Annotated in this window: 55 protein-coding genes, 2 tRNA genes and 1 pseudogene (2 of these 58 running past the window's edge); 33 read left to right on the top strand and 25 right to left on the bottom strand. The window is 64.0% G+C overall.

Annotated elements, in window-relative coordinates:
* The 5 genes from I6F36_RS01905 to I6F36_RS01885 all read left to right on the top strand — a co-directional run.
* On the top strand, positions 1-273 hold the 3' end of the coding sequence (locus tag I6F36_RS01905; protein ID WP_036010434.1) for a beta-ketoacyl-ACP synthase III. It extends 708 nt beyond the left edge of the window; the window shows 273 of its 981 coding nt (coding positions 709-981); its start codon lies off the left edge, out of view; it ends in the stop codon at positions 271-273.
* A gap of 132 nt (positions 274-405) precedes the next feature.
* On the top strand, positions 406-747 hold the full coding sequence (locus I6F36_RS01900; protein WP_036010431.1) for an integration host factor subunit alpha: 342 nt from the start codon (positions 406-408) through the stop codon (positions 745-747).
* 24 nt (positions 748-771) lie between these two features.
* The gene (locus tag I6F36_RS01895; RefSeq protein WP_057029740.1) at positions 772-1,347 is read left to right on the top strand and encodes a MerR family transcriptional regulator; all 576 of its coding nucleotides are present in this window, start codon (positions 772-774) and stop codon (positions 1,345-1,347) included.
* A 109-nt stretch (positions 1,348-1,456) separates the two neighbouring features.
* Positions 1,457-1,534: transfer RNA gene (locus I6F36_RS01890), tRNA-Pro, on the top strand.
* Positions 1,535-1,862: 328 nt separating this feature from the next.
* Entirely contained in the window at positions 1,863-2,354 is a 492-nt protein-coding gene (locus I6F36_RS01885) for a DUF421 domain-containing protein (RefSeq protein WP_225125131.1), read from the top strand.
* A 249-nt stretch (positions 2,355-2,603) separates the two neighbouring features.
* Here I6F36_RS01885 and I6F36_RS01880 read toward each other — a convergent pair whose 3' ends face one another.
* The 4 genes from I6F36_RS01880 to I6F36_RS01865 all read right to left on the bottom strand — a co-directional run bounded on the left by I6F36_RS01880 (position 2,604) and on the right by I6F36_RS01865 (position 6,009).
* Positions 2,604-3,110 (bottom strand): septal ring lytic transglycosylase RlpA family protein, encoded by a 507-nt coding sequence (locus I6F36_RS01880; protein ID WP_036010404.1) that lies wholly within the window; start codon positions 3,108-3,110, stop codon positions 2,604-2,606.
* A 138-nt stretch (positions 3,111-3,248) separates the two neighbouring features.
* Positions 3,249-3,770, bottom strand: a complete 522-nt coding sequence (locus I6F36_RS01875) for a hypothetical protein (protein WP_225170950.1) — start codon at positions 3,768-3,770, stop codon at positions 3,249-3,251.
* Complete coding sequence (locus I6F36_RS01870; protein WP_225170949.1) at positions 3,767-5,020, bottom strand: OpgC domain-containing protein; 1,254 nt, start codon at positions 5,018-5,020, stop codon at positions 3,767-3,769. The genes I6F36_RS01875 and I6F36_RS01870 overlap by 4 nt, the downstream gene beginning before the upstream one ends.
* 368 nt (positions 5,021-5,388) lie before the next feature.
* Complete coding sequence (locus I6F36_RS01865) at positions 5,389-6,009, bottom strand: TetR/AcrR family transcriptional regulator (RefSeq protein ID WP_036010401.1); 621 nt, start codon at positions 6,007-6,009, stop codon at positions 5,389-5,391.
* 120 nt (positions 6,010-6,129) lie between these two features.
* On the opposite strand from I6F36_RS01865, the gene I6F36_RS01860 reads away from it, so the two are divergent.
* Complete coding sequence (locus I6F36_RS01860; RefSeq protein WP_225125133.1) at positions 6,130-7,101, top strand: alpha/beta fold hydrolase; 972 nt, start codon at positions 6,130-6,132, stop codon at positions 7,099-7,101.
* Positions 7,102-7,248: 147 nt separating this feature from the next.
* Here the strand turns inward: I6F36_RS01860 and I6F36_RS01855 are convergent, their stop codons facing one another.
* The gene (locus I6F36_RS01855) at positions 7,249-7,488 is read right to left on the bottom strand and encodes a hypothetical protein (protein ID WP_025036674.1); all 240 of its coding nucleotides are present in this window, start codon (positions 7,486-7,488) and stop codon (positions 7,249-7,251) included.
* Positions 7,489-7,896: 408 nt separating this feature from the next.
* Here I6F36_RS01855 and I6F36_RS01850 point away from each other — a divergent pair, with 408 nt between their 5' ends.
* Together I6F36_RS01850 and I6F36_RS01845 are read left to right on the top strand one after the other, a co-directional pair.
* A complete protein-coding gene (locus I6F36_RS01850; protein ID WP_036010412.1) occupies positions 7,897-8,868 on the top strand; it encodes an SDR family oxidoreductase in 972 nt (323 codons plus the stop codon).
* Between the two features lie 353 nt (positions 8,869-9,221).
* A complete protein-coding gene (locus tag I6F36_RS01845) occupies positions 9,222-10,334 on the top strand; it encodes a S9 family peptidase (protein WP_036010398.1) in 1,113 nt (370 codons plus the stop codon).
* Positions 10,335-10,344: 10 nt separating this feature from the next.
* Here I6F36_RS01845 and I6F36_RS01840 read toward each other — a convergent pair whose 3' ends face one another.
* The gene (locus I6F36_RS01840; protein ID WP_036010395.1) at positions 10,345-10,851 is read right to left on the bottom strand and encodes a MarR family winged helix-turn-helix transcriptional regulator; all 507 of its coding nucleotides are present in this window, start codon (positions 10,849-10,851) and stop codon (positions 10,345-10,347) included.
* A 407-nt stretch (positions 10,852-11,258) separates the two neighbouring features.
* Here I6F36_RS01840 and I6F36_RS01835 point away from each other — a divergent pair, with 407 nt between their 5' ends.
* Positions 11,259-12,746, top strand: coding sequence for a porin (locus I6F36_RS01835; RefSeq protein ID WP_225125134.1), 1,488 nt, complete (start codon positions 11,259-11,261; stop codon positions 12,744-12,746).
* A 270-nt stretch (positions 12,747-13,016) separates the two neighbouring features.
* Here I6F36_RS01835 and I6F36_RS01830 read toward each other — a convergent pair whose 3' ends face one another.
* The 3 genes from I6F36_RS01830 to I6F36_RS01820 form a co-directional block, all read right to left on the bottom strand.
* A complete protein-coding gene (locus tag I6F36_RS01830) occupies positions 13,017-13,496 on the bottom strand; it encodes a GcrA family cell cycle regulator (RefSeq protein WP_036010389.1) in 480 nt (159 codons plus the stop codon).
* A gap of 75 nt (positions 13,497-13,571) precedes the next feature.
* Positions 13,572-13,769: a hypothetical protein gene (locus tag I6F36_RS01825; protein WP_024341172.1), complete on the bottom strand. Its 198-nt coding sequence runs from the start codon at positions 13,767-13,769 to the stop codon at positions 13,572-13,574.
* A gap of 200 nt (positions 13,770-13,969) precedes the next feature.
* A complete protein-coding gene (locus I6F36_RS01820; protein WP_225170948.1) occupies positions 13,970-14,911 on the bottom strand; it encodes an acetamidase/formamidase family protein in 942 nt (313 codons plus the stop codon).
* A gap of 168 nt (positions 14,912-15,079) precedes the next feature.
* Here I6F36_RS01820 and I6F36_RS01815 point away from each other — a divergent pair, with 168 nt between their 5' ends.
* From I6F36_RS01815 to I6F36_RS01805, 3 genes are read left to right on the top strand one after another with little or no spacing between them, the layout of a single operon-like run.
* Positions 15,080-15,847 carry a YdcF family protein gene (locus I6F36_RS01815; protein WP_036010382.1) on the top strand — a complete coding sequence of 256 codons (768 nt, stop codon included), beginning with the start codon at positions 15,080-15,082 and terminating at the stop codon, positions 15,845-15,847.
* A gap of 55 nt (positions 15,848-15,902) precedes the next feature.
* Positions 15,903-16,685 carry a DUF169 domain-containing protein gene (locus I6F36_RS01810; RefSeq protein ID WP_225170947.1) on the top strand — a complete coding sequence of 261 codons (783 nt, stop codon included), beginning with the start codon at positions 15,903-15,905 and terminating at the stop codon, positions 16,683-16,685.
* 9 nt (positions 16,686-16,694) lie between these two features.
* The gene (locus I6F36_RS01805; protein WP_225170946.1) at positions 16,695-17,873 is read left to right on the top strand and encodes a trans-acting enoyl reductase family protein; all 1,179 of its coding nucleotides are present in this window, start codon (positions 16,695-16,697) and stop codon (positions 17,871-17,873) included.
* Positions 17,874-17,972: 99 nt separating this feature from the next.
* Here the strand turns inward: I6F36_RS01805 and I6F36_RS01800 are convergent, their stop codons facing one another.
* Complete coding sequence (locus tag I6F36_RS01800) at positions 17,973-19,169, bottom strand: FAD-dependent monooxygenase (protein ID WP_225170945.1); 1,197 nt, start codon at positions 19,167-19,169, stop codon at positions 17,973-17,975.
* 147 nt (positions 19,170-19,316) lie between these two features.
* Here I6F36_RS01800 and I6F36_RS01795 point away from each other — a divergent pair, with 147 nt between their 5' ends.
* Positions 19,317-19,793, top strand: coding sequence for a MarR family transcriptional regulator (locus tag I6F36_RS01795; protein WP_050995948.1), 477 nt, complete (start codon positions 19,317-19,319; stop codon positions 19,791-19,793).
* Here I6F36_RS01795 and I6F36_RS01790 read toward each other — a convergent pair.
* The 3 genes from I6F36_RS01790 to I6F36_RS01780 form a co-directional block, all read right to left on the bottom strand.
* Complete coding sequence (locus I6F36_RS01790) at positions 19,762-21,018, bottom strand: O-antigen ligase (protein WP_225170944.1); 1,257 nt, start codon at positions 21,016-21,018, stop codon at positions 19,762-19,764. The two genes, I6F36_RS01795 and I6F36_RS01790, sit on opposite strands and share 32 nt — an antisense overlap.
* A gap of 155 nt (positions 21,019-21,173) precedes the next feature.
* Entirely contained in the window at positions 21,174-22,724 is a 1,551-nt protein-coding gene (locus tag I6F36_RS01785; protein ID WP_225170943.1) for an undecaprenyl-phosphate glucose phosphotransferase, read from the bottom strand.
* 118 nt (positions 22,725-22,842) lie between these two features.
* Positions 22,843-23,976 (bottom strand): glycosyltransferase family 4 protein, encoded by a 1,134-nt coding sequence (locus I6F36_RS01780; protein WP_225170942.1) that lies wholly within the window; start codon positions 23,974-23,976, stop codon positions 22,843-22,845.
* 201 nt (positions 23,977-24,177) lie between these two features.
* On the opposite strand from I6F36_RS01780, the gene I6F36_RS01775 reads away from it, so the two are divergent.
* Positions 24,178-26,511, top strand: a complete 2,334-nt coding sequence (locus I6F36_RS01775) for an exopolysaccharide transport family protein (RefSeq protein WP_225170941.1) — start codon at positions 24,178-24,180, stop codon at positions 26,509-26,511.
* Positions 26,512-26,697: 186 nt separating this feature from the next.
* Here I6F36_RS01775 and I6F36_RS01770 read toward each other — a convergent pair whose 3' ends face one another.
* Complete coding sequence (locus I6F36_RS01770) at positions 26,698-27,879, bottom strand: GNAT family N-acetyltransferase (RefSeq protein ID WP_036025414.1); 1,182 nt, start codon at positions 27,877-27,879, stop codon at positions 26,698-26,700.
* A 128-nt stretch (positions 27,880-28,007) separates the two neighbouring features.
* Between I6F36_RS01770 and I6F36_RS01765 the strand changes: the two genes are divergently transcribed.
* On the top strand, positions 28,008-29,054 hold the full coding sequence (locus tag I6F36_RS01765) for a polysaccharide deacetylase family protein (protein ID WP_225170940.1): 1,047 nt from the start codon (positions 28,008-28,010) through the stop codon (positions 29,052-29,054).
* Here the strand turns inward: I6F36_RS01765 and I6F36_RS01760 are convergent.
* A complete protein-coding gene (locus tag I6F36_RS01760; RefSeq protein WP_036010340.1) occupies positions 29,038-29,259 on the bottom strand; it encodes a DUF2842 domain-containing protein in 222 nt (73 codons plus the stop codon). The genes I6F36_RS01765 and I6F36_RS01760 overlap by 17 nt on opposite strands.
* 110 nt (positions 29,260-29,369) lie before the next feature.
* On the opposite strand from I6F36_RS01760, the gene I6F36_RS01755 reads away from it, so the two are divergent.
* Positions 29,370-30,452, top strand: coding sequence for a COX15/CtaA family protein (locus I6F36_RS01755; RefSeq protein WP_036025409.1), 1,083 nt, complete (start codon positions 29,370-29,372; stop codon positions 30,450-30,452).
* A gap of 19 nt (positions 30,453-30,471) precedes the next feature.
* Here I6F36_RS01755 and I6F36_RS01750 read toward each other — a convergent pair whose 3' ends face one another.
* The 4 genes from I6F36_RS01750 to I6F36_RS01735 form a co-directional block, all read right to left on the bottom strand.
* A complete protein-coding gene (locus I6F36_RS01750; RefSeq protein WP_036025406.1) occupies positions 30,472-30,816 on the bottom strand; it encodes a hypothetical protein in 345 nt (114 codons plus the stop codon).
* Positions 30,817-30,922: 106 nt separating this feature from the next.
* Entirely contained in the window at positions 30,923-32,203 is a 1,281-nt protein-coding gene (locus I6F36_RS01745; RefSeq protein ID WP_225170939.1) for an O-acetylhomoserine aminocarboxypropyltransferase, read from the bottom strand.
* 150 nt (positions 32,204-32,353) lie between these two features.
* The gene (locus tag I6F36_RS01740) at positions 32,354-32,938 is read right to left on the bottom strand and encodes a CoA-binding protein (protein ID WP_036010322.1); all 585 of its coding nucleotides are present in this window, start codon (positions 32,936-32,938) and stop codon (positions 32,354-32,356) included.
* A gap of 26 nt (positions 32,939-32,964) precedes the next feature.
* A complete protein-coding gene (locus I6F36_RS01735) occupies positions 32,965-33,789 on the bottom strand; it encodes an enoyl-CoA hydratase (protein ID WP_225170938.1) in 825 nt (274 codons plus the stop codon).
* An 84-nt stretch (positions 33,790-33,873) separates the two neighbouring features.
* On the opposite strand from I6F36_RS01735, the gene I6F36_RS01730 reads away from it, so the two are divergent.
* The 6 genes from I6F36_RS01730 (at position 33,874) to I6F36_RS01705 (ending at position 37,551) form a co-directional block, all read left to right on the top strand.
* Positions 33,874-34,302: a PaaI family thioesterase gene (locus I6F36_RS01730; RefSeq protein WP_036010317.1), complete on the top strand. Its 429-nt coding sequence runs from the start codon at positions 33,874-33,876 to the stop codon at positions 34,300-34,302.
* 158 nt (positions 34,303-34,460) lie between these two features.
* Positions 34,461-34,925 (top strand): 50S ribosomal protein L13, encoded by a 465-nt coding sequence (rplM, locus tag I6F36_RS01725; RefSeq protein WP_018642440.1) that lies wholly within the window; start codon positions 34,461-34,463, stop codon positions 34,923-34,925.
* A 1-nt stretch (position 34,926) separates the two neighbouring features.
* Positions 34,927-35,406 carry a 30S ribosomal protein S9 gene (gene rpsI, locus I6F36_RS01720; RefSeq protein WP_018642439.1) on the top strand — a complete coding sequence of 160 codons (480 nt, stop codon included), beginning with the start codon at positions 34,927-34,929 and terminating at the stop codon, positions 35,404-35,406.
* Between the two features lie 229 nt (positions 35,407-35,635).
* A complete protein-coding gene (locus I6F36_RS01715; RefSeq protein WP_036010314.1) occupies positions 35,636-36,856 on the top strand; it encodes a diguanylate cyclase in 1,221 nt (406 codons plus the stop codon).
* Between the two features lie 60 nt (positions 36,857-36,916).
* A complete protein-coding gene (locus I6F36_RS01710) occupies positions 36,917-37,153 on the top strand; it encodes a hypothetical protein (protein ID WP_036010312.1) in 237 nt (78 codons plus the stop codon).
* 101 nt (positions 37,154-37,254) lie between these two features.
* A complete protein-coding gene (locus I6F36_RS01705) occupies positions 37,255-37,551 on the top strand; it encodes an antibiotic biosynthesis monooxygenase (RefSeq protein ID WP_025036647.1) in 297 nt (98 codons plus the stop codon).
* Between the two features lie 82 nt (positions 37,552-37,633).
* Here I6F36_RS01705 and I6F36_RS01700 read toward each other — a convergent pair whose 3' ends face one another.
* A complete protein-coding gene (locus tag I6F36_RS01700; protein ID WP_225170937.1) occupies positions 37,634-38,785 on the bottom strand; it encodes an AI-2E family transporter in 1,152 nt (383 codons plus the stop codon).
* Between the two features lie 135 nt (positions 38,786-38,920).
* On the opposite strand from I6F36_RS01700, the gene I6F36_RS01695 reads away from it, so the two are divergent.
* The 3 genes and pseudogenes from I6F36_RS01695 (at position 38,921) to I6F36_RS01685 (ending at position 41,171) form a co-directional block, all read left to right on the top strand.
* Positions 38,921-39,625, top strand: coding sequence for a hypothetical protein (locus I6F36_RS01695; RefSeq protein ID WP_225170936.1), 705 nt, complete (start codon positions 38,921-38,923; stop codon positions 39,623-39,625).
* A gap of 90 nt (positions 39,626-39,715) precedes the next feature.
* On the top strand, positions 39,716-40,489 hold the full coding sequence (locus tag I6F36_RS01690) for a gamma-glutamyl-gamma-aminobutyrate hydrolase family protein (RefSeq protein WP_036025392.1): 774 nt from the start codon (positions 39,716-39,718) through the stop codon (positions 40,487-40,489).
* A gap of 152 nt (positions 40,490-40,641) precedes the next feature.
* Positions 40,642-41,171, top strand: a pseudogene (locus I6F36_RS01685) (transposase).
* Positions 41,172-41,405: 234 nt separating this feature from the next.
* Here the strand turns inward: I6F36_RS01685 and I6F36_RS01680 are convergent.
* A complete protein-coding gene (locus I6F36_RS01680; protein ID WP_249786448.1) occupies positions 41,406-41,636 on the bottom strand; it encodes a hypothetical protein in 231 nt (76 codons plus the stop codon).
* Positions 41,637-41,827: 191 nt separating this feature from the next.
* Between I6F36_RS01680 and I6F36_RS01675 the strand changes: the two genes are divergently transcribed.
* Both I6F36_RS01675 and I6F36_RS01670 read left to right on the top strand, forming a co-directional pair.
* Entirely contained in the window at positions 41,828-43,210 is a 1,383-nt protein-coding gene (locus I6F36_RS01675) for a nodulation protein NfeD (RefSeq protein ID WP_225170935.1), read from the top strand.
* Entirely contained in the window at positions 43,207-43,968 is a 762-nt protein-coding gene (locus I6F36_RS01670) for a slipin family protein (protein ID WP_036025384.1), read from the top strand. Before I6F36_RS01675 ends, I6F36_RS01670 begins: the two co-directional genes overlap by 4 nt.
* A 156-nt stretch (positions 43,969-44,124) precedes the next feature.
* Here I6F36_RS01670 and glnA read toward each other — a convergent pair whose 3' ends face one another.
* Together glnA and I6F36_RS01660 are read right to left on the bottom strand one after the other, a co-directional pair.
* Positions 44,125-45,534 carry a type I glutamate--ammonia ligase gene (gene glnA, locus I6F36_RS01665; RefSeq protein ID WP_036010292.1) on the bottom strand — a complete coding sequence of 470 codons (1,410 nt, stop codon included), beginning with the start codon at positions 45,532-45,534 and terminating at the stop codon, positions 44,125-44,127.
* A gap of 153 nt (positions 45,535-45,687) precedes the next feature.
* On the bottom strand, positions 45,688-46,026 hold the full coding sequence (locus tag I6F36_RS01660) for a P-II family nitrogen regulator (protein WP_007603495.1): 339 nt from the start codon (positions 46,024-46,026) through the stop codon (positions 45,688-45,690).
* A 381-nt stretch (positions 46,027-46,407) separates the two neighbouring features.
* Between I6F36_RS01660 and I6F36_RS01655 the strand changes: the two genes are divergently transcribed.
* Positions 46,408-47,907 carry an NAD(P)H-hydrate dehydratase gene (locus I6F36_RS01655; RefSeq protein ID WP_225125151.1) on the top strand — a complete coding sequence of 500 codons (1,500 nt, stop codon included), beginning with the start codon at positions 46,408-46,410 and terminating at the stop codon, positions 47,905-47,907.
* Between the two features lie 4 nt (positions 47,908-47,911).
* Here I6F36_RS01655 and I6F36_RS01650 read toward each other — a convergent pair whose 3' ends face one another.
* The gene (locus I6F36_RS01650; RefSeq protein WP_225170934.1) at positions 47,912-49,213 is read right to left on the bottom strand and encodes a multicopper oxidase family protein; all 1,302 of its coding nucleotides are present in this window, start codon (positions 49,211-49,213) and stop codon (positions 47,912-47,914) included.
* A 154-nt stretch (positions 49,214-49,367) separates the two neighbouring features.
* Between I6F36_RS01650 and I6F36_RS01645 the strand changes: the two genes are divergently transcribed.
* The 3 genes from I6F36_RS01645 (at position 49,368) to I6F36_RS01635 (ending at position 51,906) form a co-directional block, all read left to right on the top strand.
* Positions 49,368-49,452, top strand: a tRNA-Leu gene (locus tag I6F36_RS01645).
* Positions 49,453-49,626: 174 nt separating this feature from the next.
* Positions 49,627-50,988, top strand: coding sequence for a trigger factor (gene tig / locus I6F36_RS01640; protein WP_225150085.1), 1,362 nt, complete (start codon positions 49,627-49,629; stop codon positions 50,986-50,988).
* A gap of 282 nt (positions 50,989-51,270) precedes the next feature.
* Entirely contained in the window at positions 51,271-51,906 is a 636-nt protein-coding gene (locus I6F36_RS01635) for an ATP-dependent Clp protease proteolytic subunit (protein ID WP_025036638.1), read from the top strand.
* Positions 51,907-51,968: 62 nt separating this feature from the next.
* Here the strand turns inward: I6F36_RS01635 and I6F36_RS01630 are convergent, their stop codons facing one another.
* A complete protein-coding gene (locus I6F36_RS01630) occupies positions 51,969-52,175 on the bottom strand; it encodes a hypothetical protein (protein WP_157283534.1) in 207 nt (68 codons plus the stop codon).
* A 182-nt stretch (positions 52,176-52,357) separates the two neighbouring features.
* On the opposite strand from I6F36_RS01630, the gene clpX reads away from it, so the two are divergent.
* The gene (gene clpX, locus I6F36_RS01625) at positions 52,358-53,629 is read left to right on the top strand and encodes an ATP-dependent Clp protease ATP-binding subunit ClpX (RefSeq protein WP_008547851.1); all 1,272 of its coding nucleotides are present in this window, start codon (positions 52,358-52,360) and stop codon (positions 53,627-53,629) included.
* Positions 53,630-53,949: 320 nt separating this feature from the next.
* Positions 53,950-55,265, top strand: the 5' portion of a protein-coding gene (gene lon, locus I6F36_RS01620) for an endopeptidase La (RefSeq protein WP_036010279.1). Its footprint extends 1,108 nt past the window's final position; the window shows 1,316 of its 2,424 coding nt (coding positions 1-1,316); the start codon lies at positions 53,950-53,952; its stop codon lies beyond the right edge, outside the window.

Below are 55,265 nucleotides of genomic sequence, written 5' to 3'. Positions count from 1 at the left end.
TTCAAGGCGACCGGGCTCGATGCCGACGGCATCGACTGGTTCGTGCCGCACCAGGCCAACAAGCGAATCATCGACGCTTCCGCGCACAAGCTGCACATCGCGCCGGAGAAGGTGGTGCTGACGGTGGACCGTCACGGCAACACCTCGGCGGCCTCGATCCCGCTGGCGCTCTCGGTGGCGCGCAAGGACGGCCGCATCAAGAAGGGCGACATGGTCCTGCTGGAGGCCATGGGTGGCGGCTTCACCTGGGGCTCCGCGCTGGTGCGCTGGTAAGCCACACCGATAAAATTTTGCCGGAATCCGCGCCGATTATCGCGACGTGTGCATTGATGTGCGGTGTTGACCGCCGTATCGTAAGCTCATAATTTCAGACAAGAATTGTTCGCCGTGAGGTGGGGCAGGGCGATGAGCGAGACCAGCAAAACCGTAACGCGTGTCGATCTGTGCGAAGCCGTCTACCAGAAGGTGGGCCTATCGCGCACGGAATCGTCTGCCTTCGTGGAACTCGTGCTGAAGGAGATCACCGACTGCCTGGAGAAGGGCGAGACGGTGAAATTGTCCTCGTTCGGCTCCTTCATGGTGCGCAAGAAGGGCCAGCGCATCGGCCGCAACCCGAAGACCGGCACCGAGGTGCCGATCTCGCCGCGCCGCGTCATGGTGTTCAAGCCGTCGGCGATCCTGAAGCAGCGGATCAACGCCCAGCACCGTACCAACGGTGACGCCACCCAGGCTCAAGAAGAGGCGTAACCGCCTTTCGGAAAGGACTGGCCTTTGGACAAGGCGCCGGATGCGTTCCGAACCATCAGCGAAGTAGCGCAGGAACTCGACATTCCGCAGCACGTGCTGCGGTTCTGGGAGACCCGCTTCTCCCAGATCAAGCCGATGAAGCGCAGCGGCGGCCGCCGCTATTATCGCCCCGACGACGTCGACCTGCTCAAAGGCATCCGCCGGCTGCTCTACGGCGAAGGCTATACCATCCGCGGGGTGCAGCGGATCCTGAAAGAGCACGGCGTCAAATCGGTGCAGGGCCTCGCCGACAGCGCGGCCGCGGTCTCCTTTGGCGCCATCGAGGACGCGATCGGCGCGAGCCTGATGGAGCCCGAGGACGAGGCCCCCATCAAGGGCATCACCGACACCGACGATGACGACTATCAGGGCGACGAAGAGGAAGGCATCGACTTCCGCTTCACCGAGGTCGACGACGAGGAGATCCTCACCACCTTCCGCAAAGGCGGCGCCGCCGTGCCCGCCGGCCCCAGCGCGCTCGACCGCGAGCGGCTGGAGCGGGTCCTCGGCGATCTCGTCGCCTGTCGCGAGATGCTGGATCAGGCCCTGAAGGAGGGCTAGGGCGGTCCCCGGCTTTGCGGGGCAGTTCCGGCCCCGCTTGGGCGGATACACCAAAATGCTGCGGCCTCGCCTTGCGCAAAGCGGCGATCCTAGCTAATGGAACGGCATTCGGAGCGTGGCGCAGCCCGGTTAGCGCACTAGTCTGGGAGACTAGGGGTCGGAGGTTCAAATCCTCTCGCTCCGACCATTTTTTCAACCTCTGTCGGGTGACCGTCGGCGTGGAGCGTGCTCCGGCCGCGACGATGCCTGTGGCCAGAAGCGGGGCCTGCGGTGGGCGGTACATCGAAACGACGAAAACAACCCCATGCACAGTAGCGATGTCATTGAGTCATATTGTTTTTCCGAATCGCCGCGTCGGACAGTGGTAGGAGCTGATCGTCCAGAGGACAATCACGGTCGAGCGGTCGGCTAGAGCCTCAACTCTTCACCATCCTCCTCGCAACTCCGAAACTGTTCGGGTCCGATAAGAGTTTCGATTCGCGGCATCAGGACGCTTCCATTCAGGCGAGGGCAACATGTTTCAGTTATCGTGGAGCGAGATCTTCGTCCCGACGCATTCCATCATGGAAATGATCGTGCGGGGCACCATCATGTATCTCGGCATCTTCACCCTGATGCGGTTCATTTTGAAGCGACAAACCGGCGGACTCAGCATTCCCGATTTGCTTCTCGTCGTCCTGTTGGCGGACGCGGCGCAGAATGGCATGGCGGGCGAATACCACTCGATCACAGAAGGTATCGTGCTCGTTGCCACCATCATTTTCTGGAATCTAGCCATCGACTGGGTCGGGTATCACGTGCCTTTCGTGGAGCGGCTTGCTCGGCCGGCGCCGCTCCTGCTCATCAAAAACGGGCAGGTCCTTCGCCGCCACATGCGGCAGGAGCTGGTGACGATGGATGAGTTGATGAGCAAGCTTCGCGAGGAGGGGATAGCGAGTCCCTCGGACGTCGTAGAGGCATATATCGAGGGCGACGGAAATATCAGCGTGAAGAAGAAGCAAGCCTGACGACCTTCGTCTGCCCGCCGACATGATCGGCGTTGCGCAGCATCGGCGATAGACTACTTGTTATCCTGCGAGGTTTCCGCAGGCTTCCCAAAGGGCACATTCGCTGAGGTTGCGCCACCTACCTCAACTACCCGCCATCCGCGTGGTTTCGCCCACCCGCGTCCGCTCCATCTCCGCGGCGAGTACTTGAGGGGTCATATCCACAAGCGCGTCGGGTTTACAATATCACCGCCCTTCAAAGGTCATCCGCTACAACACCTCGGCACGAACCTGAGCTACGCCGCGATTCGTAATCCCCAAGCTGCGCGCGGCAGCGAGTGAGAGATCGAGGACGCGGCCACGAATGAACGGGCCTCTGTCGTTGATGGTGACGATGACGCTGCTTCCTCCATGGGTCACGCGGACCTTGGTGCCGAACGGCAGGCTGCGATGCGCCGCCGTGAGGTGATTCCGATTGAATGTCGAACCGCTCGCTGTCTTGCCTTTGGAATATGAATAATAGGAGGCCTTTCCCGAAAAGACTCGATTGAAAGATCGCATGCCCGAGCGATCAGCCGATGGCTCTTGTGCGGTTGGAGGTGGCGCCTCAATCTGATCCTTCTTCGGCTGTTCGGGTCCAGCAGGCGCCGGCTCTGCCTGAGCCTTCGGAATGATGGACCACCGGTCATGGAAATCCTGTGCTGCAGCGCCGTTCGCGTTCAATCCGATCCAAGCAGGGACTGTCGCAATCGCCGCCATTCTGACGAGAAGATGCATTGTCGACCTCGTGAACGATTGAAGATCAAGCCGACAATGCAAGCTCAGAGGTCGCGTTCCTCAAGACGCGCAAAACGGTGATGACATACCGACATCGCGGAGCATAATAATGATTTAATTTGTCAAAATTAAATATATTTAAATATTTAAATTAGCGAGGCGAGTTAGCGCGCGACGACTGACGCGGTCGCGTCCCGGCGGAGGATGAGTGGCGCAAATACGATCAGCTTTGGACGCGAGCAGTGCGATCGTCATCAGGCCAGATGCGAAGCTCAAGAAGCATCGTGCGGAGCTAGATCGCAAGTGCCCTGGCTTGTCGCCCACCCAGCTCAAATACCCCACCACCATCCTTGTCGTCTCGTCCACCAGCGCCTTCACCATTTTCTCCGACAGCATCTCGGCTGCGTTCAGCGCCGTGTTGTGCGCGATGGCTTCGATCGTGCTCACGCACATGAACGCTGCGAGCGCGGGGTCGAGCTTGCGCATCTCCTTCCGGTGACGTTCGAGATAGGCGCGCACGAGGGCGTGGATTTCGTGGCTGTAGGCCTCGACCTCGGCGAGGTGGCCGGAGCGGGGGATCTGCTCGGCGAGGACGCGGTGCAGATTCGGGTCGATGGAATGGGCCTCGATCGCGATCTTGACGGCCGGCGCGGTTGTCAAACTTCCCTTAACGGCTGCTGCTGCGTACCCGTCCCGCAAGCGACCTGCGGCACCGTTCCGGCGGCGCGCACTACAAGATGCTCAAGGGGGCCGGTGCTTTCCGGCGCCCTCTTTCCATCCACCGGACTCTCATGTGAAGGTTTCTCTACTCGCTTTGACCAGGATCTGTAGTAGGCAACCGCCGTCATGATCGCGATTCCCGCAGCTCCGACGAGCAGTTGAGCGAGGATGCCGTTCCCTGCCAACTGCAGGATGAAGTACCCGATGAAGGCCAGGAGAATGCCGACACAGAACACTTCGAGGGACTGCTGGCCGCACTTTACCAGGGGTCGCAAGATGGTGGCTTGTAGCCCGCGCGCATCGATCGGTATGAACCGGGCACCAAGGATAATCAGCACCATCAAATGAAGATAGCGGTAGGGCGCCAGATTGGTCTTGTCGTTGGGATTGAAAAGCTCGAACAAGGCAGGCGCAAACAAGGCCCGGAGCTGAGGCTGGTGAGCAGCTAACGTCATGATCGCCGCAAAAATCAAATAGGCAACCGCAACAACCAGCACGAACCTGGACCGCAGCAAGAAATGCAGACGCCCCGCACCGGTCAACGCGAGCCATGCGCCCGTGACAAACAGAAGCTGCCACGCCAGCGGATTGAAGTACCAGCTTCCCGACGGATAGGAAGGCAGGTTCCAATGGAATTGCCGCGCAGCCAGATATAACAGCACCGACCCGATCATGGCGGCGTCGGGAAATCTCAACATCAACCAGAGGATCGGAGGAAACAGGCCCATCAAGACGACGTACAGCGGCAGCACGTCCAAATTCAGAGGCTTGTATCGCAGCAAAAGCCCCTGCCTCATCATCTCGATCGGCGCGCTGGTGACCGGTCCGGCGTTGAACAGATCGATCAGATCAGGCGCGTTGAACCTCTCCGACAGGAAATGGATGAAAGCCAGGTAGATCATGAATAGCACGATATGGGCGGTGTAGATTTGCCATACGCGCCTGAAGAGCCTGCTCGTTCCGAACACAAAGCCTCGCTCCATTTTTCGGGTATAAACGAGCGCCGAGGTGTAGCCGGAGATGAACACGAACAGGTCGGCCCCGTCGCTGAATCCATAATTTCGGAACGAACACCACACCAGCACTGTGCCGGGCACATGGCCGAGAAACATCGCCCAGTTGGCGAGGCCGCGAAACAGGTCGAGACGCAAATCACGTTGCGGTGGTGGCAGCGCAAGCGCGAGCTTCATTCTGCTTTCCGTCGTGTCACGATTCACGATCGATGTCCGCGCCCCGGCACTCCGCCGGGATCGCTCACGCTAGATGGCAGGCAATACAACACCCATATGACAATGTTGGCGCGCTGAGGCCCGCGAGATATTGACCTGAGTCAAGCGGCCCGCCGAGAGCCCCGGTACTATGCATGGTAACTTGGTCCCGAACAAACGCGGTGCGCTTTGTGTCATCGGGCCTGGCGAAGTGGGCGCTTCCTCGATCCGTCGTGTTCGGACATTACGGTGACAGTGCTGGACTGCATTCTGGCGCGCCTCTCAGGGCGCAGGACGCTGCCTCATCCAAATGGGCGCGCTGTCGCCGATTTCCGTAATCTCAGGCTCCGCTACCTCAAATACCCCACCACCATCCGCGTCGTCTCGTCCACCAGCACCTTCACCATCTTCTCCGACAGCATCTCTCCGTTCAGCACGGTGTTGTGCGCGATGGCTTCGATCGCGCTCACGCACATGAATGCTGCGAGCGCGGGATCAATCTTGCGCATCTCCTTGCGGTGGCGTTCGAGATAGGTGCGCACGAGGGCGTGGATTTCGTGGCTGTAGGCTTCGACTTCCGCGAGGTGACCGGAGCGGGGGATCTGCTCGGCGAGGACGCGATGCAGGTTCGGGTCGATGTGATGGGCCTCGATCGCGACGGTGACGAGGCGGTGCACGGCCATCTCGATCGGCAGGTCGGCGACCTCCGCGAAGGCGGCGCGGACGACATTCATGATCGCATCATTGTGGCGATCGATCACGGCGGCGACGAGGGCCTCCTTGCTGGGAAAATATTGGTAGAGCGAGCCGACGCTGACGCCGGCGATCTCGGCGATGCGGTTGGTACTGGCCTTCTCGAAGCCTTCCTTGACCAGAATGCGAGCAGTTGCCTCGACCAGCGCGTCGACGGTGGCACGGGATCGCTCCTGCGAGGCATTTTTCCGGGGTGTTGTGGACGGTTTGCGGGCCACGGACTTGTGATCTGAATGCGAGTAGGAAAAGCGAGTGAATGCTCGCATTATATCGACAATGGCGGCGGGTCGGCAACCCTCTTCGTCGCCGGGTCGAAACAGCCGGATGGGGATGTGGCGATGAGCGTTGCGAGACTTGTATCGGCCTTCCAATTCTGTCCGGGCGGCTGCGTATTCGGCGCGCGGGCGCCGCGCGATCCAGCACCAAGCCTGCAAAGCCGGGCCCTCAACCTGCTGCTGCGGCAGCTTCCCTACAAGCAGCAGCTCGCATCCGCCGAGGCGGTGCTGGCGCGTGTGCAGAAGCTGGCGCTGGCGCCGGCCTCTCACGAGCCGGTCGGGGTCGGCAACGTCGAGGTGACGCTGACCAAGATGGGCGGCTGGCCGGTCTACTACACCGAGCCGGCATCAGGCCACGAGGGCTGCAACTACGTCATGTTCCTGCATGGCGGCGGCTACATCAACGAGATCGCGCCGGCGCATTGGCGCTTCATCGGTGAGATGACGCGCAAGGCGCGAATCTGCTGCGTCGTGCCGATCTACCCGCTGGCGCCGCGGGCGACCGCCAAGGACGTCGTGCCGGCGACGGCCGAGCTGCTGCGCATGCTGCTGGAAGACGCGGGCGATGCAAAGGTGACGGTCGTCGGCAATTCGGCCGGCGCTGGCCTTGCGCTCGCCGCCTGCCAATGGCTGCGCGATCGCGGTCATCGGCAGCCGAGCCGGATGCTGCTGATCTCGCCCGCGGCCGATGCCTCGGTCGGCCGTCCGGAGCAGGTTGCGATCGCGGCGCGCGATCCGATCCAGGATATTCCGGGCATCGTCGAGGCGGCGCGGCTCTATGCCGGCGAGCTTGAGGTCGGCCATCCCTTCGTCAGCCCGCTCAACGGCGGCTTCCACGCGCTCGCACCGATGACGATCTTTTCGGGCACCCGCGATCTTCTCTATCCCGACAGCGTCGATCTTGCCGCAAGGGCGAGGGCGGTGGGCGTGCCGGTCGAGCTGCATCTATTGCGCGAGCAGCCGCACAACTTCGCGCTGATGCCGACGCCGGAAGGACGGCGGGCACGCGCGATCATCTTGCGTGAAGTGGCTTAGAGGGAGGGCGTGATCATTGTCACAGAGCGCTGCCGTGATCGGTCTGGCGCTGTGTCCGCGCGGAGGGAATAAGCGGCCCCCGGGCGTTTCCTCTTGGATTGAACGTTCTGGTATCCGTGGTCTCGGTACCAGTGGTTTTGCGGGGCCTTAGGCGTGGCCCTTGATCTCATAGTGACCCGGCACGCATTTGTAGCGCTCGAGGCGCCAGTTCGCGTGATAGATCGGATGCTCACCCATCCACTTCGCGAGAGGCGCTTGTGCGCCGATCGCGCACTGCATCAGCGAAATTTCGGGTGTCATGTTGCTGTCGGTCACGATTTCCTCGACGCAACTGCCTGAGCTGGCTGCGCCCAGCCGGCAAAGCACGGCAACGACGGTCACGAACATTCCTATCACCTCGTTGGTTGTTTCTGACCACGAAGAGGATGCAAGCGGAGTGCCAGAGCCTGTGACACGCAAACAACACGCTGGCCTGGCCGACTCAATCCAGCGTCCACCCCCATTTGGCGATTCGGATTGTAGAAAAATTGCCATTAACCCGAAGCCGGACAAATACGGGGAACCCGCTGGAAAACACCTGGGAATGATCGATTATCCGGGCCGTGTCGCCTATGAGCCACTTCACAAGGCCCGCGCGCAACATCGCGCGTAGTCCGCCCGCCGAAATTACCGAAGGCGAAGAGGGCAGCGCACGGCTTTTACCCGCGGATGTCGCGCTGCTACAGTTTTGCGCGCGCCGCGGTCAGCGGCGCCGTGACCAAGAAACACACCGACAAGGGGAGGGACCGAAGTCCCATGAAGGATTTTGCTGGAAAGATCGCAGTCATCACCGGCGGCGGCACGGGCATGGGGCGCGAGCTCGCGCGGCAGCTCGTGGCCGAGGGCTGCAACGTCGCCATGTGCGACGTCTCGGAGGCCGCGATGGCCGAGACCAAGCGGCTGTGCGAGGCCGAGAAGCTGCCCCAGGGGCTGCGCGTCACGACGCACGTCGCCGACGTCGCGATCGAGGACCATCTGAAGCGTTTTCGCGATGAGCTCGCCGAGCAGCAGCAGACCGACAGGATCCATCTGTTGTTCAACAATGCCGGCATTGGCGGCGGCGGCAGCCTGTTCACCAACACCCGCGAGCAATGGGAGCGCACCTTCAACATCTGCTGGGGCGGCGTCTATCTCGGCGTGCGCACCTTCCTGCCGATGCTGGTGGCCGCGGACGAAGCCCACATCGTCAACACCGCCAGCGTCAACGGCTTCTGGGCCTCGATCGGCATGAACCAGGCGCACACCGCCTACAGTGCGGCCAAATTCGCAGTGAAGGGATTCACCGAAGCGCTGATCAACGATTTGCGCCTGCATGCGCCGCACGTCAAATGCTCGGTGGTGATGCCCGGCCATATCGGCACCTCGATCGTCTCCAACTCGCGCAAGGTGCAGAGCGCCGACGGCTCGGAGCGGCTCAATGCCGATGAGGTCGCGCTGACCCGCAAGCGCATGGTCGCGGCCGGCGTGCCGGATGCCGACGGGATGTCGGACGAGGACATCCAGGCGGCGTTCGCCGAGCGCGCCCGCAGCTTCCTGGAGGATGCGCCGACGACGGCGGCAGAAGCCGCCAAGATCATCCTCGACGGGGTCAAGGCGGAGCGGTGGCGCATTCTGGTCGGCGAGGACGCCAAGCTTCTCGACGAGCGCGTGCGCGCCGCGCCGGAGCAGGCCTATGACCGCGCCTTCTTCGAAAGTTTTACGCAGGAGGTCGGCTGGCGGCTTGGTTGAGGCCGCTGCCGGGGCGCCCACCCATCGCACCCGAGGAGGCACGTCAGCGCCGTCTCGAAGGAGAGGCGTGCGCGCACGCCGCCGCCAGGGGTCATATTCGTTAGCGCGCCAACGAGGCGCGCTAATATGGCTATGATGGTCGTCATGGCAAGAGATGCTCGGACAATTCTATGTGTCAGCTGCTGCCAATGTTCGTCGCGCACTATGAGCTGTTGGAATGTCACCCATCCGTCATGACGATGTTCAAGCGATGTTGATCTCACATGCCTGTAATGACACGCGCGCCGGCTTGGTCGGCGACTTAAAATGGTTTAGTCAATCGGGGTAACGCGACGATTAGAGCGTAGCTCCCAATGATGCCCGCCTGCCTCTCCGACGACTGGACCTTTTGCCCGGAGCGAGAGGACATTTCAGCTGAGTTCACGCGGCTGCTCGCGGCGGCCCAGGAGGGCGGCGCCACGATCGCGGAATGCCTGATGATCGCGCGGCAGCTGAAGCGCGGCGACGACCGCTCCTGGCACCGCGAGTGGAAGAAGCTGGCGCAGACCAATCGGCAGCGCGCGGAGACCGCGTTCGCGGAGGGCCACCGCGCCAGTGCGCAGCGCAATTGGCTGCGCGCCATGAACTATTATGGTGCCGCAGCGATGCCGCTCGATCCCGCCGACGAGCGCCGCTGGGTCGCCGTGCTGGCCATGCAGGAATGCGCGCGCCGCTATCTCGCCGCGCGCAGCCCGGCCGGCGAGGTGGTGACGATACCCTGGCTCGACGGGCACTCGCTGCAGGGATACTTCCTACCTGCGCCATCGGGGAAGGAGCCGGCGCCGACCGTGATCTGCATCGGCGAGCCCGGCCACCGCAAGGAAGAATTTCTGTTCAAGCTCGTGCCGCACGCGCGCGAGCGTGGCTTCTCGATGCTGGCGCTCGACCTGTTCGGCGACCAGCGCGACGATTTTCTCGAGGCGCTATTGCGGCGCCAGGATCTCGAGAGTGCGATCCCCGGCGTCATGGATTATCTGGAGATGCGGCAGGACGTCGATTTCGCGCGGGTCGGGATCATCGCCGATGGCTGGGGCTCGTCCTTCGTGGCGCGCGCGGTGCTGCAGGAGCCGCGGCTTGCCGCCGCCGTCTGCGACGGCGGCCTGTGGGATCTGCACGAGCGGGCCTTTTTCGCCAGCCGATTCGCGATGAGCGACGTCAGCATCGTCCCTGTGCCGCATGCGCCGCTGATGGCCTCCAGCGCCGACTGCCCGGTGCTGATCACGCTCGGGGAGGACGGCTGGCTCAAGGCCGACCGGGCGCGTCAGCTCGTCCGGAATTCCCGGCTCGGCAGCTCGGATGTCACGCTGAAAGTGTTCACCGCGGCGGAGACCGGCGCCGCGCAGGCCCATGCCGACAATCCGAGCCTTGCCAACGAATATATATTCGACTGGCTGGAATCGCGGCTCCGTGGCGCGGGGCGGATCTAGCGGCGAGCCGTCAGAGGTCCAGGCTGAGGCGGACGCAGGCCTTTTCCAGCCGGGTCTTCAGCGTCGCGAGCTTGGTGGTGAATTCGGCGAGCTCGGCCTCGTCGAACTCCTGGAAGACGAATTCCTTGATGGTCTTGTACTGCTCGTTGAGGCTCGCCAGGTGCTTCTGCGTTTTCTCGGTCAGGGATAGCCGGACCACGCGCGCGTCGGTCGGCGAGGGGCGGCGGCGCAAAAGGCCCTTCTTCTCCAGCAGCTTGGACTGGGTGGTGACGAAGGACGGATCGACGTGGAGGAGCTTGGACACGACGTTGACCGGAATGCCGTCGTCCTTGTCGAGGTCCGAGATGGCCATCAGGATCAGCCATTGCGGTCCGCTGATGCCGAGCGTCCTCGCCCAGAACTGACGCAGCTCCTCGAGATACATGTTGATCGACGATATCTCCCAGGTGAATCGCCTGATGATATCCAGGTTGCCGATGGTGCGCAGGCGCGCGCCTTCCTTCCTCGTCGCGGACACAGCGTCACTCCCGCAAGCTGATTCTCTTTCCGGCTCATTTTCGGCGGGCATAGTCCACGCAACTCTGCTCTGACGCAAGTGCAGAGCAGGGTAATGGTGTCACGAAAACTACAAATATGACCCGATCAGGCTTTTTGGCTCAACACCGGTGTTGCGTTGCGGCCACAGGGTTAGTGAAACCACAAAGCTGATCTAATAAACTATTTTGATTAACGGAACGGCGCGGGCATATTGATCCCGACGGTGGGGGGTTCTCGATCGTCCCGTTGCAGGTGGTTCGCTCACGTCCCTCGCGAATGCAGGTACGTCCGAAAACGCGAAGCGGCCGAGCGGATTTGATGAAGAGACGGGGATCTGGGGGGCCTCACGGTCCGGTCTCCGTGAAATGAGCAACTTGGAGGTTTTAAATGAAAGTGGTGAAGAGCCTTTTGCTCGGCACTGCGGCGGGACTGATCGCCGTTGGTGGAGCTCAGGCGGCTGATCTTCCGGTCAAGGCCAAGGCAGTCGAATACGTGAAGATCTGCTCGCTTTACGGCGCGGGTTTCTACTACATGCCGGGCACCGATACCTGCATCAAGTTTGGTGGTTACATCCGCGCTGACATGCTTCTCGGCGGCGGCGGCGACTATGGCTTCAGGAACAGCTCGAGCAGTGTGAACGGCGGGTCCAACAACCGTCTGACCAACTACTACTACAGCCGCGCTCGTCTGGACTTCAACGTCGATACCCGCACGGCGACCGAATACGGCGTTGTTCGCACCTACGCCGACCTGGTCGTCAGCTACGACACCACGAACGTCACCGGCAGCAACCCGTCGGCGTTCTCGACCAGTTCGGCCTCGCTCGGTCTCTACCATGCGTTCATCCAGTTCGCGGGCTTCACCTTCGGCCGCACGGTCTCGATCTTCGACGCTCCCTGGCAGAGCTATCCGGCCGGCGGCCCCGATACCCTTCCGGGCGGCTCCAACCACGTCAACGGCGTGAACCAGGTTGCCTACACGGCTGACTTCGGCCAGGGCATCACTGCTTCGTTCGCGCTGCAGGACGAGACCTCGGCGAACAATGGTCAGTCGAACCTCTGGAACGTGTCGTCGGGTACGGCGGCGCAGTTCGTGACCGGCGTCTATGGCGCCAGCGCCTGGGGCGGCACGCGCATGCCCGAGGTGATCGGTCAGGTTCGTGTCGACCAGGCCTGGGGTCTGGCGCAGATCTCGGTCGCGGCCCATGAGCTGCATTCAGCCTATTACGGCGCGACTGAAGTCACCGGTCATCCCTCCGACAAGTGGGGCTGGGCCGTGCAGGGCGCCTTGTCGATCAAGAACATCCCGACCGGCGCGGGTGACGTCATCAACCTGCAGGCCGTCTACACCGACGGTGCGACCCGCTACAACTTCCAGAGCCTGTTCCCGCAGAGCTTCTTCATGTTCAGCGGCAGCGGCAACGGCGCGTATCAGAGCACCGGGTTCGCCGGTCTCGCCGACGGCGTGTTCGGAACCGGTACCGGCATCGATACCGTCAAGACCTGGGGCTTCCGTGGCGGCTATACCCACAACTGGAGCCCGAACTGGGCCAGCGCCATCTACGGTGGATACGCCCAGCTGAAGTACGGCAACACGGGCAAGGCCCTGATCTGCACCAACTTCGCCGCAATCGGGTTGGCCGGTTCGACCTGTAATCCGGACTTCAACTTCGCGGTGGTCGGTGTGAACACCGTGTGGACCCCGGTCAAGGGCCTGGCGTTCACTGCCGACTTGAGCTGGTCGCGTCTGGACCAGAAGTACTCCGGCTTCATCGCGAGCCCGGGCATTGCCAGCGCTGCGAAGCCGGCGGCCGTGTACGAGCTGAAGGACCAGGACTCGGTGAGCATGCTGCTGCGCGCTCAGCGCAACTTCTGATCCTCGATCCCGCAAATCGATCGGAGACCCCCGGCGGGAAACCGCCGGGGTTTTTCATGGGCAAGAGTTTCGGAAAATCGAATGCCGTTGCGGAACACGAAGGCGAGCCATGCGATTCCGTCGCGTCAAACTTATTTACTTACTTGAGCTACTAAGCTATATCACTGCCAGCCAGATACGAAAGTTGCGGCTCTTAGCTTCATGCTAAGCCTCCAGAAACCTCCGGCGATGCCCCGCCGGAGGTTTTTTGTTGTCCAGATGCCCGCAACGTCAGCCGCGTATCACGCGGGTGCGCGCCGGCGGCCGGTAGGCGAGGCGGCTGTGGCCGGCGCAATAGGGCTGGCCGTCCGGCGCCGTGTTGCCGCAGAAGCAGAAATCGGCTGCGCCCGGCGTCGAGATCGGCCAGCGGCAGCGATTCTCCGACAGCTCCAGCAACGAGCAGCGGTTGGCCTCGTCGATTGGGCCGGCAAACACCGGCGCATCGGTCTCGCCATAGATCGTGGCGAGCATCTCGTATTGCAGCCGCGGCACGGCCTTGCGCATCCGCGCCGGCGCCAGGCCTTTGTCCTGGACCTTTCGGTCGTCGACCGTCCGGCCGCGCGTCAGATTGAGCCGCGACAATTTGCCGATCACCGCGTTGCGGCTGACGCCGATGTCGGCGGCGATCTCGCGACAGGAGAGGCCGGCCTCGAAGTGCTGCTTCAGGAGTTCGATTCGTTCGTCGGTCCAGGTCGGTGAGAGAACAGGCATTTGTCGGCGATCCCAGGTTGCAGATGTCGGCCATCCGCGGTCTCGAGATCCGTCCGCCTCACGTACCGAGCGCGCTCACGTCCTGCCATTGTCGCGGATCGACAGAAGACCGTCTTTGATGGCGAGACGGATGCCTTCCTCGATCAATGTCCGTGCGACGCCGGGAACGCTGGTGCCGTGGGTGCCCTGTCTCACCAGCTTCTCCAGATACGCGATGGTCGAGAGCGCCAAGGTTACGGGAATGCGGTCAGTCTCGGCTTTTTCGGTGGCCATGGCCCGAACGCTAGCCTCTTACTCGGGTACATAAAAGTAACGATTAAGACTCTATTTAGGTTCGGGGGTGGAAGTCAAATCAGCGCTGGGGCGGAAGCTCACGTGATTGGAATCGCTTGAGAATCGGACACATCACGACGCGCCGCCGGGAAGACCGGGCGGCGGCGTGATGTCGGCAGGTCAGGAAAGGGCGCTGCGGCTCAGCCGTGCACGATCGCCTTTTCGATCATGCAATGGATGCCTTTGGCGCCGTTGACGGTCTGGGTCACCCGGAGATCGGCGGCGAGGCTGCACAGCGTGTAGGCATCCTCGCGCGACAGATTTCGCGTTTCGCCGAGCAGCGCGATCATGTCGCGGAGCGCGCGCACCACGCATTGGTCGAGATCGGGGTCCATCGCCATGGTCATGTAGTGCGTCGGCGTCTCGGCGCGGGGGTAGTCGAGCTTCAGGTCCTTGCGGAGCGTCAGGCGGAAGCGGCCCTGCAGCGCGGTCTCGATCGCGGTGACGCAGACCTCGCCGTCGCCCTGCACGCCATGGCCGTCGCCGCAGGAGAACATTGCCCCCGGCACGAACACCGGCAGATACAGCGTCGCACCTGCGCCGAGCTCCTTGTTGTCGAGATTGCCGCCAATCGCGCGCGGGATCAGCGAGGAGATGCGGCCCCAGGCTGGCGGCGGCGATACGCCCATCACGCCGAAGAACGGCTTCAGCGGCAGGTCGAGGCCCCACGGCATGCGGCCGACCATCCTGGTACGGTCGAGCGGAATGTTCAGGATCCGCGTCTCGTGGAAATCGTCGGGTAGGGTGCCGGACAGCGGCTTGATCATGTTCCAGCCCCAATCCTGCCGGAGCTGCACGTCGAGGATCTCGACCGCGAGCACGTCGCCGGGCTCGGCCCCTTCGATCGCGATCGGACCGGTGAGGATGTGGCCCGGCAGCATGCGTTCGCTCCTGGCATGAACCTCGTGCATCTCGGGCGGAATGTGAAACCTGTCGCGATCAGGCAGCATGTCGGGACCGCCGCTGATGGTGTCGACCGTCACCTCGTCGCCACTGCCTACGGTGAGGACGGGCTCGAGTGCGGCTTCGAAGAAGCCCCAATGGCAGGTTTCGGGGCTGGAATGCAGGTGATGATGGGTCATTTGCCGCGTCCGGTTGGTTTGATCGGTCCGGGCTTGACCCGGCGATCGATCCTCTTTCAAGAAGGATTTCCGAACAAGGCCGTGCCGGCCAAGCCCGCGCATGGCAGGCACGATCATTCCAGCGAGGCTCCTCTGTTTTTCGCTCTCTCCAAGACCATCGGCGTCGCGCTGCTGCCGATCAATCTTCTGGTCGAGCTCGGAATTGTGTCTGTCGTGCTGATGGCGACGCGCTTTGCCGCGTTTGGCCGCCGGCTTGCCGTGACCACGCTGGTGCTGCTGGCGCTCGCGGCGTTCTCGCCGCTCGGCAATCTCTTGATCTACCCGCTGGAGTCGCGCTTCCCGGCGTGGGACGCCTCGCGCGGCGCGCCCGACGGCATCATCGTGCTCGGCGGCTCGGTCGACACCGATCTGTCGGCGGCGCATCGCACGCCGGTCGTCGCGCACGCGGCCGATCGTCTGTTTGCGCCGGCCGAGCTTGCGCGCCGCTACCCCAATGCGCGCATCGTCTTCACCGGCGGCTCCGCGAACCTGGTGTCGAGCGAGGCCAGGGAGGCCGACTATTCCGCGCCGATCCTGGAGAATCTCGGCATCGCGAAGGACCGCCTGATCCTCGAGCGTAACTCCCGCAACACCTGGGAGAATGCGATCTTCACCAAGCAATTGGTATCGCCAAAGCCCGGCGAGCGCTGGCTCCTGGTGACGTCGGCCTTCCATATGCCGCGCTCGATGGGAATCTTCCGCAAGGCCGGATTTGACGTCGAGGCCTATCCGGTGGACTGGCGGATGGGGGGACGTGAGGATCTATTCTCCTTCACCAACATGGGCGCGGACGGCTTGAGACGAACCGAAGTTGCGGTGCGCGAGTGGATCGGTCTTACCGCTTACCGTCTGATGGGCAGGATCTCCGAGTTGCTTCCGGGACCGGGCAGGGACTAGAACAAAGCCGCAAAACAAGAATACGCGGCGCACCATCGCCGGCGCGGAGGAAGCCATGCAACAGCAGAGTACGGACAGGATCGACCTTGCCGGCCTCGTCGCCGATCTCAACAGCCTGCTGCGGCTGAAGACGAACGTGATCGGCATGAAGCTGTTCGCGAGCGTCGCAGAAATGGAGGCGATCCCGAAGATCCGCCGCCCGAACGCAATTCACACCACCGATCAGATTGTCAGCATGGCCGCGCGCCTGGGCTGGACCGTCGGCATCACCGCCGACGATCTCGTAGGCGCCCAATGCCGCGCGGTGATCGGTCTTGCGCCGCAGGACGAGAAATGGCTCGCCGGCGAAAACTATGTCGGGGTCTGGCACGGCACGGCGGAGGACGCGCGCAAGCGCCAGGCGGCGCTGGACGTGGTTCCGTTCGGGCACTATCAGGCGCTCGCCGTCAGCCCGCTCGCGAGCGGCCGGCTCGATCCTCCCGATATCTGCCTCGTCTATGCGACGCCGGGGCAGATGATCATCCTGATCAACGGGCTGCAATATACCGGCTACAAGAAGTTCGAATGGGGCGTGGTCGGCGAGACCGCCTGCGCCGATTCATGGGGGCGGGCGCTCAAGACTGGGGAGCCCAGCCTGTCCTTGCCATGCTATGCCGAACGGCGCTATGGCGGCGTGCCGGACGAGGAGATGCTGATGGCATTGAAGCTCTCGCATCTCGCCAAGGCAATCGAGGGCATGAAGGCGCTGGCGAAGAACGGCCTGCGCTACCCGATCCCGCCCTATGGCATTCAAAGCGACGTCCGTGCCGGCATGGGCGTGAGCTATGCGAAGAAGTAAAGGCCGATCATGAGCTCTGCGAAATTCGACATCGTCGTCTACGGCGCGACCGGCTTCACCGGTCAACTCGTCGCCGAATATCTGGCGGCGCACTACAAGGACGACAAGGCGCTCAAATGGGCGATGGCGGGACGCAGCCTCGGCAAGCTGAAATCGGTGCGAGATGCGATCGGCGCGGCCACTGACACGCCGCTGATCGTCGCGGATGCGTCGGATGCGGCGTCGCTGAAGGCGATGGTGGCGCAGACCAAATCGGTGATCACGACGGTCGGCCCGTACCAGTTCTACGGCGAGGACCTGCTAGCGGCCTGCGTCGCTGCGGGTGTGGATTATTTCGATCTCTGCGGCGAGCCGGTCTGGATGCGGCAGATGATCGACAAGTACGAGGCTGCGGCCAAGGCGAGCGGCGCGCGTATCGTGTTCTCCTGTGGCTATGATTCCGTGCCGTTCGAGCTCGGCACCTTCTTCGTGCAGGAGGAGGCAAAGCGCGTGTTCGGCGCGCCGGCACCGCGCGTGAAGGGCCGCGTGCGCGACATGCGCGGCACGCTGTCAGGCGGCACCGCGGCGAGCGCGAAGGCGACCTTCGATGCCGTCGCCAAGGATCTCAGCCTCGTCGCCATCCTCAACGACCACTTCGCGCTGACGCCTGATTTCACCGGCCCGAAGCAGCCCAAGGGCAACAGGGCGGTCTTCGAGGAGGACCTGCAATCCTGGGCCGCGCCGTTCATGATGGCGCTGATCAACACCCGCAACGTCCATCGCTCCAACATGCTGATGGGCTTTCCCTACGGGAAGGACTTCGTCTACGACGAGATGGTGCTGACCGGTCCCGGCGAGAAGGGCGAGGCCAACGCCAAGCGCGTGATGGCGGCCAATGCCGAGAAGACCGGCCCGAACGCGCCGAAGCCGGGCGAGGGGCCGTCGAAGGAGGAGCGGGAGAACGGCCTGTTCAACCTGCTCTATGTCGCGATCGCCCCCGACGGCCGCATGGTCCGCGCCGGCGTCACCGGCGACCGCGATCCCGGCTACGGCTCGACCTCGAAGATGATCTCCGAATGCGCCATCTGCCTGCTGCGCGATGCGAGCGACGTTCCCGCCGGCTTCTGGACGCCGGGCGCAGCGATGCAGCACAAGCTGATCAAGCGGCTGCAGGACAATGCCGGGCTGACGTTCAAAGTGGAGAGCTAGGTTGGCTCTCGTAGGGTGGGCAAAGGCGCAACGCGCCGTGCCCACCATCTCTCGGTGGTGGGCACGCTGCGCTTTGCCCACCCTACGGCACCGTCTCTGTCACGCCGCCCGCGCATCGTACGCGTACATGAAGTCCATGCCCTTGGCGCCCAGCGGCAGCAGCCATTTCAGCATCTGATTGCGCATCCAGGCGCCGGTGGCGCTGAACTCGCGCTTGTTGTTGCCGTTGCGGCGGGCGATCGCGACGATCTTCTCGGTGCGCGGGCGGCGCTCGGCCTCGAAGGCCTGGAAAGTGGCGCCGAGCTCCTGGCCCTCCTGCATCAGCCGAGCAAATCGCATCGCGTCCTCCAGCGCCAGCGAGGCGCCCTGGCCGGCGTGAGGGCTGGTCGCGTGCGCGGCATCGCCGATCAGAAGCGAACGCTTGCGCGACCAGGTCGGCAGGGTCGCGACGTCGAGCGTGTCGGTGACCACGATGTTCTCGGCCGTTTCGATGATGGCGGGGATCGGATCATGCCAGCCGTGATGGAAGCTGCGCAGATGCTGCTTCAGCGTCGCATGGTCGAGCGCGCGGAACGTCGCCGCGTCCATGCCGTGCGCCGGCTGCGTGCTCCACCACATCACGCCGTCTTTCGGATCGGAGCTGCAATAGCCGTAGCCGAAGAAGCCGCTCTGTCCGAAGGTCGTTTCGACGTGCTGGCCGCTGGATCTGCCGTCGAGCACGGCATGCGGCACGAAGCCGCCGAAGCCGATCAGGCCGGTGTCGAACGGCTGCGGGCCGTCAGGCACCACCTGGCGGCGCACGACCGAGTGCACGCCGTCGGCGCCGATCAGGAAGTCGCCTTCGGCGGTGGTGCCGTCGGCGAAGTAGGCGATAATCGGCTGGTCGCCGCGATCCTCGATCTTGATCAGGCGATTCTCGAAATAGAGCGAGACAGAGGCGCACCAGGCCTTGTCGATCAGGATCTCGTTCAGCGTGGCGCGCGCGATGTTGACGGCCGGCTGGCCGAAGCGCCGCGCCAGGTCGCGGTTGATCGAGCCGAGCTTCTCGCCGCCCTGCGAATAGAAGTCGAAGGCTTCCGCGACCGAGCCGCGGTCGATCAGCTGCTTCGCCAGCCCGATCTCGTCCAGGACATGCATGCCGTTCGGTGCGATCTGCAGGCCGCCGCCGGTCCCTTTCGAATAGGGCCAGGCCTCGTAGATCGCGGATTCGATGCCGGCGCGGCGCAGCAGGATCGCGGCGACGGGGCCGGCGATGCCGGCGCCGATGATCAGCGCCTTGCGGGGACGGTGGGCCATGGCTTGCTCCCGACGTTTCCGTGGTGCTAGGAGAAATTACGGTCACTAATTATCTTAGTGAATAAGATATATATTGCCTAAGAGATGAGGTGGGCCTTGTCAAGGACGAAGGCGCGCGCTGCGCTGCTGCAGGAACTCGAGGACGCCATGCGCAGGTCCTCCGCGCAGGGCGTGCTCTACGGACAGACCGTTGCCAACGTTGCCGGAATTGCCAATTCCGATCTCGAATGCATGGACATCCTGTATCTCGAAGGCCGCGTCACGGCAGGGCGGCTCGCCGAGGTCACCGGCCTGACCACCGGTGCCATCACCGGTGTTGTCGACCGGCTCGAAAAGGCGGGCCTGGTGCGGCGCGAAAGAGACGAGAAGGATCGTCGCAAGGTCTTCATCACGGTCGTGCCGGAGGCGATCGCCGGCCTCGGCCAGTATTACGTGCCGATGCAGCAGGCGATGGAGAACGTCTGCAACGGCTATTCCGACGAGGAATTGCGGCTGCTGCTTCGCTTCTCCAATGAAGCATACAAGGGCACGCTCGCGGCGACCGAGGCACTGAAAGGTCTGCTCGATACGCCGCCGGAAAAGCGGCCGGATCTCAAGCTGAAGAAGCGTCCTCGCCGGACCTGAGCTTGTAGGCTTGCGCGGCTGCGATCATCCCCCACACTGCGCCCAGCATCATCCAGAAGTGCCGCCAGTGGTCGGTGTCGATCACGAAGCTTTCGCCCACGGTGCCGAGGAAGGCGGAAAAGACCGCGAGGTAAGCGCGCTGCCACGGCACACGGATGAAGACGTGGCGGAAGCCCATGATCACCGTGGTGAAGACCAGCGCGGGATAGCATACACCTGACAGCCAGCCGCCGGACATGAAGGCGTTGAGGTAGGAGTTGTGGGTGTCCTCGGGGAAGTAGCGGTTGAATTGCAGTGGACCGATGCCGAACGGCAGATCGAGCGCCATCTCCGCACCCAGGATGTGCCGGCCGAACCGGCCGAAGCGGCCTTCGTCATAGCTCTGGCCAAAGCTCGCGCGCTGCTTGAACATCTCCGCCGTGGAATCGAGCGACAGCAGCACGGCGATCAGCGCGAGGCCGAGCACCGCGGCGACGATCGCCATGATGACGATGCGCGAGCGTTGCGCATTGGTGCGGCTGGTCAGCACCATCAGCGCCAGCATGAAGGCGGAGGTCAGCACCAAGCCGCCCCAGGCCGCACGCGAGAAGGCGAGCAGGATCGCCAGAGACATGATGCCGAAGGCGATGACGTTGCGGAATGCCTTGGCCAATTTATCGGAGACCACGCTCTGAAGCGCGAACAGCGCCGGCAGGATCAAGTAGGCGCCGAGCACGTTCGGGTCCTTGAAGGTGCCGCGCGCGCGGCCGTAGAGCGTCAAGAGGTCGTTGCCGCCGGGAATCAGGTGGAAGTAGCCGGCAACTGCCAGCAGCGAGGCAATCATCGCACCGACCACGAGGCCGCGGCGCAGCATGTCGAGCCGGGCCTCGGTGTCCTCGGAGATGACCATGGCGAAGAGCACCACGGTCACCGCCATGTACCAGGAGGTCGCGATCCAGCTCACCACCTCCGTCTGCTCGTACAGCGGAATAGCGCTGATGGTGTAGCCGACATTGAGCAGGATCAGCATCAACACCAGCGGCATCAGCACGAGCCGCAGCCGCAGGCCGGTGGCGAAAAAGGTGACGGTCGCGAGCAGCGTCGCGATCTCGTAGGGGCTCGGCTCGATGAAGACGATGGCGCCAGAGGCGCCGACCAGCCACACCAGCGCGCGCTGCAACGCCAGCACGCCGGGCGCGGCCGTTGCGGCTACGTTCACTCCACCGGCTGTCGCCGCATACGCCATCACACGCTCATACGCTTACGCAACTCATGCGCCACAACACAGCCGTCATCGCCCGGCTTGACCGGGCGATCCAGTACTCCGCGGCGCCTATCGTGGAAACCACTGGCGCTACGGAGTACTGGATGCCCCGCCTACGCGGGGCATGACAGAGAAACTCAATACGCGTTCTCGTTCTTGGTCAGCAGCGAGACCGGCGTCTTCAGGAGAATGACGAAGTCGAACAGCACCGACCAGTTCTCGATGTAATAGAGGTCGAACTCTACGCGCTTCTGGATCTTCTCTTCGTTGTCGATCTCGCCGCGCCAGCCGTTGATCTGGGCCCAACCGGTGATGCCCGGCTTGACGCGGTGGCGGGCGAAATAGCCGTCCACGGCTTCGTCGAACAGCCGGCTCTGCAGCTTGCCCTGCACCGCATGCGGGCGCGGGCCGACCAGCGACAGATTGCCTGAAAACACCACGTTGAAGAGCTGCGGCAGTTCGTCCAGGCTGGTCTTGCGGATGAAGCGGCCGACGCGGGTGACGCGCGGATCGTTCTTGGTCACCACCTTCGAGGCGGTCGGGTCAGCCTGATGGTGGTACATCGAGCGGAACTTGTAGACGTCGATGCGCTCGTTGTTGAAGCCGAACCGCTTCTGTCGGAACAGCACCGGGCCAGGGCTGTCGAGCTTCACCGCGAGCGCAACCAACGCCATCACCGGCAGGGCTGCGAGCAGCGCAAGGCTGCCGACAATACGGTCGAACAGCCATTTCATCACCAGGTCCCAATCGGTGATCGGCGCCTCGAACACGTCGAGCGTCGGCACCTCGCCGAGATAGGAATAGGAGCGGGGCCGAAAGCGCAGCTTGTTGGTGTGCGCGGAGAGGCGGATATCGACCGGAAGCACCCAGAGCTTCTTCAGCATCTCCAGGATGCGGGTCTCCGCCGAGATCGGCAGCGCGAACAGCACGAGGTCGACGCGGGTGCGGCGGGCGAACTCGACGATGTCGTCGACCTTGCCGAGCTTGCGCGCGCCGGCGCAGGTGTCGAGCGCGCGGCTGTCGTTGCGGTCGTCGAACACGCCGAGCACGTGGATGTCGGAATCCTCCTGCGCCTTCAGCGCCTCGACCAGCTGCTCGCCGTTGCTGTCGGAGCCGACGATGATGGTGCGGCGGTCGAGCCGGCCCTGGCGCGCCCAGGCGCGGACCAGCGCGCGCAGCACCAGGCGCTCGGCAATCAACGCGGCGAGTCCGAGGAAGTAGAAGGCGGCGAGCCACAGCCGCGAGATTTCGCTGCCGAACTTGGCGAAGAAGGAGATGCCGATGAAGAGCAGGAAGACGAACGACCAGGACGAGATCATCCGCGTCATCTGCCGGAGGTGACCACGGAACAGCTGCACCTGGTAGATGTCGGCGGCCTGGAAGCAGACCACGGCGGCGATGGCGACGGCGATGACCTCGGCTGGATAGATCCAGCTGAACGCCCCCGCGAGCGGCATGACGTAGCCGAGATAGACTGCGATGCCGACGAGGCTCAGCAGCGCGAAATCGGCAAGGCGCACGAAGCCGGCGATCACGATCGGCGAATAGGCGCGGGCGACCTTCTGGTTGACGACGTCGAGCGCGGCAGGCGAGAGCCGGCGACGGCGCTCCACGAAGGGCTGGTCAGCAGGCTTTGCCGCAGCGCTGGCCGCGGCATCGAGCATCGAGCGTGCGTTGAGCGGTTCCACGGGCGTTCACGTCCATTCCAGAACCCGCGGCACGGCCTTGCGCGCCCGGGCAAGCATCCCCTGGCGCTTCGATTATCGAACAAATCGGAAGATTCTCTAAAGCTGGACTTAAGGATGGTTAATGATTGGCAAATGCGTCGCGATAGCCGGCGAGCACGCCCTCGACCATCGCGGCTTGCGAGAAATGCGCCGAGATGCGCTCGCGCAAGGAGAGGGCGCGTTGCGCGGTCGTTTGCGGATCGTCCAGCGCTGCGGCGATCGCCTCCGCCATGGCCTCGGGATCGCTGGGCGCGAACAGCGCGGGGCTGTCGGCGCCCAGAATCTCGGGGATGCCGCCGATCTTGGATGCGATCATCGGAATGCCCGCGGCGCCGGCCTCGATCACGACGTAAGGCATGGAATCGCCGCGCGAGGGGACGACCAGCAGCCGCCCCTTGGAGAAGCCGTAGCGCGCCTTGACGTGACCGATGAAGCGGATGGCATTCGCGAGGCCAAGCCGCTCGACCTGCGCCTTCAGGGCGGCCGTCTCCTCGCCGTCGCCGCCGAGCGTCAGCGTGACCTTCTTGCCGCCCTCGTGCAGGCGCGCCACCGCGTCGACCAGCAGGTCGGCGCCCTTGATGTGCCTGAACTCGCCGACATAGCAGAGGTCGGTCGCATCCTCGGCGGTGATGACCGGCTCGAATTCCTCCGGCGTCACGCCGTTGAAGACGCAATGCACCACGCCCTTCGGCGTGCCGACGATGCGCTGATAGGTGTCGCGGGCAAAGGCACTCTCGAACAGGAACAGGTCCGTCGAGTCCATCAGCGCGCGTTCGAGCCGCGCGTAGAACTCGCCCTTGAAGGTGTTGAGCGGATAATGCAGCGAGCCGCCATGCGGGGTGTAGATGCGGATCGTATCGTCCGCGCGCCGCCGCATGCGGATGAAGGCGCCGGCCTTGGCGCCGTGGCCGTGCATCACGTCGGGCTTGAGCGCGGCGATAAGCCGCCGCATGCGGAGCCAGACCAGGACGTCGTCCGGCGACGGTTCGCGGCGGATCGCCATGCGGTGCACGCCGAGCTTCAAGCGCGGCGCGAGCTCGGTCAGCGCCTTGTCGGCGCGCTCGCCGCCGGTGAGGCTGTCGGCGAGGATGCCGACATGATGGCCGCGGTCGACCTGGCCGTTGGCGACGTCGAGGATGTGACGGAAGATGCCGCCGACGGGTGCGCGCACGGCGTGAAGGATGCGAAGCGGCCGGTCGGGAGAGGGGGGCATGATCAAAACCAGCTCGACGGCGACTGCCGAACAATTCTCACGAAATAATCGAGATGGATTAAGGGGCCTCGTGGTTAACAAACGGTGACGGGTCGACGCGGGCAAGGCGCGTGTCGTGGCGATTAACCCAGCGGCAACCTTAATGGAGTGTAATCGCCCCGGTTGAGGTAGAGTCGCAGCGTTGCCCTGCGGGAGTGTTCGATGCGTTTAGCGTTCTGGCGTGCCGGCAAGGACAAAGCTGTGATCGCGCGGGCCGTCGCGAAGTCCAAAGGCGAAGCTGCGCCGAAGAGCGAAACGAAGGCTGAAAAGCGCGAAGCGGAAGCCGAAAAGATCGAAGCCAAGGTTGAGACCAAGATCGAAGCGAAGCCCGCGCCTGTCATCGCCAAGCCTGGGCAGGTCGAATCCGGCGACATCGACCTGCACGCGCTCGGTGCGGCCCTGGCGCGCAAGCGCGGCTGGGTCATCGTGCCGACGGTGCTGGCGCTCGTTGCCTCGCTCGCCATCGTCAATCTCGTCACGCCGCGCTACAAATCTGAAACCCGGATTCTGATCGACGGCCGCGAGAACGTGTTCCTGCGTCCGAACAGCGACCGCACCGAGGAGCGGCAGGCGCTCGATGCCGAGGCCGTCACCAGCCAGGTGCAACTGGTGCTGTCGCGCGATCTGGCACGCGAGATCATCAAGAAGAACAAGCTCGCCGAGCGCCCCGAATTCGACCCGGTGTTGCAGGGCATCTCGCCGCTGAAGTCGCTTGCCGCGCTCGTCGGTATCGTCCGCGATCCGTTCGCGATGACGCCGGAAGAGCGCGTGCTCGATTCCTATTACGAGCGACTTTCGGCCTACGCCGTCGACAAGTCGCGCGTGATCGTGGTCGAATTCCAGTCCGCCGATCCCGAGCTCGCCGCGCGCGTCGCCAACTCGATCGCCGACGGCTATCTCGTGCTGCAGCAGGCCGCGCGCCAGGAGCAGGCCAAGAACGCCAGCCAATGGCTGGCCGGCGAGATCGAGAGTTTGCGCAAGAAGGTCTCGGACGCCGAGGCGCGGGTCGAGGACTTCCGTTCCAAGTCCAGCCTGTTCGTCGGAACCAACAACACCACGCTGTCGAACCAGCAGATGGGCGAGGTCAATACCCAGCTCAACAATGCGCGCTCGATGAAGGCGGATGCGGAATCCAAGGCACGGCTGATCAAGGAGATGCTCCAGAGCGGCAAGCCGATCGAGGCGTCCGAGGTCGTGAACTCCGAATTGATGCGCCGGCTGTCGGAGCAGAGGGTGACGCTGCGGGCGCAGCTCGCCGAGCAATCGTCGACGCTGCTCGGCAATCATCCCCGGATCAAGGAGCTGAAGGCGCAGCTCGGCGACCTCGACAATCAGATTCGAGACGAAGCCGCCAAGATATCGCGCTCGCTCGAGAACGACGCCCGGATCGCCAGCGGTCGGGTCGATGGCCTCACCGTGAGCCTCGAGCAGCTCAAGAAGCAGGCGGCCTCCACCAACGGCCAGGACGTCCAGCTCCGTGCGCTGGAGCGCGAGGCCAAGGCGCAGCGCGATCTGCTCGAGACCTATCTCGCCAAGTACCGCGAGGCCAACACCCGCGAGACCATCGACACGGCGCCGACCGACGGCCGCATCATCTCGCGCGCCATTGTCTCGAACACGCCGGCCTATCCGAAGAAGCTGCCGATCGTGCTGATCGCAACGATCGCAACGCTGCTGCTCTCGTCCGGCGTCGTCGTCACCGGCGAGCTGCTGCGCCAGACCGCGCCGGGCGCGGCAATGGGCTCCGCGCAGACGCCGGTGCGCGAGGAGCCGCTGGTCGTTCAGCGGGCCATCGAGCCCGTGGTCGACAGGGGCGGCGAACCAATGCTCGATCCGGTGTTGGCGGAGCCCGCGCCGCTGCAGCCGGAGATGGCGGCCGATTTGGATACGAGTGAATTCGCCGAGATCGAGCGTCTGGCCGACGATCTGCGTGCCGCGGGCGCTGCGGCCAAGAAGGTTACGGTGCTCGGCACGGCGCCGGGCGACGCCATCACGCTGTCGACGCTGACGCTGGCGCGGAACCTGGCGCGCGATGCACGCGTCGTCGTGGTCGATCTCGCCGCCTCCTCGCCGACCATTGCCGCAGTCTCCGCCGATGCGCAGGCTCCCGGCCTTGCCGAGCTGATGCAGGGCGAGGCCTCGTTCGCGCAAGTCATCACCCGGGACAAGCTGTCGCGGCTGCATCTGGTGATGGCCGGCCGTCCCGGCTTCGACCGCAGCCTGCTGCAGTCGCCGCGCGTCGCACTCGCGATCGACGCGCTGCTGCGGGCTTACGATCACGTGCTGATCGACGCCGGCAGCGCCTCGGACCTGCCGGCCGACCTGTTGACGGTCCATGCCCGCGCCGTCGTGGTGCCCGATGCGTCGATGGCGGCGGATGCGCGCGCGCAGATGTGCGAGCAGCTTAGAGCCGTCGGCTTCAGCGCGGTGGCGATGCTGAGCAAGCCGGTGCAGCCGTCCGATGCCGCCGAGACGCCGCGCGTGGTGGCGGCGTAGGCTTGCTTACCCTCTCCCCTTGTGGGAGAGGGTGGCTCGCCGCGTTAGCGGCGAGACGGGTGAGGGGTATCTCTCCGCGAGTTCACCTTTCCATTCGAGCTCGCGGAGGCATACCCCTCATCCGGCGCTTCGCGCCACCTTCTCCCACAAGGGGAGAAGGGAAGACAGCCGTGCAAGTGGAAAGAGCTACCCGAACGCCTGCCGTAGCCGGCGGGCCATGTCGAACAGCATCTGGTTCTGCTTCACCAGCCGCTTGCCGTGGCTGAGCGAGGACATCGCCATGGCCGCGAGCTTGCCGCGCGAGGTCAGGGGGACGAAGCTGTCGAAGATCGCCTCGTCGTCCTTGCAGAACATCCGCTTGTAATCGTCCGAGCCGATGCCGAGGTCGAGCGAGCGGTAGCCGCGTTCGCCGTAGCGGTCGATGATGTAGCGCATCAGGATCAGGCCGGGGCTGTAGCGGGCGTGCTCGGACATCGTGTAGGTGTTGAACATCATCGAGAAGCGCTCGCCGTCGGCGACGCCGGCGAAGATCGCGATCACCTCCTCGTCGCATTCCAGCGCATGGATGTCGATGACATGACCTTCGCCGCGCGGCGCGAGGCAGGCGCTGCGGACGAACTGCTCGACGCCGGGTTCGGCGAAGACGTTCGGCAGCTTCTGCTCCGCCATCCGCGCCGGCTTGACACGGAAGAACCAGTCGAGCAGGCGGATGATGTCTGCCTCGGACGTCGCCAGGTGATAGCGGTAGCCGGCGAGGGACTGAAGCTTCTTCTCCTTGCTCTTGAGGCGTCGGCGCAGGGAATTGCTGATCCGCGATGCCGGCGGGCCGCCCGGCTCCATCACCAATCGCGGACAGCCGTTGATCGGGCGCTGCCGCGGCAGGGCTGCAAATGGGTTCTGCTGGTCGTGCCAGCGCTCGGGCTGCTGTGTCAGTGCGAGCACGTCGGCGTGCTCGCCGAGCGGCGCAAGCAGTGCATCGAGATCGGCGCTGGCGGCCTCTGCTGCGAACTCGGCGTTCCACAGGCCCATGTTGAAGGTGGTGTGCTTGCCGCCCATGAAGCCGGCGGTGCGCACGCCGTGGCCCTGCCGCAGCGAGAGCGGCAGCAGCAGGAGCGGGCGCCGATCGGCGTCGCGGGCGATCACAATGAACGGCCGGGCACCTTCACGGGCGCCGACCAGCCGCTGCCAGGGGTCGAGCAGGTCGAAGCGCTGGTAGGGCGTGAAAAGATGGCCGCTCGCCTCGAAGCCGCGCCAGACCGCCTCGGCCTCGGCGAGATCCGTGACGATCTCCACTCGCGCGATACGGCTCGCTCTCGACCGCGCTGGCGCTTCTGCCGTCCGGCTTTGCATCGCCGCAGCCATGGTCATTCGCGAAACCTGTCGAGAAATCGAGAATACGTATTTCGGCCCGTGGCCGACCTTTGCAAACAAAGGTCAACAAAGGGTAATGACTGGGGCGAGGGAACTGACCGCCGGCGCGCGCGAAGGGTGGGATTTTGGCTTCCGACGACAGATGGTTGGAACGGCTGCGCCTCGAGCTGGCCTGGTTCACCGGCCAGGCCATGCTGCGCAGTCGCGGTGCCGGCGCCATCCTGCGTTTCCGCTACGTGCGGCCTCGGCGGCGCGGATTTCAGCCGCTGCGCGAGCACGAGATTACGCCGCAATTCCTCGATCGCGCCATCCGCGCGCTGAAGCGGTGGAACTACGATTTTCTCGGCATGGACGAGGTCTGCCGGCGCGCGGTGATGCTGCCGGAGAAGCGTCGCTTCGTGGCGCTGACCTTCGATGGCGCCGGCAAGGATCTCATCACCTTCGCCTATCCGGTGCTGGCGCGTCACGCCGTGCCTTTTACGATCTATGTGCCGACCGCTTTTCCCGACGGCGTCGGCGAGGCCTGGTGGCTCGCCCTGGAGCAGGTGATCGCGCGCGAGAGCCGCATCGACCTGATGATGGGCGACAAGGAGCAGCGCTTCACGGTCGCCGACAAGGCCGGGAAGCAGGCGCTGTTCTCGCATCTGGAGAGCTGGCTGCGCTCGCTGCCGCCGGCGGATCTGTCGGCCGCGATCGCCGATCTCTGCACGCGCTACCGGATCGACCTCGCCGCGCTCTCGCGCGAGGCGTCGATGGATTGGGAGGACCTCGCGAGGCTCGCCGGCGATCCGCTCGTGACGATCGGCAGCGCAACGGTGAACTATCCGATGCTGGCCAACATGAAGGACGCGGCCGCACTGCGCGAGATGACGATGGGCAAGGCCGTGGCGGAATCGGCCTTCCAGCGCGAGATCAGGCATTTCGCCTATCCGTTCGGCGACCGCGCTTCGTTCCGGCGCAGCCACGTCGTGATGGCGGAGCAGGCGGGCTTCGCCAGCGCGGCCTCGACGATCCCGGGCATCGTGGAGGCGGAGGGACGGACGAACTTGCGCGCGCTGCCGCGGATCTCCTGGGACGGGCGGGTGCGCTCGCTGCGGATGCTGCGCGTGCTGGTGTCGGGCGCCGCTTTTGCGCCGGTGCGGCCGACCGGGAGCGCTACGAGCCAGACCTGAGGCGATCGGGCCGCTGCATCCAGCTCACGATCGGCATCGCCGGCAGCACCCAGCCCATGCCGACCACGACGTAGTAGATCGCCTGCCGCCAGCCGGATTCGGCGATCCACGGCATCTGCGCCGCCGCCATGCCGAGCAGGGCCCAAACGGTGGCCAGCACCAGGAGCAGGATGGCGCCGAGGAACTTGCGGGTGCGGATCGTCATGGCGGGAACTTTAAGGCTTTCGCGTTACTTGCGCTGCGGGAGCGGGGGACTATAAGGGGCACTCAACCGGGTTCAAGTCTCTTCGCCACAGGCTTGGTTTTGTCCTTGAAATGACGACGAATTCCGCCCCATCCGAGCCGCATCGCGCCGTGCGCTGGTGGCTGATCTGTGTGGCCGCGCTGATCGCACTGATGGTGCTGGTTGGCGGTGCGACACGACTGACGGAATCGGGCCTATCGATCGTCGAATGGAAGCCGGTCACGGGCAGTGTTCCGCCGCTGTCGGAAGCGGCATGGGCCGAGGCGTTCGAGGCCTACAAGAAGATCCCGCAATATCGCGAGCTGAATTCAGGCATGAGCCTGTCCGAGTTCAAGACGATCTTCTGGTGGGAGTGGAGCCACCGGCTGCTCGGCCGCTTCATCGGCGTCGCCTATCTGCTGCCGTTCCTGTTCTTCCTCTGGCGCGGCGGACTGTCGGGTGAGCTGAAGCGCAGGCTGTGGCTGCTGTTTGCGCTCGGCGGCCTCCAGGGGGCGGTCGGCTGGTGGATGGTGGCCTCGGGCCTGACGGAACGCACCGAGGTGTCGCAATATCGGCTGGCGACGCATCTTTCGCTCGCGCTCCTGATTTTCGCGGGGATCGTCTGGACGGTGCGGCGGCTCGAGCAGCGGCCGCAGATCGCGGCGCCGGCTCGGCTGCGGTTCACGAGCGCGGTGCTGCTCGCGGTGACCTTCGTGCAGATCTATTTCGGTGCGCTGGTCGCGGGCCTGCGTGCCGGGCGGGCCTACAACACCTGGCCTGAGATCGATGGGGCGCTCATCCCCTCGGCGGAACGGCTGTGGTTCGAGACGCCGTGGTGGCGCAACATGTTCGACAATGTGCTGACGGTGCAGTTCGAGCACCGCATGACCGCCTACGTGTTGATCGTGCTGGCGCTGCTGCATGCGATCGACGCGGTGCGCTCGCGTGCAGGTGCGGCCGCGAGCGGCGCGTTGTGGCTGTTCGCAGCGGTGAGCGTGCAGGCGGTGCTCGGCATCCTCACGCTGCTCAACCAGGTGCCGATCGATCTCGCGCTGACCCACCAGGCGGTTGCGATCGTGGTGTTGACGCTGGCAGTGATGCAGGTGGAGCGGCTGGCGTCACGGCAGTCTGCGCAGGCGCAGCCGCGCGCGGTCCCCGTGGGTCAGCCCGGCTGATCACCATCAGCCCGGCTGATCAGCAATAGCCGTAGACACCGCACGCATAGGGCAGGCGCCAGAAATAATCGACCTGTTTCCCGCCGTAATAGGCGCCCTGATAATCGTAGCTCCAGGGGCGGCCGTAATAGCCAGGCAAGGTGTGGGAGCCCGGCAGCAGCGGCGTGCCCGGCAGGTTGCGGATGTAGCTGCCGATGCCGTAGGCCGGCGAGATCAGCGCATCCGGATCGGTCTCGACATAGACCTGAGGTGGGTCCTGCGGCGGCCCGGCCGCGCGCCGCTTCGGCGTCGCCGGCAGATCGGCGGCAATGGCCGCCGAGGCCGTCAGCATCACAGCCAGAGCGGGCACCATCCAGCGCAGCATCGTCGGCTCCGAATCAAAGGGGCGATCCAAGCACGATGTATGAGGCAGATATGGTTAATGAGGGTTAACCGACGGCGGCCAAAACGGCCGCCGTCGTTCCCAGGCGCTACGTCCCCAGCGCCTGTTCCAGATCCGCGATCAGGTCTTCCTTGTCCTCGATGCCGACCGAGATCCGGACCACGTCCGGGCCGGCGCCGGAGTTGATCTTGGCGGCGTCGTCGAGCTGGCTGTGCGTGGTCGAGGCCGGATGGATCACCAGCGAGCGGGTGTCGCCGACATTGGCGAGGTGCGAGAACAACTGCAGCTTCGACACCAGGCTGACGCCGGCGTCATAGCCGCCCTTCAGGCTGAAGGTGAACACCGCGCCGGCGCCCTTTGGTGCGTATTTGCGCGCGAGCTGATTGTACTTGTCGCTCGGCAGCCCGGCATAGCTCACCGAGGCCACCGCCGGATGTCCCGCGAGGTATTCGGCAACGGCTTTGGCATTGTCGCAGTGCTTCTGCATGCGCAGCGGCAGAGTCTCGATGCCGGTCAGGATCATGAAGGCGTTGAAGGGCGACAACGCCGGTCCGAGGTCGCGCAGGCCCAGCACGCGGCAGGCGATCGCGAAGGCGAAATTGCCGAAGGTCTCCTGCAGCCGGATGCCGTGATATTCCGGGCGCGGCTCCGAGAGCATGGGGTACTTGCCGCCCGTGGACCAGTCGAAGGTGCCGGCATCGACGATGATGCCGCCGAGCGAGTTGCCGTGGCCGCCCAGGAATTTCGTCAGCGAGTGCACGACGATGTCAGCGCCATGATCGATCGGACGGATCAGATAGGGCGAAGCCAGCGTGTTGTCGACGATCAGCGGCACGCCCGCCTTGCGTGCCACGGTCGAGATCGCCTCGATGTCGGTGATGCTGCCGGCGGGGTTGGCGATGGACTCGATGAAGATCGCTTTCGTGCGCGGCGTCACCGCACGCTCGAAGCTCGCGATATCGTCGGGATCGGCCCACACCACGTTCCAGCCAAAGCTCTTGAAGGCGTGCGTGAACTGGTTGATCGAGCCGCCATAGAGCTTTCGCGCGGCGATGAATTCGTCGCCGGGCTGAAGCAGCTGCTGCAGCACCACGACCTGCGCGGCATGGCCGGAAGCGACCGCGAGCGCGGCCGTGCCGCCTTCGAGTGCGGCGACGCGCTCTTCCAGCACCGCATTGGTGGGATTGCCGATGCGGGTATAGATGTTGCCGAACGCCTGCAGGCCGAACAGCGAGGCGGCGTGATCGGCATCGTTGAAGACGAAAGAGGTCGTTTGATAAATCGGAGTCGCGCGCGCGCCGGTGGTGGGGTCGGGCTGTGCACCGGCATGCACGGCGAGCGTTGAAAATCCCGGAAGGCGATCGCTCATTTGGGCGTCCTGTTCTTGTGGCCTGAAATTCGCGCGGCATGCTGATCGGCGCCGTGCCCGCCGTCAAGGCGCGGCGTCACATCGGAATCATTTTGGGAACGATCGTGCTGCGCATTGTCGCGTTTGCGAAACGAAGCCTTCGCAATCGCGTCAGCTTTGCTCGCTCTTGTTCTTCGCAGCGCGATCCGATGCGGCGGTGTCGCCACCGCCGACACTCATCCGATTGAGGGACAGCCTCATGCCCTGCGTCGGCGCCGGCGCGCGCTTGGAGCTGAGCGTGCGCGAATTCACGCCCATCCAGGAGATTTCTGACGACAGGCGGCCATATTCGATCTTGGGGCAGCGGTTCATGACCACCTTGATCCCGACTGATTCCGCTTTCGCGGCTGCCGCATCGTCGCGCGCGCCGAGCTGCATCCAGATCACCTTCGGCAGCGGGTCGAGCGTGAGCGCCTCCTCGACGACGGGCATGATGTGGCTGGAGTTGCGGAAGATGTCGACCATGTCGACGGGGCGGCCGATATCCGACAGTGATGCGACGAACGGCTTGCCGAGCAGCTCCTTGCCGACATGGCCGGGATTGACCGGGATCATGTCGTAGCCGCGCTGCATCAGGTATTTGAACGCGAAATAGCTCGGCCGCACATTGACCGGTGATGCCCCGACCATCGCGATCGATTTCACGCTGTTGAGGATGCCGCGGATATAATTGTCGGGATAGGCGTCGTGGTTCATCACTTATCTTTTCTTGTTGGCGGGGGTCATTCATCCCGCCATGTCGGCGCGCGCTTCTCGATGAAGGCGCCGATGCCTTCCTCGGCGTCGCGCGCCATCATGTTCTCGGTCATCACCTCTGCGGCATAGCGATAGGCGTCTGCAAGGCTCATCTCGGCCTGGCGGTAGAAGGCCTCCTTGCCGAGCTTGATCGTGTAGGCGGATTTCAACGCGACCTGTTGCGCGAGCTCGATCGCGGCGCCGAGTTCGGTGCCGGCGGGAACGACGCGGTTGACGAGCCCGATGTCGCGGGCGCGCTCGGCCGTGACAGGCTCGCCCGTCAGCAGCATCTCCATGGCCTGTTTGCGCGGCACGTTGCGCGACAGCGCCACCATCGGGGTCGAGCAGAACAGGCCGATATCGACGCCGGGTGTGGCGAACTTCGCCTCGTGCGATGCGATCGCAAGATCGCAGCTGGCGACGAGCTGGCAGCCGGCGGCGGTTGCGATGCCCTGGACGGCCGCGACCACGGGCTTCGGCAGATGCACGACCGCCTGCATCATCGCGCTGCAGGCCGTCATGATCTGCGCAAAATAAGCCCGACCCCGATCCGGATCGGTGCGGCGCGCGGTCAGTTCCTTTATGTCGTGGCCGGCGGAAAAAGCGGGGCCGTTGGCCGCGATGACGGCCGCGCGGATGTGCTTGTCTTCCGCGATTGCGTTGAGGCTCGCATGCAGCTGTCCGATCATCGCCTCGGAAAGGCTGTTGCGCGCGGCTGGTCGGTTCAGCGTGAGCACGGCGACGCTGCCGACGATCTCGCGCAGCAGGATCGGCGGTTGCGGGGTGGGGGCGCGGGCGGCCTGAACGGACATCGAAGCGTTTCCGTTGGATTATTGCATTTGAATGACGCAGCTAACTTAATGTAACAGGGCAAGTGAAGCGAGGGTGGGAACAGCATGGCGGCAGCGAAAATGAGCGTGGCGGAGCTCGAGCAGTTCCTCCGCCACGAGTTTCCCCAGGCATTCAGCGGCGACGACATCACGATCGAAAGCGCGGACGGACAGACCTGCCTTCTGCGGCAGCGCTACAGCGAAAAGATGCTGCGACCGGGCGGAACCGTGTCCGGGCCGACGCTGATGGCGCTCGCGGATTTCGCCATGTACGTGGTGCTGCTGTCTGCCATCGGGCCGATCGGACTCGCCGTGACCACCAATCTCAACATCAACTTCCTGCGCAAGGGCCAGCCCGGCCAGGACGTGCTGGCGGAGGCGCGACTGCTCAAGCTCGGCAAACGGTTGGCGGTCGGGGAGGTGAAGCTGCTGTCCGGCACCTCGCCGGATCCGATCGCTCATGTCACCTCGACCTATTCCATTCCAAATGTTTGAGGTTTTCGCAGGTATTGTCGTACCTTATTTTTAAGCCATTGATTTTACGTAATTAATTTCATCTCTGAGGCATTGACCGTTGCGCCGCTCTTCTCTAGAACCGCGCGCAGTCTGGTGCGGTGTTCGCGCCGATATCTCCCGTCCACGGAAACTCCGACATGAAAACCTTTTCGGCAAAGCCGGCTGAGGTGACGAAGAAGTGGGTGCTGATCGACGCCAAGGGTCTGGTCGTCGGCCGCCTCGCCACCATCGTCGCCATGCGCCTGCGCGGCAAGCACCTCCCGACCTACACCCCGCACGTCGATTGCGGCGACAACGTCATCATCATCAACGCGCAGCATGCGGTCCTCACCGGTCGCAAGCGCGAGCAGAAGACCTACTACAAGCACACCGGCTATGTCGGCCACGTCAAGGAGCGCACGGCGCGCCAGATCCTCGAAGGCCGTCATCCCGAGCGCGTGCTCGAGAAGGCCGTCGAGCGCATGATCCCGCGTGGTCCGCTCGGCCGCGTGCAGATGGGTAACCTCCGTGTCTACGGCGGCGCCGATCATCCGCACGAGGCGCAGCAGCCCGAGAAGATCGATATCGCCAAGTTGAACCGCAAGAACACGAGGGCCGCATAACATGGCCGAATCCATTCAGTCGCTCGACCAGCTCTCGCAGCTCAAGACGGCGGCCGCGCCCGAGGCGCCCAAGCACGAGAAGAAGGTCGACAAGTTCAACCGCGCTTACGCCACCGGCAAGCGCAAGGACGCGGTCGCCCGCGTCTGGATCAAGCCGGGCGCCGGCAAGGTCACCGTCAACTCGCGCGAGGTCGAGGTCTATTTCGCCCGTCCCGTGCTGCGCATGATGATCGAGCAGCCGTTCTCCGTGGCCCAGCGTTCGGGCCAGTACGACGTGATCTGCACCGTCGCCGGCGGCGGCCTGTCCGGCCAGGCCGGCGCGGTCCGTCACGGCATCTCCAAGGCGCTCACCTATTTCGAGCCTGAGCTGCGCTCCGTGCTCAAGAAAGGCGGCTTCCTCACCCGCGACTCGCGCGTGGTCGAGCGCAAGAAGTACGGCAAGGCCAAGGCCCGCCGGTCCTTCCAGTTCTCGAAGCGTTAATCGCTTCTGTCGCATTCGCCGCGAAAGCGGCTTCAATGAGATGCAAAAGGGCGCTGATTTCAGCGCCCTTTTTGTTGTTCGTTTGTATGCAAATTGATGGCGTGTTTCCCGAAAACTTAGGGACCGGCGAAAACCTGAATGGAACCCGCGAGACCTAGCGTCGCCTTCGGAAGGGCGCGCAAATCGGCTGGGCCGATCGCGTAACTGCTATGTTCTAGAGGGGGCCGACATGATGTCGCTCGATAGCATCACGCTCTATTTGGTCGCCACCATGGTCGCCGCACTGCTCGGCGCCATGATGGTGTTTTTCGGCAAGCAGGAGAACAGCCCGGCGCTGAAATGGTGGGGCACCGCCTATCTGCTCGGTGCCGCCTCCGTCGCGCTATGGACCGCGGCGGGCGACAGGCTGGGGCCGCACATTTACCTTGCACTGAACGCGGTCGGTTTCGTCGCCTGCGGCATGGTCTGGAACGCGGCGCGCGTCTTCCACGGCCGCAACCCGAACTGGCCGGGGCTCGTGCTCGGCGCGCTCGCCTGGGTCGCTGCTGCGACGCTGCTCGATCCCGCTTCATCGATGCTGCGCATGCTCGTCGGCGCCGGCATCGTCTCGGTGTACGCGGCGCTGACTGCGAGCGAGCTCTGGACCGAACGGCGCAAGAGCGTGCAACGGCGCTGGCCCGCCTTCGTGATGCCGGTGATGCACGGCTGCGTGTTGATGCTGCCGATCCTGATCGGCAGCTTCCTGCGCCCGCATGATGCCGGCTTCTCCTCGAGCATCTGGGTCACCGTGTTCGCGGTCGAGCTCATACTCTATGCCGTCGGCACCGTGTTCGTCATCTTCATGCTGGTGTCGGAACGCACCGTCACCGCGCATCGGACTGCGGCATCGACCGATCCCTTGACCGGCATGCTCAACCGGCGCGGCTTCTCGGAGGCTTGTGCGCGCGTGATCGAGCGCGAGGCCAAGGCCGGGCGGCCGGTGACCGTGATGATCTTCGACATCGACCATTTCAAGTCGATCAACGACCGCTTCGGCCATCCCGCCGGCGACGAGATGCTGAAGCTGTTCTCCACCGTCGTGGTCAGCAATTTGCGCATCTCCGACCTGTCGGGACGCATCGGCGGCGAGGAGTTCGCCGCGCTATTGCCATGCTCACTGGAGGAGGGCGTGCTGGTCGCCGAGCGCGTGCGCGAGGCGTTCGAGACCTCCGGCGTCGTGGTCGACGAAGGTCCGGTCGATACCACCGTCAGCATCGGCGTTGCCGGAGGTCCGGCCGGCACCGAGCTGGAGGTGCTGCTGGCCTCGGCGGACACCGCGCTCTACCAGGCCAAGCGCGGCGGCCGCAACCGCGTCGAGGCGGCCGAGGAGCTGCCGCTGTCGCTGGAGAACTGGCGCCGCCAGAGCGCGGCGCGGACCGGCGCATCGCAGGCGCGTCCGGTCACCGCGTGAGCATGCAGGGCGGGCTTGCGGTAAATCTCTGTTTACCATTCGATCCCTACCATCGTGGTCATGGAATCGATCCGTCGACGGAATCCGCAAGCCGCCCTGATGTCGCTCGAAGCCGAAGCTGCCTCGGCCCGCGGCGGTTTCGCCTGTCTGTTCTCCACTGCGGACGAATACGAGAGCGCGCTGATCACCGAGCGTCGTGCGCAAGGCCGCTACACGCAGCAACGCAGCTACTGGCCGTTCGTGTTGTTCGCGGGTTGTGCGCTGATCGTCGCGGGCACGGTCCTGCTGTTCGCCTGACAGGCCTGCATTTCCAGACCGGGCAGGGCGCCGCTTCAGCGCCTTTTTCTTTGTCGCCATCTGCGGTAGACACGGCCATCAACAAAAAGGGTGGAAAGCCGATGATCACCGAGATCGCGCAAATTGACGTCAAGCCGGGCAGCGAGAAGGATTTTGAGGCCGCCGTTGCCAAGGCCAAGGCCGCTTTCGGCCGCTCCAAGGGCTTTCACGGCTTCGAGCTGCACAAGTCGATCGAGAAGCCGCAGCGTTACCGGCTGATGGTGAAATGGGCGACGCTGGAGAACCACACTGTGGACTTCCGCGGCTCGGAGAATTTCACGGAATGGCGCGGCCTGGTCGGCCAGTATTTTGCCGCGCCTCCCGAGGTCGAGCACACCGAGACCGTGCTGACGACCTGAGGCTTTATCTCGGGAGCATGATCTTATCGGAAAACCGCTCCACACTTTGCGCTAACGCGGTCCTCCGGGTCCGGATCATGCTCTAGGCCGCCTCCGCGAGAGGCGACGCCTCGTAGGTCTTGACATGGTCGATCATGACCTTGGCGATGGCTACCAGCGGGAGCGCCAGCGCCAGGCCCCAGATGCCGAACACGACGCCGAGCAGGATCTGGAACGCGAACAGCGTGGCCGGCGGGATGTCGAGTGCCTGGCGCTGCAGGATCGGCGTCAGCACGTAGCTTTCCATGGCGTGCACGCCCATGAACAGCAGAAATGCCGACAAAGCGGGGATCCAGCCGGAGGCGAGGCTCGCCAACACCACGATGACGCCGGCGATGATGGCTCCCACCGTGGGGATGAAGGCGAGCAGGCCCGCCTGGATTCCTAGGATGAACGCGCCGGGGATGCCGATGACGGCAAGTCCGATCCAGGTTACGACACCGACCGCGATCATGACGATGATCTGGGCGATCAGCCAGCGCTCGAGCGTTTCAGCGATACGGTCAATGACCAGGGCGACACGGGTACGGTGCCGCGCCGGTGCCAGGAACAGCAGACCGTCATGATAGACGCTGGGCTGGGCGGCGAAGGCCAGGCCCAGGAACAGCACGATGAAGATGTTGCCGACGCCGTGGATGGTGCCGAGCAGCAGTTTGAATGTCTGGCTCACGATCGCACCGCCGCTGGAGGCGAGCGTGCCGGCACTGGGCAGCGGAGCGCGCGAAGGCGTTGCCGGCGCGGGCGTTGCCTCCGAGGACGCGTTGGCGGCGGGGTCCGAGGCAGCGTTGCCGAGGTCGAAAAAGCTGGTGTCGATGCCGTGGCTTTCGAGCAGCGACCTGACATTGGTGATCTGCGACTTGATGGTCTTGCTCAGCAGCGAGGCCTGTTCGGCAATGGTGGCGCCGCCGAGATAGGCGACGCCCGCGAGCAGCAAAGCGAGCGCAACGCAGACGATTGCAAGCCGGATCGTGTGAGGCAGCTGGACCCGGCGGCCGAGCGCATTGACCAGAGCGTTGAGACCGAGGCCGAGCAGCATGCCGGTGAAGATCAGCAGCAGGGTGGCGGCAAAATACCAGGTGAAGGCGAGCAGCGCGGTGAACAGAACGACGCCGATGCCTCCGGCCGCGATCGCCCAGGCCTGATCCCGCGCGAGGTCGGCACGGGAGCGGGATCGTTCATCTGCGGGAAAGGTCACATCGTATCCTGTCTTTGGTGGCTGCAATGGGGCACTCTTTCGACAAACACGCTTCCGATCAAGAGCGGCAACGCGCCTGTTTGACGCTGCCGCGCGAACGGTGCAGAGCGGTGGCGAAAAGGAAGTGAGGGGCGCTTGGGCGTTATCAGCAAGTGGGCCGGTCTGCTCGGGCTGTTGGCTTTGCTCGTCGGCGGCGACCAGATCCGGATCAACCGGCCGGACCACAAATACCGCCTAACGGTCGAGGTGACGACGCCCGCCGGGATCAAGACCGGGTCGGCCATTCTCGCTGTCGTGCCCGATCGCAACTATAACCGCAGCGGCCGCACCACGACGCGCGGGGAGGCCGTGTTCGTCGATCTCGGCCAAGGCAAGAACATCGTGGTCTTGCTGGCGCACCAGCAGGGCGCCAAGCTCGACCTCGACGACATCAACTATGTGGCGCTCCGCGCCTATGGCGCCGCGCGCGGCAGCCGGGTGTCGTTCAAGGACATGAGCCGGCAGACCGGCATTGTCCCGGTGCAAGGAGAACTCATCCCCGTGCTCGTGAGCTTTGGCGATCTCAGGGATCCCAACACCGCGCGCCTTGTCGCCAGCGACAAGGCAGAGGCAATCCTGGGCGAGGGCTATGCGATCCGCGGCTTCTCCGCCGAGGTGGTGCCCAACGGGTTCTGGCCGATCGACTTCGGAGGCGTGCTCGGGGAGCCCGTGACGCGCGGAATCGAGGCCAAGCTTCCCTGGCTGACCGCGCCGGGTGAGACAGCGGCAATCGCACTGAGGGCCGCGGGTCTGCCCGTGGAAGGCGGGTTGGACGCCCAGGAGGCATTTGCGCGAAAATAGCATTGCCGTCCCGCGATCCCCTCTGTTGAATTTGTTGTATCGGAGGGGCATGTTTGGGGAATCTTCTTATCGGGAGGCGCGGAACGACAGATGAGAAAGCCGGTCGTCGGCGTGATCGGGAATTCCTATCGCGTCGAGAATCGATTTCAGGTCCAGATGGTTGGCGAGCGAAACCTGCGCGCCGTGGCCGAAGTCTCCGGCGGCTTGCCGTTGATGTTCGCTGGAGCCCCCGACATCACGGATATCCCGGCGCTGCTCGATACCGTCGACGGCATCATCTTGACCGGGGCCCGGGCCAACGTTCACCCGACCCGCTTCAACGTCGATCCCTGCGAGAAGCACGAACCCTACGACATCCACCGCGATGAGGTCGCGCTGGCGCTCTCGGTCGCCTGCGTCGCCCGCGGCATTCCGCTGTTCGGCATCTGCCGCGGCCTGCAGGAGATGAACGTCGCCTTCGGCGGCTCGCTGCATCCCGAGATCCGCGAGATCCCCGGCCGCATGAACCACCGCATGCCCCGGCTCGAGAACGGCGAGATCCATCCCGATCCGACCGTGGTGTTCGCCGACCGTCACGACGTCGAGCTGACGCCCGGCGGCGCCTTCGCCACGATCCTCGGCTGCGAGAAGATCCGGGTCAATTCGCTGCACGGACAGGGCATTCTCGATCCCGGCAAGCGCGTGCTGATCGAAGGCATCGCCGAGGACGGCACCATCGAGGCGATCCGCATCGCGGAAGCCCCGAGCTTTGCCCTCGGCGTGCAATGGCACGCGGAGTACGACCCGCAGCACAATCCGATCAACCGCAAGCTGTTCGAGGCCTTCGGCGAGGCGCTGGTGACAAGGCAGAAGGCGGAGGCGTAGCCGCGGTCGTGTCCCGGACCAGCTGCAACGCGGAGCGTTGCGGCGCAGAGCCGGGAATCCAGCTTCTGCCACGTTGCGCACTCGGCTTGGACTGAGTAGGGCGGATTAGCCGAAGGCGTAATCCGCCATCTTTAGTTCATGGGGCAGCTGCAATGCCGAACTACCGCCGTGCATTTGTTCCAGGTGGCTGCTGGTTCTTCACGGTCAATCTTCATGATCGTAGGCAGCGGCTGCTCGTCGAGCACATCGCAGCGCTGCGCGCGGCCGTTGCAGCGACCCGTCGGGACTATTCGTTCACTATCGATGCGTTTGTCGTGCTTCCGGACCACCTTCATGCGGTCTGGACGCTTCCCCGCGGCGATGCCGACTTTTCGATGCGGTGGAGATTGATCAAGATGCGCTTCGCGAAGTCCCTGCCGAAGACAGAGCCTTTAACCGCTGTACAGATCGCAAGACGGGAGCGTGGCGTATGGCAGAACCGGTTCTGGGAGCACCTCATCCGCGACGAAACCGACTATGCACGCCATATCGAGTATTGCTACATCAACCCAGTCAAGCACGGATATGTGACCCGCGTGTTGGATTGGCCGCATTCGTCATTTCACCGAGATGTCGAGGCCGGACTGTTTCGGATTGGGCAGGAGATAGCAACGCGGATGGTAACTTTGGCGAACGTGCGTGAGCGTCGCACGCAGTAGCCGGATTACGCCTTCGGCTAATCCGCCCTACGAGGACTGTTTATCCAAGGTGCATCCCGAATTTCCGACGGAGTAAACCAATCAGTAGGAAATGCTCCGTCCTGGTTTTTGCGGCTCTGATTTGTTCTTTGAGAACGAATTGGAGTCAGATGCAGAACGAAAGCTGATGGCCGCGCCGTGGCGCAAAATTTCTCTACCGTGTTGAATCGTAGATGCGCTCAGGCTGTGCCCAGCGAGAGCGCCGCGACCGGACTGCGTCCATCGGTCATGCCAACGGCACCAGCCTCACACCGCCCGCTCCATCCGTCGCGCACGATAGGATTGCGTGACATCAGTGTCAGCTTGCGGAAGCTGCTCTCATCCTCATAGCCGGCAGCGCGCGCGATGGTCTTGATCGGCTGCGTCGTCGATTCCAGCAGGGTGCGCGCGTGCTCGACACGGCTGCGCATGATGAAGGATTGCGGCGGCTCGTGCGTGAGTCCTGGAATTTTCGGTTCAACGTACGCTCGCCGAGGCCGAGCGCATCGGCAATCCTGCATGGGCATTCCCATTGCGTTGCACAATCGCAACGTTGATCTCCACGCGCAGCATTGAGGTTCATGAGAAGAATTACCATATGCTCTGCAAGGGAGCCCGTGCCGTGCAGACCATGAAGGCGGCCCTCGTTGCGGCGATCACCGTCGTGGCTTTGATCTGCTGCCTCCTTCCCAGCTCAGCGGAGGAGAGCAAGCGCGTAGCCCTTGTTGTTTCGATCGACGGGGCGATTGGCCCGGCGTCAGCCAGCTACGTCCGGGAGGCTTTGGCCACGGCGAGCGAACGGCGCGCCGAGGTCGTGCTTCTGAGGATGAACACGCCCGGCGGGCTCAATTCCAGCATGCGCGAGATCATCGCGGATGTGCTCGCCTCGCACGTCCCGGTCATTGGCTACGTCGCTCCCTCCGGGGCCCACGCGGCGAGTGCGGGGACCTATATCCTTTACGCGACCCACATCGCGGCGATGGCACCAGGTACCAACATCGGTGCGGCGACGCCGGTCCAGATTGGCGGACCGCTGCCGGGCCTGCCGAGCGGCACACCCGACAAGGATGGCAAAGACAAGAAGGATGAGCCGAAGGACGCGATGACGGCGAAGGCCACGAACGATGCCGTCGCCTTCATCCGAAGCCTCGCCGAGCTGCGCAACCGCAATGCGGAGTGGGCGGAGAGGGCGGTCCGCGAGGCCGCAACACTCTCCGCCAACGGCGCGCTGGAGGCACATGCCATCGATCTCGTCGCGCGCGATCAGGCTGAATTGCTGCGGCAGGTTGATGGCCGTGTGGTGGAGCTCGCAGGCGGCAGGACGCAACGCCTCGCAACAAAGGATGCTGTCGTCGAAGCCATCGAGCCCGGACAGATATCCCGGTTCCTGGCGGTCATCACCAACCCGAACGTGGCGTTCATTCTCCTGATGGTCGGCATCTACGGCCTGATCTTCGAGTTCATGTCTCCCGGAGCCGTCGCCCCCGGAGTTATCGGCGCGATCTGCCTGCTGATCGGCCTCTACGCGCTCAATTTGCTGCCGATCAACTATGCCGGCCTCGCCCTGATGCTGGTGGGACTCGTGCTTCTCACCGTCGAAGCCTTCAACCCGACCGTGGTGGTCGGCTTCGGCGGGATCATCGCTTTCGTGCTGGGAGCAATGATGCTCTTCAGGAGCGAGGCGCCTGGATACCAACTGTCCTGGTGGGTGATCGGCACCACTGCGGTCGTGTTCAGCGGCTTTGCTCTGATCGTGCTTGGCTCACTTCGGCGCGCCCGCAAAGCTCCTGCGCTGGTCGGCGCACAGGCCATGCGCGGCTTACCCGCCGAGGTTCTCGACTGGAACGGGAACGAAGGTCATGTCTTCGCCCATGGTGAGCGCTGGCAGGCGCGCGGCGCCGAAACCTTCAAGCCCGGAGAGACGGTGGAGGTCGCCAATGTCGTCGACCTGACGCTGCTGATACGCCGCACACCCGCCAGGACAGGCGAGGGAGGTACATCATGACGCTGGAATATCTGACGTATGCGGCGCTTGCGCTGCTTGTCATCGTGTTTCTATCCCAGGCCATTCGAATCCTGCGCGAATACGAGCGCGGCGTCGTCTTCACGCTCGGCCGCTTTACCGGTGTGAAGGGCCCGGGCCTGATACTCCTCATCCCGATCGTGCAGCAACTCGTCAAGGTCGATCTGCGGGTGATGGTGCAGGTGGTGCCGCCGCAGGACGTGATTTCGCGGGACAACGTCTCCGTCAAGGTCAACGCCGTCCTGTACTTCCGCATCGTCGACCCCGAGCGCGCCATCATCAAGGTCGGCGACTACATGGCGGCGACCAGCCAGCTCGCCCAGACCACGTTGCGTTCGGTGCTCGGCAAGCATGAGCTCGACGAGATGCTTGCCGAGCGCGACAGGTTGAACGCCGATATCCAGGAGATCCTCGACAAGCAGACTGACGTCTGGGGCATCAAGGTCACCGGCATAGAGATCAAGGACGTCGATATCAACGAAACCATGGTTCGCGCGATCGCCAAACAGGCCGAGGCGGAGCGCTTGCGGCGAGCCAAGGTGATCAATGCGATGGGCGAGCAGCAGGCCGCCGAAAAGCTCGTCGAAGCCGGCCGGATCCTGGCGCAAGAGCCTCAGGCAATGCAGCTGCGTTACTTCGCAGCTCTGCACGACATCGCCGGTGAACGCTCGTCAACCGTGGTGTTTCCGCTCCCCACCGGCCTGCTCGACCATTTGATGCCGCGACCAAACAACCCGTAACAGAAGGCGGCGAGGTGCTGATCGCGAGCGGGCGCCCCGGCTCCGGCCGAGCTGCAGCGGGCGTTCACGGCGACGTGGTAGCTGTCGAGCCTCCTCAAACGAAAAGGCGCCTCCTTCCGGAAGCGCCTTTTGCTTGTCGCGGATAGTTCGGACCGCTTAGCCCGAATAGTACATGTCGAACTCAACCGGGTGCGGGGTCATCTCGAAGCGCTCGACCTCGGTCATCTTCAGCTCGATATAGGCGTCGATGAAGTCGTCGTCGAACACGCCGCCGGCCTTGAGGAAGGCGCGGTCCTTGTCGAGGTTTTCGAGCGCCTCGCGAAGCGAGCCGCACACGGTCGGGATCTGCTTCAGCTCTTCCTTCGGCAGATCGTAGAGGTCCTTGTCCATGGCCGGACCCGGATCCATCTTGTTCTTGATGCCGTCGAGGCCGGCCATCAGCATCGCGGCGAAACCGAGATAGGGATTGGCGAGCGGATCGGGGAAGCGCACCTCGACGCGCTTGGCCTTCGGCGACGCGGTGTAGGGGATGCGGCACGACGCCGAGCGGTTGCGCGCGGAATAGGCGAGCAGCACGGGGGCCTCATAGCCCGGGACCAGACGCTTGTAGGAGTTGGTCGACGGGTTGGTGAAGGCGTTGATCGCCTTGGCGTGCTTGATGATGCCGCCGATATAGTGGAGGCAGGTCTCCGACAGGTCGGCGTACTTGTTGCCAGCAAACACCGGCTTGCCGTCCTTCCAGATCGACTGGTGCACGTGCATGCCCGAGCCGTTGTCGCCGTAGACCGGCTTCGGCATGAAGGTGGCGGTCTTGCCGTAGATGTGCGCGACCTGGTGGATGCAGTACTTGTAGATCTGGATGTGGTCGGCCATCAGCGTCAGCGTGTCGAACTTCATGCCGAGCTCGTGCTGGGCGGAAGCGACCTCGTGGTGATGCTTCTCGACCTTGACGCCCATCTTGGCCATGGCGCCTAGCATCTCCGAGCGCATGTCCTGCACCGAGTCCTGCGGCGGCACCGGGAAATAGCCGCCCTTGGTGCGGACGCGGTGGCCGAGATTGCCGCCTTCATATTCGGTGTCGGAGTTGGTCGGCAGCTCCGAGGAGTCGAGGCGGAAACCGGTGTTGTAGGGGGTGGAGGAGAAGCGCACGTCGTCGAACACGAAGAACTCGGCTTCGGGGCCGACGAACACGGCGTCGCCCACGCCCATCGACTTCACCATCGCCTCGGCCTTCTTGGCGATGCCGCGGGGGTCGCGGTTATAGGGCTCGCCGGTGGTCGGCTCGAGCACGTCGCAGGTGATGACCATGGTGGTCTCGGCGAAGAACGGGTCGATCGTCGCGGTCACCGGATCGGGCATCAGGCACATGTCGGACTCGTTGATCGCCTTCCAGCCGGCAATCGAGGAGCCGTCGAACATCGTCCCTTCGGCGAAGATGTCTTCATCGATCATGCTGACGTCGAACGTGACGTGCTGCCACTTGCCGCGCGGATCGGTGAAGCGCAGGTCGACGTACTTCACGTCGTTGTCCTTGATCGATTTCAGGACGTCTTTGGCGGTCTTCATGCATACCCCTTATGGCTCTGCGGGTCGGTTTCCAGGTGAGCAAGATTGTTCTCGCTTTTGGCGAGTTCGCGCGCGACCGCACAAACGAAATCAGGCCGCCGAAGCAGCCTTATTTCTTGTCAGAGTGTCGCAAAATGCGGGATAGCACCCGGTTCAGATAGCGTCCAGCCCGGATTCGCCGGTTCGGATGCGGATCGCCTCTTCGATGTTGGAGACGAAAATCTTGCCGTCGCCGATGCGGCCGGTCTGCGCGGCGCGGCGGATCGCGTCGATGGCCCGCTCGACCAGATCGTCGCCGATCACGATCTCGATTTTGACCTTCGGCAGGAAGTCGACGATGTATTCTGCGCCGCGGTAAAGTTCGGCGTGGCCCTTCTGCCGGCCAAAGCCCTTGGCCTCGGTGACGGTGATGCCCTGCAGACCGACTTCTTGAAGCGCTTCCTTCACCTCGTCGAGCTTGAATGGCTTGATGATGGCTTCGATTTTCTTCACTGCGCGACTCCCGGCCTTTCGATCCAATAGCAACGTCTTCGTCAGGACGCGCATTTCTCAACGCACGATCTTGTCTTCTCTGTGCCGGGATCCCTGACCCGTCCGGCAACAACGGCCGGCCACGCCCTTCAAGATGTCAGTGAGCACGACGAACCGAAGCGGCTTCCTCGAAAGCAGGGTCTATGCCAAGTTGCAAATGCCCTGATTATCGGAGCGTTATCAGCCTTTTAACGAGCATCTCTGAGTGATGGTGCCGACCTGCACAAAATACCGAAGACCGCAAAATAGGCAAACGGTTCAATATATGTGCATTTCGACGTTCCCACCGCCGGATCGGCGCAAAAGATGCCTGTTCAAGAGGCGTTTGTACTAGGAAGTGGCATGGAAGTTCTGACCAACGCCGAAATGCAGCGAGCCGACCAGCTTGCCATCGCGGCCGGCACGCCCGGTTTCAAGCTGATGCTCAGCGCCGGCCAGGCGGTCGCCGAGGCCGCCCATGCGCTGGTGGAGGAGGGGCCGATCCTGATCGTCGCCGGCCCCGGCAACAATGGCGGGGACGGTTTCGTGGCCGCGGCCGAGCTCGCCGCGCAGGGGCGCGAGGTCTCGGTGATCCTGATGTGCGAGCGGGACCAGCTCCAGGGCGATGCCGCCTCGGCCGCGCGCGGCTGGAAGCACCCGGTGCTGCCGTTCAACCCGCAGGCGATCGGCAGGCCTGCGCTGATCATCGATGCGCTGTTCGGCGCCGGCCTCAGCCGCACCGTGGATGGCGAAGCGCGCGCCATGATCGAGGCGATCAACGCCAACGGTGCCCCGGTGCTGGCGGTCGACCTGCCGAGCGGCATCAACGGCACCAGCGCGGCCGTGATGGGCGTGGCGGTGAACGCCACCGAGACCGTCACCTTCTTCCGAAAGAAGCCGGCGCATCTGCTGTTGCCCGGGCGCATGCATTGCGGCCGCGTGCGCGTTGCCGACATCGGCATCGATGCGCAGGTGCTGGAGGAGATCGCGCCGCAGACCTTCGAGAACGATCCGGATCTCTGGGGCGCGGCCTTTCCGGTGCCGCGCATCGATGGCCACAAATATGCGCGCGGTCACGTGCTCGCGGTCTCGGGCGATGCAGCCGCGACCGGCGCGGCACGGCTCGCCGCGCGCGGCGCGCTGCGCGCCGGCGCGGGCCTCGTGACGCTGGCGAGCCCGCGCGATGCGCTCGCAATCAATGCTGCCGCGCTCACCGCGGTGATGGTTCGCCCCGTCGACAGCGCGATCGAGTTCGGCGAGCTGCTCGGCGACAAACGCTACAACACCTGTATCATCGGCCCCGGTGCGGGCATCGGTGAGCGCACCTGCGATCTCATCCACACCGCGCTTACCGCGCACCGGCATCTGGTGCTCGATGCGGATGCGCTGACCAGCTTTGCCGCAACCCCCGAGCGCCTGTTTGAATCAATCAAGTCCTCGCAGGACAATGCGGTGGTGCTGACCCCGCACGAAGGCGAGTTTCCGCGCCTGTTCTCCGACCTCAGCAACAAGCATCCCGGCCGCTCCAAGCTCGAGCGCGTCCGCGCCGCCGCCGAGCGCTGCGGCGCCGTCGTGCTGCTGAAGGGCCCGGACACCACAATCGCCGCCCCCGACGGCCGCGCCACCATCGCGGCCAATGCGCCACCCTGGCTCGCCACTGCCGGCGCCGGCGACGTGCTGTCCGGGATCATCGCCGGGCTCCTGGCGCAAGGCGTGCCGGCGTTCGAGGCCGCCAGCATCGGCGTCTGGATGCACGGCGAGGCGGGAAGCGAAGCTGGGCCGGGCCTGATCGCGGAGGATCTGACCGAGACGCTGCCGGCCGTGCACCGGCGGATCTATGACGCGCTGGGCATCGAATACTGAACGTTCACTCCACCCCGTACCAGCGCACCAGCCGCGGCGCGGCCCAGTCGGTCACGACGGATTCGATCAGCCAGCGTCCGGGCGAGGTCGCGGCGAACGCGATGCGCTGGGTCTGGCCAGGCTCGATCGCCAGCGTGTCGAGCCAATAGGGCTTCCAGCCGTCGTCGAGCTTGTCGAGCAGCCGGAAATGGTGGCCGTGCAGGTGAAACACGGTGGTGACCGGGGCGGGGTTCTGCAGCGCCAGCACCACGGTGCGGCCGGTCTTGGCGCGGAAGGCAGGGGCGGAGGCGGTGGAGAAGGTCGCGGGCCGTGCCCAGCCGGCATCGGCCGTACCGAGCGCGACATCGAACCGCAGGGCGGCTCGTAGATCGAGCTTCTCGGGCAGATCATTCGGCGGGAGCGGCTGCGGCGGCGGCAGCGGAGCGCGCTCCAGCTTCCCGGAGACAGTCAGGTGTCCGAGCTGGCGCACCGCCTTGCCGTCATGCAGCATAAATGGGGCCGAACTGGCCGCATCCACGAAGGCGTCGGCCCGCGCACCCGGGGCCAGCACCAACGCGCCGTTGCGCGCGGGGAACGGCTCGGCCGGCTGGCCGTCGAGGGCCATCACGCGGACTTCGTGGTTTTCCAATTTGATTGCGAGAACAGAGCGTTGCGAGCCGTTGATGAAGCGTAGCCGCAGCCGCTCGCCCGCCGAAGCTGAGAGTTCGAATGAAGTCTTGCCGTTGATTGTGTAAAGCGGCGTCGTGTCCTTCGGGTCCTGGCCCGGCGGGACCGCGGTGCCATCCGGCCGCAGGCGCCATTCCTGGATCAGCAGGAGCTCATCACGATCGACGGCGACCGGGCCGGTTTCGGCCACGATGATCGGAAGCGCGCGTGCGGGCTGCTGCAGGCGGTGCTCGAAGAGGCGGAAGTCGGCCAGCAGGGTGCCTGCATTAGGCACTGAAATAATTGATGTTTCTGTCGCATCCGGCGCTGCCGGGGCGCGGCCGCGGAGCGGGTCGGCGGCCATCGGCGCGTGGAGGCTGTACCAGACTGGCGCAATCGGCACAGGGAGGTTGTTGCTGAAGACCACCTGGCAGCGATCGAAACGCTTGAGACGCACGTCTCTGAGGTGGCTTACGGTGGCCAGCTCCCAGATTGGTGTAGCCGGCTGACCCGGTCTCAAAGCCAGCGTTGCCGGTCTCGCCTGCAGCGCGAGCTGGGCCGTGACGGATGGGCCTGCACCGCCCACGATCAGCCCGGCTGCCGAGGCCCCTAAGCCGGCCAAAACCTCGCGCCGATGGGGAGCATGGATCCGCGTTGTCATGGCACGATCCGGACCACGCCGTGCTGGATAAGTCCAGCCGCAGTGCCTACTTGAAGCTTGCCTCCATCAGGCCATTTTTTTGCTGCGAACAGTCAGGCACATGCTATAAGCCCGGCCGCCCGCGGCATCGCGGCCGGTCTTGATGCGAATTCACGCGGGCGTGGCGGAACTGGTAGACGCGCTGGATTTAGGTTCCAGTGACGAAAGTTGTGGGGGTTCGAGTCCCTCCGCCCGCACCAAGCGCTTATCGCGTTTGCACGGATTACGAGGCCTGCTTCCGCGCGGATGATCATCCGCCTGGAGCGGGTCCGATGAACCACCGGCGTGGAGGCGTTTGCCTCGCGCCGGATCGATTAACGACAGCGTCCCGACGCGCGACGTGCCGGGGCCGAACGAAAAGAAGATTGGACGCCATGCAGGTCACAGAAACCCTCTCGGAAGGTTTGAAGCACGAGTTCAAGATCAGCGTTCCCGCGTCTGATCTCGACGCCAAGGCCGGCGCCAAGCTCGTCGACCTCAAGGACAAGGTCCGTATCAACGGCTTCCGTCCGGGCAAGGTGCCGGTCGCGCACCTGAAGAAGGTCTATGGTCGCTCGGTCATGGCCGAGACCATCGACCAGACCATCCGCGACACCAACACGCAGCTGTTCTCCGAGCGCGGCTTTCGCCTTGCGACCGAGCCGAAAATCACCATGCCGAGCGAACAGGCCGAGGTCGAGGAGCTGCTGAGCGGCAAGACGGATTTGACCTACACGGTCGCCATCGAAGTAGTGCCGGCGATCGCGCTCGCCGACTTCAAGAGCTTCCAGGTCGAGAAGCCAGTTGCTGATGTCACCGACGCCGATGTCGACGAGGCGATCAAGCGCATCGCCGATTCCAACCGCACCTATGCCGCCAAGGGCGAGGGCACCAAGGCTGAGTCGGGCGACCGCGTTACCATCAACTTCACGGGCCGCATCGACGGCGAAATCTTCGAAGGCGGCACCGGCGAGGGCATCCAGGTCCTGATCGGCTCCAACACCTTCATTCCGGGCTTCGAGGAGCAGCTCATCGGCATCGGCGCAGGCGAGACGCGCACGCTGAAAGTGTCGTTCCCGAAGAACTACATGAACGACAAGCTCGCCGGCCAGCCGGCGGAGTTCGAGACCACCGCGACGCTGATCGAGGCGCCGCAGGACCTTGCGATCGACGACGAGTTCGCCAAGTCGCTCGGCCTGGAATCGCTGGACAAGCTCAAAGAGGCCGCGCGCGAGCGCCTCGTTGCCGAGTTCGCCACCGCCACGCGCCAGCGCGTCAAGCGCGCGCTGCTCGACCGCCTCGACGAGGCGCATCGCTTCGAGGCGCCGCCCTCGCTGGTGGACGAGGAGTTCAGCCTGATGTGGAACTCGGTCAAGGCCGAGATGGACTCCGCCGGCAAGACCTTTGCCGACGAGGACACCACCGAGGACAAGGCAAAGGAGGAGTATCGCAAGATCGCCGATCGCCGCGTGCGGCTTGGCCTAGTGCTCTCCGAGATCGGCGAGAAGAACAAGATCACCGTGACCGATGACGAGGTCGGCCGCGCCGTGATCGAGCGCGCGCGCTCGATGCCCGGCCGCGAAAAGGAGGTCTGGGACTTCTACCGCAACAATGCCCAGGCGTTGGCCCAGCTTCGTGCGCCGATCTACGAGGACAAGGTGGTCGACTTCATCCTCGAGCTCGCCAACGTGACCGAGAAGAAGGTTTCGCGCGAGGACCTCTACAAGGACGACGACGCGGAAAAGACCGCGGCCTGAAGGGTTTGAGATAGCCCGCTATTAAGGATGATGAGCGAAGAGGCCCAGCTAGCCAGGTGGCCGGCTGGGCCTCTTTGTGCGAATCAGCTTCAACTGCCGCCACGGATTAAGCCTTAATGCGCTGCGCACTTGTCAGAAGCGAAATGGGCTATATCTGTCGCTACGCCTTTCTACTTCTTACCCAAGTTCCTGCATCACAGGACGTCCATTCGCCTTCCGGCAAATCCAGCCAAGCTGGCAAGCCTGCCCGGCGATGTCCGTCTCCGAAACCCTAGGTGACTCATGCGCGATCCGGTTGAAACCTACATGAACCTCGTGCCCATGGTGGTCGAGCAGACCAACCGTGGCGAGCGCGCCTACGACATTTTCTCGCGCCTCTTGAAGGAGCGCATCATCTTCGTGACCGGCCCGGTCGAGGACGGCATGTCGACGCTGATCGTCGCGCAGCTCTTGTTCCTCGAGGCGGAAAATCCGAAGAAGGAAATCTCGATGTACATCAACTCGCCGGGCGGCGTGGTGACGTCGGGCCTTGCGATCTACGACACCATGCAGTTCATCCGCCCGCCGGTCTCGACCCTGTGCACCGGTCAGGCGGCTTCGATGGGCTCGCTGCTGCTTTGCGCCGGCGAGAAGGACATGCGCTTCTCGCTGCCGAACGCGCGCATCATGGTGCACCAGCCCTCCGGCGGCTTCCAGGGCCAGGCAACCGACATTATGCTGCACGCCCAGGAGATCCTGAACCTGAAGAAGCGGCTCAACGAGATCTACGTCAAGCACACCGGCCAGACCTACAAGTCGATCGAGGATGCGCTGGAACGCGATAAGTTCCTCACTGCGAACGACGCCAAGGAGTTCGGCCTGGTCGACAAGGTGATCGATAAGCGCGCCGAGGAGCCGGCTCCGGCGAAGGCCCCGTAGCACTACTGAGGCGTCACGACGAGCCCTCGGTTTGCCGTTGACCCGTCAGGGCGGCGTTCACGTTAGGTGCGCGTGCGCGCGGCGCAAAACGCGGTTTTGCGCCCTGCGACAAGCAGAAAGTTCCGCTTTCGTGCTTGTTTTTCGTGGCAATCCAGCAACGCCGGGGTGTTTTCGATCACTTCGCCCGTGCCAAGACCGGAAATCACGGTATTGTCACGGGTAGCCGGCGACCCCCGATTAGCGAATTCTTGATAGTCGGGTGACAGCATGGTTGGCTACGATTGATCGGCTATGATCGCGGGAGAATCGAACCACCGTGATTCGCACGGAATGTAGTAAAGCGTAGGGTCTTTTTTGGTACGGAATTTGCTCTACTTAAGCTTCATGCCGACCATCGTGTCGGAATGGAGCGATCGAGCGGAACGGGATCGAACCGCGGACGGAGACATGAATGAGTAAGGTCGGCACGAGCGACTCCAAGAACACGCTATATTGCTCGTTCTGCGGCAAGAGCCAGCACGAAGTCCGCAAACTGATCGCGGGTCCCACGGTCTTCATCTGCGACGAGTGCGTCGAGCTCTGCATGGACATCATCCGCGAGGAGAACAAATCCTCGCTGGTCAAGTCGCGCGACGGTATTCCGACGCCGAAGGAAATCTGCAAGGTGCTGGACGATTACGTCATCGGCCAGAGCCATGCGAAGAAGGTCCTGTCGGTCGCGGTGCACAACCACTACAAGCGCCTCAACCATCAGACCAAGCACAACGACGTCGAGCTCGCGAAGTCGAACATCCTGCTGATCGGTCCGACCGGCTCGGGCAAGACGCTGCTCGCGCAGACGCTCGCCCGCATCCTGGACGTGCCGTTCACGATGGCCGATGCGACGACGCTGACCGAAGCCGGCTATGTCGGCGAGGACGTCGAGAACATCATCCTGAAGCTGCTCCAGGCCGCCGACTACAACGTCGAGCGCGCCCAGCGCGGCATCGTCTACATCGACGAAATCGACAAGATCAGCCGCAAGTCCGACAACCCCTCGATCACGCGCGACGTGTCGGGTGAGGGCGTGCAGCAGGCGCTGCTCAAGATCATGGAAGGCACGGTGGCTTCGGTCCCGCCGCAGGGCGGCCGCAAGCATCCGCAGCAGGAGTTCCTGCAGGTGGATACCACCAACATCCTGTTCATCTGCGGCGGCGCCTTTGCCGGCCTCGAGAAGATCATCTCGGCGCGCGGTCGGTCGACCTCGATCGGCTTCGGCGCCCAGGTGCTCGCGCCGGAGGATCGCCGGACCGGCGAGATCTTCCGTCACGTCGAGCCTGAGGACCTCCTGAAGTACGGCCTCATCCCCGAGTTCGTCGGTCGTCTGCCGGTCGTGGCGACGCTCGAGGATCTCGACGAGACCTCGCTGAAGAAGATCCTGACGGAGCCGAAGAACGCGCTGGTGAAACAGTACCAGCGGCTGTTCGAGATGGAGAACATCGAGCTGACCTTCGCCGACGAGGCGCTTGGCGCGGTCGCCCGCAAGGCGATCGAGCGCAAGACCGGCGCGCGAGGCCTGCGTTCGATCCTCGAGGCGATCCTGCTCGAGACCATGTTCGACCTGCCGGGCCTGGAAGGTGTGGAAGAAGTCGTGATTTCCCGCGAAGTCGTGGAAGGCACGGCGCGTCCGCTCTACATCTATGCCGATCGGTCCGATCGCGCGGTCGAGAACGCCAGCGCCTGATCTGACGGCGCTGGAAAGCTCCAATCGTCTCCTCGAGTTGGCTGCGGAGCCGTGGTTCCGCAGCCGGCGTTGCGTCGCTTGCCGCGTTGCGTAAGCGCCTGATGGCGCGCGTTTTTCAATGACTTGACACCCCCCGGGTCGATAGCCACCTAATGTCGGCGGCGAGCGAAAATTCTCTTCAAGATTCGCCTCAGTTCCGTTCCGGCGAGCCGGTCCAACTTGTAGAGGACCGACCGGTTCTGCGGATCACCTCGGCACCTTGTGGCGGTTGCGCATGATCGCGGGCTGCGTGCAAGGGGGCAAAGCAAAAGGAAAAGGCCATGACCAATCCAAAACCCCGGCCAACAATCGTTCATGGCGAAGCACACGCCTATCCCGTGCTGCCGCTGCGCGACATCGTCGTCTTCCCGCACATGATCGTTCCGCTCTTCGTCGGTCGCGAGAAGTCGATCCGCGCACTCGAAGAGGTGATGAAGAACGACGCGCTGATCATGCTCGCGACGCAGAAGAACGCGTCCGACGATGATCCGGCGCCTGATGCGATTTACGAGACCGGTACGCTTGCCAGCGTGCTGCAGCTCCTGAAGCTTCCCGATGGCACCGTGAAGGTGCTGGTCGAAGGGCTCGAGCGTGCGCGCGTGGCGAAGTACACCGACCGCGCCGACTATTATGAGGCGACCGCCGTCGCGCTTGCGGACACCGACGCGAAATCGGTCGAGGCGGAAGCGCTGGCGCGCTCGGTCGTGTCCGACTTCGAGAGCTATGTGAAGCTCAACAAGAAGATCTCGGCCGAGGTCGTCGGCGTCGTGCAGGCGATCACCGATTTCGCCAAGCTCGCCGATACGGTCGCCTCGCATCTCGCGGTCAAGATCGCAGATCGCCAGGGCATACTGGAGACGCTGTCGGTCACCACGCGCCTGGAGAAGGTGCTGGGTCTGATGGAGAGCGAGATCTCGGTGCTGCAGGTCGAAAAGCGCATCCGGTCCCGCGTCAAGCGCCAGATGGAGAAGACCCAGCGCGAGTACTATCTCAACGAGCAGATGAAGGCGATCCAGAAGGAACTCGGCGACGACGACGGTCGCGACGAGCTCGCCGATCTCGAAGAGAAGATCTCGAAGACCAAGCTCTCCAAGGAAGCGCGCGAGAAGGCGCAGCATGAATTGAAGAAGCTGCGCCAGATGTCGCCGATGTCCGCGGAAGCGACCGTCGTGCGCAACTATCTGGATTGGCTGCTGTCGATCCCGTGGAACAAGAAGTCCAAGGTGAAGAAGGACCTGGAGCAGGCGCAAGCCATCCTGGACTCCGATCACTATGGGCTGGAGAAGGTCAAGGAGCGTATCGTCGAGTACCTCGCGGTGCAGTCGCGCGCCAACAAGCTGACGGGGCCGATCCTGTGCCTGGTCGGGCCTCCCGGCGTCGGCAAGACCTCGCTCGGCAAGTCGATCGCGAAGGCGACGGGGCGCGAGTTCGTGCGCGTCTCGCTCGGCGGCGTGCGCGACGAGGCCGAGATCCGCGGTCACCGCCGCACCTATATCGGCTCGATGCCCGGCAAGATCATCCAGTCGATGCGCAAGGCGAAGTCGTCCAATCCGCTGTTCCTCTTGGACGAGATCGACAAGATGGGCGCCGATTTCCG

The organism is Bradyrhizobium sp. BRP19 (assembly GCF_020194195.1).
Classification (GTDB): Bacteria; Pseudomonadota; Alphaproteobacteria; order Rhizobiales; family Xanthobacteraceae; genus Bradyrhizobium; species Bradyrhizobium yuanmingense.
This window is presented reverse-complemented; position numbering and strand designations above follow the sequence as displayed.

Excerpts from the sequence above, each read along its gene's own strand:
- I6F36_RS01800 (WP_225170945.1), bottom strand. The coding sequence starts at position 19,169 with ATGGCCCACCGTCCCCGCAAGGCGCTGATCATCGGCGCCGGCATCGCC.
- I6F36_RS01775 (WP_225170941.1), top strand. The coding sequence starts at position 24,178 with ATGCGTTTAGCGTTCTGGCGTGCCGGCAAGGACAAAGCTGTGATCGCG.
- I6F36_RS01655 (WP_225125151.1), top strand. The coding sequence starts at position 46,408 with ATGGAAGTTCTGACCAACGCCGAAATGCAGCGAGCCGACCAGCTTGCC.
- I6F36_RS01760 (WP_036010340.1), bottom strand. The coding sequence starts at position 29,259 with ATGACGATCCGCACCCGCAAGTTCCTCGGCGCCATCCTGCTCCTGGTG.
- I6F36_RS01820 (WP_225170948.1), bottom strand. The coding sequence starts at position 14,911 with ATGACCCATCATCACCTGCATTCCAGCCCCGAAACCTGCCATTGGGGC.
- I6F36_RS01835 (WP_225125134.1), top strand. The coding sequence starts at position 11,259 with ATGAAAGTGGTGAAGAGCCTTTTGCTCGGCACTGCGGCGGGACTGATC.
- I6F36_RS01825 (WP_024341172.1), bottom strand. The coding sequence starts at position 13,769 with ATGGCCACCGAAAAAGCCGAGACTGACCGCATTCCCGTAACCTTGGCG.
- I6F36_RS01690 (WP_036025392.1), top strand. The coding sequence starts at position 39,716 with ATGAGAAAGCCGGTCGTCGGCGTGATCGGGAATTCCTATCGCGTCGAG.
- I6F36_RS01830 (WP_036010389.1), bottom strand. The coding sequence starts at position 13,496 with ATGCCTGTTCTCTCACCGACCTGGACCGACGAACGAATCGAACTCCTG.
- I6F36_RS01740 (WP_036010322.1), bottom strand. The coding sequence starts at position 32,938 with ATGAACCACGACGCCTATCCCGACAATTATATCCGCGGCATCCTCAAC.
- I6F36_RS01860 (WP_225125133.1), top strand. The coding sequence starts at position 6,130 with ATGAGCGTTGCGAGACTTGTATCGGCCTTCCAATTCTGTCCGGGCGGC.
- I6F36_RS01850 (WP_036010412.1), top strand. The coding sequence starts at position 7,897 with ATGAAGGATTTTGCTGGAAAGATCGCAGTCATCACCGGCGGCGGCACG.
- I6F36_RS01635 (WP_025036638.1), top strand. The coding sequence starts at position 51,271 with ATGCGCGATCCGGTTGAAACCTACATGAACCTCGTGCCCATGGTGGTC.
- glnA (WP_036010292.1), bottom strand. The coding sequence starts at position 45,534 with ATGAAGACCGCCAAAGACGTCCTGAAATCGATCAAGGACAACGACGTG.
- I6F36_RS01735 (WP_225170938.1), bottom strand. The coding sequence starts at position 33,789 with ATGTCCGTTCAGGCCGCCCGCGCCCCCACCCCGCAACCGCCGATCCTG.
- I6F36_RS01680 (WP_249786448.1), bottom strand. The coding sequence starts at position 41,636 with ATGCGCAGCCGTGTCGAGCACGCGCGCACCCTGCTGGAATCGACGACG.
- I6F36_RS01780 (WP_225170942.1), bottom strand. The coding sequence starts at position 23,976 with ATGCCCCCCTCTCCCGACCGGCCGCTTCGCATCCTTCACGCCGTGCGC.
- I6F36_RS01705 (WP_025036647.1), top strand. The coding sequence starts at position 37,255 with ATGATCACCGAGATCGCGCAAATTGACGTCAAGCCGGGCAGCGAGAAG.
- clpX (WP_008547851.1), top strand. The coding sequence starts at position 52,358 with ATGAGTAAGGTCGGCACGAGCGACTCCAAGAACACGCTATATTGCTCG.
- I6F36_RS01770 (WP_036025414.1), bottom strand. The coding sequence starts at position 27,879 with ATGACCATGGCTGCGGCGATGCAAAGCCGGACGGCAGAAGCGCCAGCG.
- I6F36_RS01900 (WP_036010431.1), top strand. The coding sequence starts at position 406 with ATGAGCGAGACCAGCAAAACCGTAACGCGTGTCGATCTGTGCGAAGCC.
- I6F36_RS01750 (WP_036025406.1), bottom strand. The coding sequence starts at position 30,816 with ATGCTGCGCTGGATGGTGCCCGCTCTGGCTGTGATGCTGACGGCCTCG.
- I6F36_RS01805 (WP_225170946.1), top strand. The coding sequence starts at position 16,695 with ATGAGCTCTGCGAAATTCGACATCGTCGTCTACGGCGCGACCGGCTTC.
- I6F36_RS01630 (WP_157283534.1), bottom strand. The coding sequence starts at position 52,175 with ATGCTGTCACCCGACTATCAAGAATTCGCTAATCGGGGGTCGCCGGCT.
- I6F36_RS01855 (WP_025036674.1), bottom strand. The coding sequence starts at position 7,488 with ATGTTCGTGACCGTCGTTGCCGTGCTTTGCCGGCTGGGCGCAGCCAGC.
- tig (WP_225150085.1), top strand. The coding sequence starts at position 49,627 with ATGCAGGTCACAGAAACCCTCTCGGAAGGTTTGAAGCACGAGTTCAAG.
- I6F36_RS01810 (WP_225170947.1), top strand. The coding sequence starts at position 15,903 with ATGCAACAGCAGAGTACGGACAGGATCGACCTTGCCGGCCTCGTCGCC.
- rplM (WP_018642440.1), top strand. The coding sequence starts at position 34,461 with ATGAAAACCTTTTCGGCAAAGCCGGCTGAGGTGACGAAGAAGTGGGTG.
- I6F36_RS01790 (WP_225170944.1), bottom strand. The coding sequence starts at position 21,018 with ATGGCGTATGCGGCGACAGCCGGTGGAGTGAACGTAGCCGCAACGGCC.
- I6F36_RS01755 (WP_036025409.1), top strand. The coding sequence starts at position 29,370 with ATGACGACGAATTCCGCCCCATCCGAGCCGCATCGCGCCGTGCGCTGG.
- I6F36_RS01715 (WP_036010314.1), top strand. The coding sequence starts at position 35,636 with ATGATGTCGCTCGATAGCATCACGCTCTATTTGGTCGCCACCATGGTC.
- I6F36_RS01845 (WP_036010398.1), top strand. The coding sequence starts at position 9,222 with ATGATGCCCGCCTGCCTCTCCGACGACTGGACCTTTTGCCCGGAGCGA.
- I6F36_RS01885 (WP_225125131.1), top strand. The coding sequence starts at position 1,863 with ATGTTTCAGTTATCGTGGAGCGAGATCTTCGTCCCGACGCATTCCATC.
- I6F36_RS01710 (WP_036010312.1), top strand. The coding sequence starts at position 36,917 with ATGGAATCGATCCGTCGACGGAATCCGCAAGCCGCCCTGATGTCGCTC.
- I6F36_RS01745 (WP_225170939.1), bottom strand. The coding sequence starts at position 32,203 with ATGAGCGATCGCCTTCCGGGATTTTCAACGCTCGCCGTGCATGCCGGT.
- I6F36_RS01870 (WP_225170949.1), bottom strand. The coding sequence starts at position 5,020 with ATGAAGCTCGCGCTTGCGCTGCCACCACCGCAACGTGATTTGCGTCTC.
- I6F36_RS01730 (WP_036010317.1), top strand. The coding sequence starts at position 33,874 with ATGGCGGCAGCGAAAATGAGCGTGGCGGAGCTCGAGCAGTTCCTCCGC.
- rpsI (WP_018642439.1), top strand. The coding sequence starts at position 34,927 with ATGGCCGAATCCATTCAGTCGCTCGACCAGCTCTCGCAGCTCAAGACG.
- I6F36_RS01650 (WP_225170934.1), bottom strand. The coding sequence starts at position 49,213 with ATGACAACGCGGATCCATGCTCCCCATCGGCGCGAGGTTTTGGCCGGC.
- I6F36_RS01880 (WP_036010404.1), bottom strand. The coding sequence starts at position 3,110 with ATGCATCTTCTCGTCAGAATGGCGGCGATTGCGACAGTCCCTGCTTGG.
- I6F36_RS01795 (WP_050995948.1), top strand. The coding sequence starts at position 19,317 with ATGCGCAGGTCCTCCGCGCAGGGCGTGCTCTACGGACAGACCGTTGCC.
- I6F36_RS01670 (WP_036025384.1), top strand. The coding sequence starts at position 43,207 with ATGACGCTGGAATATCTGACGTATGCGGCGCTTGCGCTGCTTGTCATC.